We start from the raw sequence: 57,671 nt of genomic DNA, 5'->3' as shown, positions 1-57,671 counted from the left end.
GCTCGGCGAAGTCGACGCTGACGGACTGGGCCGACTTGTCGATGGCCGGGTGGTTGAAGATGATGGAGAAGGTCAGCTTGTAGCCGTCGTAAGGCTCGAAGCGGGCCCACTTGTCGCCGTCCCGCACCTCGATGGGGCGCGTGACGCGGATGAATTTCTTGGCTGCCGGCTGCTCTTCGATGCCGGCCGACTGGATAAGAAAGACGAAAGGCGCGGCGGAACCGTCGAGGATCGGTACTTCTGCCGCATCCAGGTCCACGTAGGCATTGTCGATGCCCAGGCCGGCAAAGGCCGACATCAGGTGTTCCACCGTCCCCACCTTGACCCCATCCACCTCCAGGCAGGAACACATGCGCGTATCACCCACCAGCAGGGCGTCGGCACGGATTTCCACGGGCTGGGGCAGATCCACGCGACGGAAGACGATGCCGGTATCGGGCGCGGCAGGACGCAGGGCCATGGTGACCTTGACGCCACTGTGCAGACCGACGCCGGAGGCGCGGATCAGGGATTTGAGGGTACGTTGTTTCAACATGTCGGCAATCGTTTTTCCGCTTCAAAATCAAAGCGAAGACGGAACAAGGGGGGAGCCCGCATTCTAGCACGAAGGCGGGCTCCCCCTTAAGGAGGCGTTTTGTTACAACACGTTACCGCAGGTCTGGGCGACCGCCAGACGCCGGTCACCCCGGCGGGAGGCAGCGCCGTCCGCTTGCCCGTCAGACGGGCAGGCAAAGACGCCCGGCCGGTCGCCCCCGACCCTTAGTCCGCCTGCTTGCGCAGGAAGGCCGGGATGTCGTAACGATCGACGCCGCTGTTGGCCAGAGCTTCGACGGTGGCGTTGCGGCCCTTGCGGATAACGGCGGGCACGGCGTCCAGCTGGCCGTAGTCGATGGCCATGGGAGCGTCGTCGGTACCGGTACGCACGGCGGTGTTGATCACCTCGAAGGACTGGCGGCGGGCTTCCGCCTTGCCCAGGCCGGTGGCGACCACGGTGACGCGCAGCTGCTCGCCCATGGCTTCGTCGAACACGGCGCCGAAGATGATGTGGGCGTCCTCGGCGGCGAATTCCTTGATGGTCTTCATCACCTCGTTCACTTCCTTCATCTTCAGGCTGCGGGAGGCGGTGATGTTCACCAGCACACCGCGGGCACCGGACAGGTTGATGCCTTCCAGCAGGGGGGAAGCCACGGCCTGTTCGGCAGCGATGCGGGCCCGGTCCACGCCGGAAGCGTAGGCGGAGCCCATCATGGCCATGCCCATTTCGCCCATGACGGTGCGCACGTCTTCAAAGTCCACGTTCACCAGACCGGGGAGATTGATGATTTCGGCGATACCGCCCACGGCATTGCGCAGGACGTTGTCGGCAGCCTTGAAAGCTTCTTCCATGGAGACATCGTCGCCCAGGACTTCCATCAGCTTGTCGTTGAGGATCACCACCAGGGAATCGACGTGCTTCTGCAGCTCGGCGATGCCGGCCTCGGCGGCCTTCAGGCGCTTGCCTTCGAAGCCGAAGGGCTTGGTCACCACGGCCACGGTGAGGATGCCCATTTCCTTGGCCACTTCCGCCACGATGGGAGCGGCGCCGGTACCGGTGCCGCCGCCCATGCCGGCGGTGATGAAGACCATGTTGGCGCCCTTCAGCTGCTCGGCGATGCGCTCCCGCTCTTCCAGGGCGGCGGCGCGGCCGGCTTCCGGCTTGGCGCCGGCACCGAGGCCGGAGGCACCGAGCTGCATCTTGTCGGCTGCCATGTTGCGGCTCAGGGCCTGGGCATCGGTGTTGGCGGCGACGAACTGCACGCCGTTCACCCCTTCACGGATCATGTGATCCACGGCATTGCCGCCGGCACCGCCGACGCCAACCACCTTGATCACGGTTCCGCTCGATTCTTCTTTATCAATAATTTCAAACATGGATCGCCTCCTTCAATTAACCACATTCAAACTTGCGTTGAACAAAACAGCTTGCATAGAAACTTTTTAGAAATTCTTCTCGAACCAGGACTTCATGCTGGAAAACACCTGCTTGACGCTGCGCGTCTCCTGCACCTTCAGGCCCCGCTTGCGCTGGGTCTGGGCCTCGATCAGCAGGCCGAAGGCAGTGGAGAAGCGCGGGCTCTGCACCACATCTGCGAGGGCACCGGCGTACTTGGGCACGCCCAGGCGCACCGGCATGTGGAATATCTCTTCGCCCAGCTCGATCATGCCGGGCATCACCGAAGCGCCGCCGGTGAGGACGATGCCGGAAGACAGCACCTCGTCGAAGCCGGAACGGCGCAGCTCGGCCTGAATCAGTTCGAACAGCTCCTCCACCCGGGGCTGGATCACGTCGGCCAGGGCACGGCGGGAGAGCTTGCGGCTGGGACGATCGTCCACCCCGGCCACCTCCAGCACCTCTTCCGGGTCGGCCAGCTGGGACAGAGCGCAGCCGTACTTGCGCTTGATGTCCTCCGCCTCCCGGGTGGGGGTGCGCAGGGCCATGGCGATGTCGTTGGTGACCTGATCGCCGGCGATGGGGATGACCGAGGTGTGGCGGATGGCACCCTGGGTCCACACGGCGATGTCGGTGGTGCCGCCGCCGATATCCACCAGGCACACGCCCAGATCCTTCTCGTCCTCGGAGAGCACGGCGAAGCTGGAGGCCAGGGGCTGCAGCACCAGGTCGTTCACCTCCAGGCCGCAGCGGCGCACGCACTTGACGATGTTCTGGGCGGCGGAGACGGCGCCGGTGACGATGTGCACCTTCACTTCGAGGCGGAAGCCGCTCATGCCGATGGGCTCGCGGATGCCGTCCTGGTCGTCGATGATGAATTCCTGGGTCAGGATGTGCAGGATCTCCTGGTCGGCCGGAATGGGCATGGCGCGGGCGGTCTCGATCACCCGGTCCAGGTCCATGGTGTTCACTTCCTTGTCCTTGATGGCCACCATGCCGTTGGAGTTGAAGCTCTTGATGTGGCTGCCGGCGATGCCCGTATAGACGTTGGCCACCTTGCAGTCGGCCATCAGCTCCACCTCCTGGATCACCCGGGAAATGGCACTGACGGTCTCCTCGATGTTGACCACGACGCCCTTTTTCAGCCCCTTGGAATCCTGGCTGCCCATGCCGATGACGTTGAGACGCCCCTCCGGGGTGATCTCCGCCACCAGCGCCACGATCTTCGAGGTGCCGATATCCAGGCCGACGACCAGTTCCTTGCTATCCCTGCTCATGATGTTCCTTTGCCTTCGCTACTTTTCGCATTGCACTCATTTCCCCGCGGCCGCCAGTCGCAGGGCGAAACCGTTGGGGTACCGCAAATCCACCACCTGGGGCCGGGGCGTGCGCTCCGCCAGCACCGTGTGATAAATCTCGATGAAACGTGACAGGCGCTGGCCCACCGGCGCCTTGGGCTGCTCCCGCCCCAGCTCCAGCACCATGCCGTCGTCCAGCTTCAGCTGCCAGGCCAGCCGGGGCGACAGCACCAGCTGCAGCGGCTGCCGCCCGGTGGGCTGCAACTGCCGGGAAAACTCGTCGAAACGGCGCAGCACGTCCGGTGCCGTGCCGATGGGGCCGTTCAGCTGGGGCAGCCCCTCCCCCCGGGACTGGGGCAGGCTGGCGGCGAACACTTCGCCGTAGGTATTCACCAGCTGGCCGCTGCCCTCGCCCCAGCGCGCCGCCGGACGATGCTCCTCGACCCGCACTTCCAGGCGGGAAGGCCAGGCCCGGCGCACCTCCGCCTTGCGCACCCAGGGCAGCTTTTCCAGGGCGGTACGCAGGGCATCCAGATTGACGCTGAAGAAATTGCCCCGCACCAGACCGGACAGGGCCCGCTCCACTTCGCCCCGCTGCACTTCGCGCAGTTCCTGGGCGAACACCACTTCCTTGAGGGGGAACAGGGGCAGGCGGGCGGCGCCCAGGCCCAGCGCCACGAGCAAAGCCGCCGCGCCCGCTGCAAGCAGCAGGTCGGCTACGGCCGTCATGAGCTGGGGCTTGTGCCACATGTCGCCTCGCTGTCCTTAGCCCAGGGTGGCGAGGGCCAGGACCCTCAGCACCAGCTGTTCGTAATCCATGCCCGCCACCCGGGCCGCCATGGGCACCAGGGAGTGGTCGGTCATGCCGGGGGAGGTATTCACCTCCAGGTAGTAGTGGTTGCCGGCCTCGTCCATGAGGAAGTCCACCCGGCCCCAGCCGCGGCCGCCGATGGCCCGGAAAGCCTTCAGGGCGCCGGCCTGGATCTCGGCCTCCTTCTCGGCGGGAAGGCCGCAGGGGCACAGGTAGCGGGTGTCGTCCCGCAGGTACTTGGCTTCGTAGTCGTAGAACTCGTTGGCCGGCTCGATCTTGATGATGGGCAGGGCCCGCATGTCGTCGCCCTGGCCGATGATGGCCACGGTGTATTCGCCGCCGGTGACGCCCTGCTCCACCAGCACCAATTTGTCGTGCTCGGCGGCGGCGGCGTAGGCGGCCTGCAGGCCGCCCTCGGCCTTGACCTTGGAGATGCCGATGGAGGAGCCCTCGCAGGCCGGCTTGACGAACAGGGGCAGGCCCAGCTCCTCTTCCACCTCGGCGAAATCGCTGTGTTCGTTCACCAGGGCATAGGCCGGCACCGGCAGGCCCACGGCCTGCCACATCAGCTTGGTGCGCCACTTGTCCATACCCAGGGCGGAGGCCAGGACGCCGCTGCCGGTATAGGGGATGCCCATCAGCTCCAGGGCGCCCTGGATGGTGCCGTCTTCGCCGAAGCGGCCGTGCAGGGCGATGAAGGCCCGGTCGAAGCCCTTCAGCTCGTCCAGGGAACGTTCCGCCGGATCGAAGGCGTGGGCGTCCACGCCCTGATGCTGCAGGGCCGCCAGCACGCGGGAGCCGCTATTGAGGGAAACGGCCCGCTCGGCAGACTTGCCGCCGAAGAGAACCGCCACTTTGCCGAAATCCTTGTTCATTGCTCTCTCACACACTCACTTACTTGGCCGCCGGCTGGGCGGCTAATTTGGCCGGGATGCCGCCGATGGAACCGGCACCCATGGTCAGCACCACATCGCCGTCCCGGACGCAATCCAGAATGGTCTGCTGCATGGCGGCGATGTCCTCCACGAACACCGGCTCCACCTTGCCGCCCACCCGCAGGGCCCGGGCCAGGGCCCGGCCGTCGGCGGCGACGATGGGTTGCTCGCCGGCCGCATAGACGTCGGCCAGGAGCAGGGTGTCCACGGTGGACAGCACTTTCACGAAATCTTCGAAGCAGTCCCGGGTGCGGCTGTAGCGGTGGGGCTGGAAGGCCAGCACCAGGCGGCGCCCGGGGAAGGCGCCGCGGGCGGCGGCCAGGGTGGCGGCCATTTCCACCGGGTGGTGGCCGTAGTCGTCCACCAGGGTGAAGCTGCCGCCGGTCGGGCAGGCCACTTCGCCGTAACGCTGGAAGCGCCGGCCGACGCCCTTGAATTCGGCCAGGGCGGTGACGATGGCCTCGTCAGCCACGCCCACCTCGGTGGCCACGGCAATGGCGGCCAGGGCGTTGAGTACGTAGTGGCGGCCCGGCAGGTTGAGGGTGATGGGCAGGCGGGTGGTGCTGCCATTGACCCGCACCGCGTCGAACTTCATCTGGCCGCCAGCCTCGACGATGTTCTCGGCGTAGACGTTGCAGGTGGCCGGGTCCAGGCCGTAGCGGATCACCTGCTTGGGCACCTGGGGCAGGATCTCCCTCACATTGGGGTCATCCACGCACAGCACCGCCACGCCGTAGAAGGGCAGGCGGTTGAGGAAATCGACGAAGGCGCCCTTGAGCCGGCCGAAGTCGTGGCCGTAGGTTTCCATGTGGTCGGCGTCGATGTTGGTGACGATGGAAATCACCGGCGACAGCAGCAGGAAGGAGGCGTCGGACTCGTCCGCCTCGGCCACCAGGAAATCGCCGGAGCCCAGGCGGGCATTGGCGCCGGCCGCATTGAGACGACCGCCGATAACGAAGGTGGGGTCCAGACCGCCTTCCGCCAGGATGGAGGCCACCAGGCTGGTGGTGGTGGTCTTGCCGTGGGTGCCGGCGACGGCGATGCCCTGCTTCAGGCGCATCAGCTCGGCCAGCATCTGGGCCCGGGGCACCACCGGGATGTGGGCCTCCCGGGCCGCCACCACTTCCGGGTTGTCGGCCTTGACGGCGGTGGAGACCACCACGGCATCGGCACCGGCGATATTGGCCGCATCGTGGCCCTTGATGACCTTGGCGCCCTGGGCGGTGAGGCGGGCCGTGGCGGCGTTCTCGCCCAGGTCGGAGCCGGACACCTGGTAGCCCAGATTGAGCATGACCTCGGCGATGCCGCTCATGCCCGAGCCGCCGATGCCGACGAAATGCAGATGTTTGATCTTGTGTTTCATTCTTTGCTCGCAGCTTCCATGCATGCCTTGGCCACCATGGCCGTGGCATTGGGCTTGGCCAGCTCCCGCGCCTTCTCGCCCATCTGGGCCAGCTGGCTGCGGGGCATTTCCTTGAGGAGCGCCAGGCGCTCCGGCGTCAGTTCGTTCTGGGGCAGGAGGATGGCACCGCCCACCTGGGTCAGGAATTCGGCATTGCCGGTCTGGTGGTCGTCCACCGCATGGGGATAGGGCACCAGGATGGCCGGCACGCCGGCGGCGGCCAACTCGGCCACGGTGAGGGCGCCGGCGCGGCAGATCACCAGATCGGCCCATTCGTAGGCACCGGCCATGTCGTCGATGAAAGGCACGCAGTGGGCGGCAACGCCGGCGGCATCGTAGCCGGCCTTGAGGGCGTCGATCATCTTCTCGCCGGCCTGGTGCACCACCTGGGGCCGCTCGGCCTCGTCGAACAGGGCCAGGGCCTTGGGCACCGTATCGTTAAGGACCTGGGCGCCCAGGCTGCCGCCCACCACCAGCAGGTGCAGATTGCCTTCCCGGCCTTCGTAGCGCTTCAGGGGATCGCCCAGGGCGGCAATTTCCGGACGCACCGGGTTGCCCACCCACTCCCCGTTCTTCATCACGTCGGGGAAGCCGGTGACCACCCGGTCGGCGACGCCGGCCAGGACCTTGTTGGCCAGGCCGGCGACGGAATTCTGTTCATGCACCACCAGGGGCTTGCCCAGCAGGGCGGCCATCATGCCGCCGGGGAAGGTGATGTAGCCGCCCATGCCCAGCACCACGTCGGGCTTGACCACGCGGATGGCGCGGAAGGCCTGCCAGAAGCCCCGCAGCAGATTGAGGGGCAGCAGCAGCTTGCGCAGCAGGCCCTTGCCGCGCAGGGCGCCGAACTTCACCGGCACCAGGGGAAAGCCGCGCTGGGGCACCAGCCGGGCTTCCATGCCCGCCGGGTTGCCCATCCACACCACGTTCCAGCCGGCCTCGTGCATGTAGTCGGCCACCGCCAGGGCGGGGAAAATGTGGCCGCCGGTACCGCCGGCCATGACCAGCAGGGTCTTCTGGCTCATACCTTGCCTCCCCGCATCAGTTGTCGATTCTCCCAGTCCACCCGCAGCAGGATGGCCAGGGCCACGCAGTTGGCCACCACGCCGGAACCGCCGAAGCTCATCAGGGGCAGGGTCAGGCCCTTGGTGGGCAGCAGGCCCATGTTCACTCCCATGTTGATGAAGGACTGCACCCCCATCCAGATACCGATACCCATGGCCACCAGGGCCGGGTAGAGGCGCTCCAGGGCCACCGCCTGGCGGCCGATGGCAAAGGCCCGCTGCACCAGCAGGGCGAACAGGCCCACCACCACCAGGACGCCGACGAAGCCCAGTTCCTCGGCGATGACAGCGAGGAGGAAGTCGGTGTGGGCTTCGGGCAGGTAGAACAGTTTTTCCACGCTGCCGCCGAGGCCGACGCCGAACAGCTCGCCGCGGCCGAAGGCAATCAGGGCGTGGGACAGCTGGTAGCCCTTGCCGAAGGCGTCGGACCAGGGATCCATGAAGCCGAAGAGGCGGTCGCGGCGGTAGGGGGAGACGATGATGAGGATGGCGAAGGCGGCCAGCAGCACCACGAACAGCACGGCGAAGAGCCGGGCCCGCATACCGCCGAGGAAGAGGATGCCGATGGCGATGCTGATGATGACGACGAAGGCGCCGAAGTCAGGCTCCTTCAGCAGCAGGCCGCCGATCACCACCATGGCCCCAGCCATGGGCAGGAAGGCCTTCTTCAGGTCGTGCATGTGGGGCATCTTGCGCACCGTGTAGTCGGCGGCGTAGAGCACGGCGAAAAGCTTCATCAGCTCGGAAGGCTGCAGGTTGGCGAAGCCCAGGGGCAGCCAGCGGCGGGCGCCGTTCACGTCCCGGCCGATGCCCGGGATCAGCACCACGGCCAGCAGCACGGCACCGGCCAGGAACAGCCAGGGCGCCAGTTCCTGCCACACCTTGACCGGCACCTGGAAGGCCACGGCAGCGGCCACCATGGCGACGCAGAGGAAGACGCCGTGGCGGATGAGGAAGTAGGCCGGCTGGTAGCCGAAGGCCTTGCTGCCCTCGGCGGTGGCGATGGAGGAGGAATAGACCATCACCAGCCCCAGGGCCAGCAGGCCGAGGACGGACCAGAGCAGGAGCATGTCCACTTCCGTGGGCTCCTGGCGCGGCTGATTGAGGGCCTGGACCATGCTCATGCCCGGCCCTCCAGCTGTTGCACCGCGTCGATGAAGGCCTGGGCGCGGTGGGCGTAGTTCTTGTACATGTCCAGGCTGGCGCAGGCCGGGGACAGCAGCACCGCGTCGCCGGCCTTGGCCTGGGCGGCCAGCCAGGCGACGGCGGCGGCCATGTCGGCGAAGGATTCAGTGGGCAGGCCGCAGCCGGCGATGGCCTGGCCGATGGCCGGGCCGTCCTTGCCGATCAGGGCCACGGCACGGCCGTGCTGCTGCAGGGCTGCCTTGAGGGGCGAGAAATCCTGGCCCTTGCCGTCGCCGCCGAGAACGATGGCCAAAGGCCGGCCCAGGCCCTCGATGGCGGCCAGGGTGGCGCCCACGTTGGTGCCCTTGGAGTCGTCGTAGTAATCGACAGCGCCGATGCGGGCCACGTGTTCCACCCGGTGGGGCAGACCCTTGAAGGCCTTGAGGGCGGGCAGCACGGCGGCGGGGGCGACGCCCACCGCCTCCAGCAGGGCCAGGGCGGCCATGGCATTGGCGGCGTTGTGCAGGCCGGTCAGCTGCATCTCGGCCAGGGCCAGCAGCTTGTCGTTGCCGCGCATCAAGCAGCCGTCAGCAATACCGTAATCCAGTGCCCGGCCCGGCTGGTCCAGGCCGAAGGTGACGAAGTTGCGGCCGCAGCGGCCCAGGCCCAGGCTGCGGTCGTCGTCCCGGTTGAGGATCATGACGCCCTTGCCCTGAAAGATGCGGGCCTTGGCCTCGGTGTAGCGGTCCATGGAGCCGGCGTAGCGGTCCAGGTGGTCTTCCGAGACGTTGAGCACGGTGGCGGCGTCGGCGTTGAGGCTGTGGGTGGTTTCCAGCTGGAAGCTGGACAGTTCCAGCACCCACAGCTGCGGCAGGTCGTTGCCGTCGAGGGCATCCATCAGGGCGTCCAGGGCGGCGGGGGAGATGTTGCCGGCGACCCGGGTGTTAAGGCCGGCGGCGGCACCGAGGGCGCCGGTGAGAGCCGTGGTGGTGGTCTTGCCGTTGCTGCCGGTAATGGCGATGACCTTGGCGGCGGGGCTGTAGCGGCCCAGGGCCCAGGCAAAGAGTTCGATTTCGGAAACCAGGGGCACGGCGCCGGCCACGGCGCTCACCTGCTCCACCGGCACCCCCGGGGAGATGGCGATGAAATCTGCCCCGGCGAAGGTAGCGGCCTGGAACGGGCCGGTGACAAGCTCCGCAGACGGCACGGCGCTGCGGAAGGCGTCCGCATTGGGCGGCAGGGCACGGCTGTCGGCGACGCGCACCCGCGCGCCTTCCCGGGCCAGCCATTTGGCCATGGCCAGGCCGGACTCGCCGAGTCCCACTACCACCGCCTGTTTGCCTTGGACGTTCATTTCGTTCTATTGCCTTCGCTTAACGCAGTTTCAACGCAGCTTCAGAGTGGAGAGGCCGAACAGCACCAGCATGATGGTGATGATCCAGAAGCGGACCACCACCTGGGTTTCCTTCCAGCCCTTCTGTTCGAAGTGGTGATGCAGGGGCGCCATGAGCAGGATGCGTCGCCCCTCGCCGTAGCGTTTCTTGGTGTATTTGAACCAGCTCACCTGCAGCATCACCGACAGGGTTTCGACGACGAAGACGCCGCCCATGATCAGCAGCACGATTTCCTGGCGCACGATCACCGCCACGGTGCCCAGGGCCGCGCCCAGGGCCAGGGCGCCCACGTCGCCCATGAACACCTCGGCCGGATAGGCGTTGAACCACAGGAAGCCCAGGCCGGCGCCGCACAGGGCGCCGAGGAACACGGCCAGCTCGCCGGCGCCCGGCACATAGGGCAGGAACAGGTACTTGGCGTAGCCGGCGTGGCCGGCGACGTAGGCGAAGACCGCCAGGGCCGCCGCCACCATGACGGTGGGCATGATGGCCAGACCGTCCAGGCCGTCGGTGAGGTTCACCGCGTTGGAGGTGCCGACGATGACAAAGTAGGTCAGGGTGATGAAGCCGATCACGCCCAGGGGATAGGAGAAGGCCTTGAAGAAGGGAATGATCACTTCGGTCTGGGCCGGGCCGGTGGCGGAAAGCCCCAGATAGACGGCGGCGGCCAGGCCGAAGACGGACTGCCAGAAGAACTTCCAGCGGGAAGCCAGGCCGTTGGGGTCCCGGTACACCACCTTCTTCCAGTCGTCGTACCAGCCCACGGCGCCGAAGCCCAGGGTCACCACCAGCACCACCCAGACGTAGCGGTTGGAGAGGTCGCCCCAGAGCAGGGTGGTGATGCCGATGGCGATGAGGATGAGGACGCCGCCCATGGTAGGGGTGCCGGTCTTCACCAGATGGGTCTGGGGGCCGTCGGTGCGCACCGCCTGGCCGATCTTCTTCGCCGCCAGCCAGCGGATGACGCCGGGACCGGCGACAAAGGAGATGAGCAGGGAGGTCATGGCGGCCAGCACCATGCGCAGGGTGATGTAGTTGAAGACGTTGAAGGCCCGGATATCCTGGCCCAGCCATTGGGCGATCAGCAGCAGCATCAGCTGTTCTCCTTGGAATTTTGGTTGGCGGCCGGCGCCGTCAGGGCGTCCACCACCCGCTCCATCTTCATGAAGCGGGAGCCTTTCACCAGCACGGTGGTATCGCCGGTCAGTTCGGCCTGCACCGCCTGCACCAGGGCCTCGAGGTTCTTGTAGTGGTGGCCGCCGGCGCCGAAGTTGCGCGCCGCCTGGGCCGCGGCCTCGCCCAGGCAGTGGAGCTGGTCCACGCCCTGGGACTTGGCGTAGCCGCCGATTTCGTCGTGATACTGGCCGCTCATGGCGCCGATCTCACCCATGTCGCCCAGCACCAGGATCTTGCGGCCCACGGTGGCGGCCAGCACGTCGATGCCGGCCCGCACCGAATCCGGATTGGCGTTGTAGGTGTCGTCCAGGATGACGGCGCCGGTGGCGGCCTGCTTCTGCTGCAGGCGGCCCTTGACGCCACGGAAGGACTCCAGCCCGCCGACCACGGCCGCCAGGGAGATGCCGCCGGCCAGGGCGGCGGCGGCGGCGGCCACGGCATTGCGGGCGTTGTGCAGACCGGGCACCCGCAGGCGGATGGCGGCATTGCCCTTGGGCGAGGTCAGGTCGATGCGGGTTTCCAGACCGTGCAGCTGCACCTTGCCGCCCACGTCGGCCGGCTTGTCCAGGCCGAAGGTGACGACACGGCGACGCTCGTTCACGCCCTTCCAGTAAGCGGCGAAGGCGTCGTCGGCGCTGACCAGGGCGACGCCGCCGGGCTTCAGGCCGGCATAGATGGTGGCCTTTTCCTCGGCCACCTGCTGCAGGTCGCCCATGCCTTCCAGGTGGGCGCGCTGGGCGTTGGTCACCAGGGCCACGGTGGGCTGGGCCAGGCGGGTCAGGTAGCCGATCTCGCCGGGATGGTTCATGCCCATCTCGATGACGCCGGAACGGTGGGTGGTGCGCAGCTTGAGCAGGGTCAGGGGCAGGCCGATGTCGTTGTTGAAGTTGCCCTGGGTCGCCAGCACCACCATGGCCGGATCGTAGCCATCCAGCACGGCCTGGGCCTGGAGGATGGAGGCGATCATTTCCTTGGTGCTGGTCTTGCCGTTGGAACCGGTGACGGCGATCAGGGGCAGGGAGAACTTGGCCCGCCAGTAGCCGGCCAGGGCGCCCAGGGCCAGGCGGGTGTCGGCCACCGCCACCAGGGGCAGGCTGACCTTGCCCTGCAGCTGTTCCACCGTATCCACGGCCACCACGGCGGCGCAGGCGCCCCGCTCGCTGGCCTGGGCCAGGTATTCGTGGCCGTCGAAACGCTCGCCGCGCAGGGCGACGAACAGCTCACCGCGGCCGACGCTGCGGCTATCGGTGGAAACGCCGCCGAACAGCACGTTGCTGCCGTAGGCGGTGCCGTTGGTGGCCCGGGCCACTTCGAATAGATCCATCATGCTGCCATGCTCCCGGCGCGCTGTTGCAGGGCCCGCGCCACGGCCTCGATGTCCGAATAGGGGCGCCGCACCAGGCCGGCGGCACCCATGATTTCCTGATAGGGCTCGTGGCCCTTGCCGGCCACCAGCACCACGTCGGCCACGTCCGCCCGCAGCACGGCGTGGGCCACCGCCACCTCCCGCTCCGCCTCCAGCGCCGCCTCCGGTACTCCGGCACGAATCTCGGCCAGGATGGCCAGGGGGTCTTCGCTGCGCGGGTTGTCGCTGGTCAGCAGCACTTCATCAGCCAGGCGGGCGGCGACGCTGCCCATGAGGGGGCGCTTGCCCTTGTCCCGGTCGCCGCCGCAGCCGAAGACGCAGTGCAGGCGACCGCCCCGGGCCTGGGCCACTTCCCGCAGGGCGGTCAGGGCGTTTTCCAGGGCATCGGGGGAGTGGGCGTAATCCACCACCACCAGGGGCAGGCCCTTGCCGCCAAAACGCTGCATGCGGCCGGCGGGCGGGGTCAGGCGGCACAGGCGCTGGCCCACCGTTTCCAGGGGCAGGCCCAGGGCCAGCAGGGCGCCGGCCACGGCCAGCAGGTTGGCCACGTTGTAGCGGCCCACCAGACCGGTTTCCACCTCCACCCGACCCTGGGGGGCGATCAGGGTGAAGGCCAGGCCTTCGGCGCCATGGCGCAGGTTTTCGGCAGACAGGAGCCAGTCGGCCTCGGGCGCCTGGCGGCCTTCCAGGGTGTAGCCGATGCGCAGGCTGGCGGTGGTCTGGGCCAGCAGCTCCCGGCCGAAGGGATCGTCCAGGTTGATCACCGCCTCGTTCAGCTCGGGCCAGGCGAAGAGCCGCTCCTTGGCGGCGCCGTAGGCGGCCATGGTGCCGTGGTAGTCCAGATGGTCCCGGGTCAGGTTGGTGAACACGGCGACGGAGAAGCGGGCGCCATGGCAGCGGCCCTGGTCGAGGCCGATGGAAGAGACTTCCATGGCGCAGGCGACGGCGCCGGCAGCTTTGTACTCGGCCAGCAGGCGGTGCAGGGCCAGGGCGTCGGGCGTGGTGTTGGCGGCTTCGCCCAGGGCGTCGGGAAAGCCGTTGCCGAGGGTGCCGATGACGGCGCAGGGGCGGCCAGCGCCGCCCAGGGCCTGGGCGATCCACTGGCTGCAGGTGGTCTTGCCGTTGGTGCCGGTGACGCCCACCAGGGCCAGCTGCTCCGAAGGCCGGCCATAGACCAGGTTGGCCAGATGGCCGGCGAAGGACTGCAGGTTGTCCACGCCCAGCTGGGGCACGGCGGCCCAGGCAGGATTCCAGGCAAAATCCCGGGCTTCCCAGAAGACGCCGGCAGCACCCTTCTCCAGGGCGGCGGGGATGAAGCTGCGGCCGTCGGCGGCATGGCCGGGATAGGCGACGAAGACGTCGCCGGGCTGCACCCGGCGGCTGTCGTTCTCCAGCCGGGTGACGGCGGCGCCCCGGGCGCGTAGTTGGTCGAGAAGGGCCTGTGCCACGATGGCGCCGCTCACAGGGCCTCCTTGCCGGCGTTGGAGCCGGCCACCTGCAGGGCCGCATCCTGGGGCACGCCCAGGGTGCGCAGGGCACCGCTCATGATGTTGGCAAAGGTCGGACCGGCCACGTCGCCGCCGAAGTGCTTGCCGCTGGAAGGCTCGTCGATCATCACGGCGACGATCAGGCGGGGGTCGCTGGCCGGGGCCAGGCCGACAAAAGAGGCCACGTACTTGCGGGCGTAGACGCCGCCTTCCAGCTTGTGGGCGGTACCGGTCTTGCCTGCCACCCGGTAGCCGGGGATCTGGGCCTTGGGCGCGGTGCCGCCGGGCTGCACCGCCATTTCCAGCATGGCCCGGACCTCGCGCACGGTCTGGGGCGAGAACACCCGCTCGCCCTTCACCGGATTGCCGTCGCCCTTGAGCAGGGTCAGGGGAATCAGCTCCCCGTCCCGGGCGAACACGGTGTAGGCCCGCACCATCTGCATCAGGGAAACGGAAATGCCATGGCCGTAGCTCATGGTGGCCTGTTCGATGGGGCGCCAGGTCTTCCACGGCCGCAGGCGGCCGCCCACTTCGCCGGGGAAGCCGAGCTTGGGCGCCTGACCGAAGCCCAGGTTGTCGAACATGGTCCACATTTCCTCGGCCGGGAAGGTGCCGGCCACCTTGGCGATGCCCACGTTGGAGGATTTCTGGATCACCTGGGCCAGGGTCAGCAGACCGTGGGCGTGGGAGTCGGAAATGGTGGCGGTGCCGATGGTCAGCTTGCCCGGGGCGGTGTTGATGACCGAATCGAAACGGAACTTGCCCTTCTCCAGGGCCAGGGCCGCCGAGAAGGGCTTCATGGTGGAACCGGGTTCGTAGGTGTCGGTGACGGCCCGGTTGCGCAACTGGGCGCCGGACAGGTTGGCCCGGTTGTTGGGGTTGTAGGTGGGCCAGTTGGCCAGGGCCAGGATTTCGCCGCTGCGGGCATCCACCACCACGGCGCCGCCGGCCTTGGCGTCGTTGTCGTCCACCGCCTGCTTCAGCTGGGAGAAGGCCAGGTACTGGATCTTGGAATCCAGGGCCAGGGTGATGTCCTTGCCGTCCTGGGGCGGCTTCACCGAGCCCACGTCCTCGACGATCTGGCCGCGGCGGTCCTTGATCACGCTGCGGAAACCGGGGCGGCCCAGAAGCTGGTCCTGGAAGGCCAGCTCGACGCCCTCCAGGCCCTTGTCGTCCACGCCGGTGAAGCCGACGATGTGGGCGGTCATGTCGCCGGAGGGGTAGTAGCGGCGGTATTCCTTGTTCTGGTGGATGCCCGGCAGCTTCAGGGCGGCGATGCGCTCCCCGGTGTCCGGCGGGATCTGCCGCTTCAGGTAGACGAAGTTCTTGTCCTCGGCCAGGCGGCGGTTCAGCTCGCGGCCGTCCATTTCCAGCATCTTGGCCAGGTTCTGGGACTGCTCCGGGGTCAGTTTGACGTCCGCCGGGATGGCCCAGATGGAGCGCATGGGGGTGGACACGGCCAGCACGTCGCCGTTGCGGTCGGTGATGCGGCCGCGGGAGGCGGAGATTTCCAGCTCCCGGCGATAGCGGGATTCGCCCTTTTCCTGGAGGAAATCGTTGTTGATCACCTGCAGATAGAAGGAACGGCCGGCCAGAACGGCAAAGCCCCCGAGCAAGGCGAGGGCGGCAAGGCGGGAGCGCCAGGCGGGGAAAGCCAGCTGGAGCACCGGGCTTTCGGTGTAGCGGTGGCTGCGGGCCCGGGCCATCTCAGCGGCCTCCTGCGGGCACGTTGATCACCTTCGCCGGCTCCGGCGCATGCATGTGCAGCTTGTCCCGGGCGATTTTCTCGATGCGGGGATGGGTGGCCCAGGTGGACAGTTCCAGCTGCAGCTGGCCCCATTCCACGTCCAGGCTGCGGGCCCGCTCCTGCTCCCCTTCCAGTTCCTGGAACAGCTTGCGCGCCTTGTGCTGGGAGGTGACCACGCCCAGGGCGCAGATCATGGCCGCCAGCAGCAGGAACAGGTTGAGGCGCAGCATCTCAGGCCACCTTCCGGCTCAGGGGCACTGCGGTGCGTTCCGCCACGCGCATGATGGCGCTGCGGGAACGGGGATTGGCCGCCACTTCCTCCCGGGAGGCCCGCACCGCCTTGCCCACCAGCACCAGGGTCGGCTGGGGCAACTGGTCGGCGCGCAGGGGCAGACCCTTGGGCAGGTGACTGGCAGGCTCGGCTTGGTCACGCAGGAAATTCTTGACGATGCGATCCTCCAGGGAATGGAAGGAAATCACCGCCAGTCGGCCGCCGGGCTTGAGCAGCGCCAGGGCCTGGGAGAGGGCTAGCGAGAGCTCCTGGAGCTCTTGATTGATATGAATCCGTATAGCTTGAAAGCTTCGCGTCGCCGGGTCCTGACCGGGCTCGCGGGTCCGCACGGCTTCAGCGACGAGCGCGGCAAGCTGCCTTGTGGTTGCAACAGGCCGCTCGGACCGAGCAGCCACAATCTTCTTTGCAATCTGCTTAGCAAACCGTTCTTCCCCATAGTCCCTTATAACCTCCGCAATTTCCGTCTCATCGGCGCTGGCCAGCCATTCCGCGGCGGTTTCGCCCCGGGTGGTGTCCATGCGCATGTCGAGAGGGGCATCGAATCTGAAGCTGAAGCCCCGCTCTCCCTCATCGATCTGGGGCGAAGACACTCCGATATCCAGGAGCACCCCGTCCACCAGCCCGATTCCCTGTTGCTGCAACACCTCCCCCATCTCGCTGAAAGGGCTGTGATGCAGCGAAAAACGCTTGTCCTGGATCGCCGCCCCGGCCGCGATGGCCCGGGGGTCCCGATCGAAAGCCACCAGCCGCCCCTCGGGCCCGAGGGACTCGAGGATCAGCCGGCTGTGCCCGCCGCGGCCGAAAGTGCCGTCCACATAGACGCCCCGCGGGTCAACGCGGAGGGCCGTCACCGCTTCCTGCAGGAGCACGGTGACGTGGGTACTACGTTCGGTGGTCACAGAACAATGCCCTCGAAACTGGCGAGAGCCTCAGGATCCTGGAGCGCCGCCAGGGCCAGCTCGTTCTGCTTGGCCCAGGAGTCCTCGCTCCAGATTTCAAAGTGGTCACCCATGCCCACCAGCATCACCTGTTTATCCAGCTTGGCCAGGGAACGCAGGGCGGGAGGGAGAAGAAGACGTCCGGTGGAATCGGCTTCCTGGACGGAAGCGGTCCCCAGGATCACCCGGCGCACCGCGGCGGTGGCGGGATTCATGGTGGCGATCTTGGACAGTTTGTCGGCGATGGGCTGCCATACCGACTCGGGATAGACCTTGAGGCAACCGTGGGGGTGGTAATTGACCACCAGGCGGCCGGCGGAATTGAGGGCGAGTTCGGGCCGGTGACGTGCTGGCACAGCCAGCCGCCCCTTCGCATCCAGACTCAGCGTATCCGCCCCTTGAAACATGACTTCCCCTGGTTTCCCCCGAGGTCCTTCGGCAGGCGGGAGGATTTCGCTCACTCCACAATTCACCACCGAACACCACGTTTCACCACTTTAGTGCACTCAAACCTTAGCGTCAATGGGGAAATGGCATTTTTTTCTTTTGCGACAAGGGCTTACAGCGCTTTCTGACAAAATTTTACAGAAAAAATTTCCTTAAAAATCAATATTGATACAAATCAAACTGAAAGTACTTTATTAGGAGTTGAAGGGCGCAATCCGCCCTCCGGGCATCCCATGCCATCGGAGTGACGGGCAAAACGACGAGCGCAAGAAAGAAGGATGGGGACAAGCTGAAAGAACGACGGGCGAACGCCTGCCAGCCCCGGCTACAGGCGGGGGTCTGGGAAATACGGGAAGGGATGTGAAGCTGGCCGATAAGCCGGGTTCTGTTGGGCGTTGGAGACGAACCTCCGCCGCCTGGCAGCCATTCCTCTAGGCGCCGTGTTACCACGGCGCTCAAGCAGCCTACCCGGGAGCAGCGCGAGCCACGCCTGATGCTCCCCTATTTGGCCTTGCTCCGGATGGGGTTTACCGTGCCGTCTGTGTCGCCACAGCCGCGGTGGGCTCTTACCCCGAACCGGCTTGCGCCGGCCCGTCCGGACCTGAGGTCCGGCCACCGTTTCACCCTTGCCTGATCCCCGGTTTGCACCGGAGCCATCGGCGGTCTGCTCTCTGTTGCACTTTCCGTCGCCTTCGCCTTGCGGCTTATAGCGCCTGGCCGTTAGCCAGCATCCCGCTCTATGGAGCCCGGACTTTCCTCTCGGTACGAATACCCAGCGGCTGCCTGGCCAGCTTCACCCCGCCATTATACGGGCTTGGCGCGCCGCCCCGGACGGAATTGCCAAGTATCGGCGTAATAGTCCGGATTTTCGTTGTCCGGGGCCACCCCGGGCAGGCCCAGCAGCGGCAGGGGCTGCAGCTCCCGGGGCCGGCCGTGGTGGCCGGCGGCCAGCTCAGTCGCCAGGCGCGCATCCAGGGCCGAGAGGTCGCCCCGGTCCACCGCCGCCAGGACTGCCGCATCCACCTCGTAGAGAACCGCCTTGGCCGTCAGCCCGCGGAAAGGGGCCAGCAGGGACTCATAGGTGGCGTGGCCGAACACCACCACCCGCAGGGAAACGGCCAGGTCCGCCCGGCGCTGCCAGAACAGTTCCTGCCAGCGGAACTCCCGCAGCAGCTGCAACAGGGAAGGATCGCTGGACAGCACCAGGGCGCCGCACTCATCGAAATGGGTCATGGCATCCCGGGCGCCGCCGCGCCCACTCCCCGGGGCACCGTCCCCGGCTGCCGCCAGGGCCTGCAGGTGGCGGCCGTTGATGGCCTGCTTGCTCAGGGGAAAGGCACACCACACCAGGGCGTTGAAGAAGTCGTGCCAGTTGTCGGGCCGGGTTTCCACCTGGCCGTTGGCGCCGATGCGCGCCTCGTAGCCCAGGCCGTCGTCCCGGGGCGGCGGAAAACTCAGAGGATGGCCGGTGGCCGAGCGCAACCCCAGACCGGCCGCCAGCGCCGTCAGGCCGGCCAGGGCGGCGGCATCGGGCACCGGCGGCCAGGGCGGCTGCAGCCGCGCCAGCCAGGGAGCCAGAGGCGCGAAGAGGGGATTGGCGTAGGGAGCCGGCCGGCTCACTGCTGGGTCGGCGCGGGCGCGGCGGGAGCCGTTGCGGCGGGATCCGTGGCGGGGGCCGGCACCGCTTCCGCCGCCGCAGCCGGCGGCGTGGCGGGCTTGGGTTCCGGGGTGAAGACGAAGCGGTCGCCCTTCTCCTCGAACACGCCCACCTTGTCGCCCAGACCTTCCTGGGGGGCCGCCGCCAGCTTCTGGAAGCCTTTGCAGGTCTGGGTTTCGGTGAGGAAATAGGCCTCGCCCTGCTTCAGCACGAAGGTGCCGGGACCGGGCTGCCACAGCTCGACCCTGGTGTTGCGGGGAGCCGGATTGAGCAGGTGGATGCGCTGGCAGTCCGGCAGGCGGGCGGCGATGACGGCGAACTTCACCGTCTTCTCCCAGAAGAAGTTCTGCTCCCGGGAGACGCTGATGGCGTGGTCGCGGCCATCGATGCGATAGGCGGCGGCGTCATTGATGCAGCCGGCCAGCAGGGGCAGGGACAGCAGGGGCAGGAGCAGCAGGGGCTTCTTCATGGCAGGCATCCTCGGGGAGGCTGTGGAGCGGTCAGGTCGTCAGGCGACGAAGGTCCAGGGCAGGCTCTCGCCGGCCCGCAGGGGGGTCAGGCTGTCGCCGCTCAGGTAGGCCAGGCTGGCAGGCACGGCCTGGGCCTTCTTTTCCAGGGTGACCGTGCCGCTGTTGCGCGGCAGGCCGTAGAAGTCGGCTCCGTGGAAGCTGGCAAAGCCCTCCAGCTTGTCCAGGGCGCCCGCATTGTCGAAGGACTCGGCATACAGTTCCATGGCATGCAGGGCGGTGTAGCAGCCGGCACAGCCGCAGGCCGCCTCCTTGGCGCCGGTGGCATGGGGCGCCGAGTCGGTGCCGAGGAAGAACTTGGGATTGCCGGAGATGGCCGCGTGCACCAGGGCCTGGCGGTGGGTCTCGCGCTTCAGCACCGGCAGGCAGTACCAGTGGGGCCGCACGCCGCCCTGGAAGATGGCGTTGCGGTTGTAGAGCAGGTGGTGGGCGGTGATGGTGGCGCCGATGTTGGCGCCGCTCTCGGCAACGAAGGCCGCCGCGTCGGCGGTGGTGATGTGCTCGAACACCACCTTGAGGCCGGGGAAGTCCTTCAGCAGGGGAATCATGACGGTGTCGATGAAGGCCTTTTCCCGGTCGAAGAGATCGATGGCCGGATCGGTGACTTCACCGTGCACCAGCAGGGGCAGGCCCCGCTTTTCCATCTCGGCCAGGGCTGCCGAGCACTTGGCCAGGCTGGTGACGCCGGCGTCGGAATTGGTGGTGGCGCCGGCCGGGTAGAGTTTGACCGCCTTGACGAAGCCGGAGGCCACGGCGGCGGCGATTTCGCCGGCCGGAGTGTTGTCCGTCAGGTACAGGGTCATCAGGGGCTCAAAGCTCATGCCGGCCGGCAGGGCCGCCAGGATGCGCTGACGGTAGGCGGCAGCCTGTTCCACCGTGGTCACCGGCGGCTTCAGGTTGGGCATGACGATGGCCCGGGCGAACTGGCGGGCGGTATGGGGCAGCACGGCGGCCAGGGCTTCGCCGTCGCGCAGGTGCAGGTGCCAGTCGTCGGGACGGGTGATGGTGATTTGCATGGAAGTTCTTCGTCAAAGGGCCTTGCGGCTGATAAACGTAATTTTAGCTGCCGCCCTGCCCCACTGTCTGTAGGGACTTGGCGGGCCGCTGCGGCGCTCGCCTCAGCCGGCGTCCTTGAGGGCCAGGGCCTTCTGGTACAGCTCGTTCTTGGAGGCGCCGGTGATTTCGGCGGCCAGCTTGGCGCACTGCTTCACCGGCAGGCCTTCCGTCAGCAGCAGCTTGAGCACCCGCTCGCCGGCGCCGTCGTCCGCACCCTCCGGCGCCCCCTCCACCAGCAGCACGAACTCGCCGCGCTGGCGGTTGGCGTCGGCCTTCAGCCATTCCAGGGCCTCGCCCAGGGGACAGGCGTGAATGGTCTCGAACAGTTTGGTCAGTTCCCGGGCGAAGACGATGGTGCGCTCGGGACCGAAGGCGGCGGCCAGGGCCTCCACCGATTCCAGTACCCGGTGGGGCGCCTCGTAGAAGACCAGGGTGTAGGGCAGGGCCGCCAGGGCTTCCAACTCCTTCTGGCGCTGGCCGGCCTTGGCCGGAAGGAAGCCGTAGAAGAGGAAATGGGGAGCCATCAGGCCGGAGGCGGAGAGGGCCGTCACCGCGGCGCAGGCGCCGGGCAGGGGCACCACCTTGAAGCCCGCCTCCCGCACCCGGGCGACGATGCGGGCGCCGGGGTCGGAAACGGCGGGGGTGCCGGCATCGGAGACCAGGGCCACGGCCTCGCCGGCGGCCAGCTTGTCGATGACCCCCTGGGCGGCCTGTTCCTCGTTGTGCTGGTGGGCCGGCAGCAGACGGGCGCCGCTGCCGAAGTGGCGCAGCAGGGGCTGGCTGTGGCGGGTGTCCTCGGCGGCGACCCAGGGCACGGCCTTGAGCACCTCCACGGCGCGCAGGCTCATGTCCTGGAGATTCCCCAGGGGGGTGGGGACCACATACAATGCAGATTCAATTGTCATCAATACTCGCGAGCCGGACCGTGAACACAGGCGCCAAAGATACCACGGCAGCAGCCCCCTCCCCCGCCCGGGACCCGCGGCAGGCCGACGGCAGCCTGGCCGAGGCGCGGGCCGCCGCCTGGCTGGAGGGCCGGGGACTGAAGGTGCTGGCGCGCAACTACCGGGTCAGGGGCGGCGAAATCGACCTGGTCTGCCGCGACGGCCGCACCACGGTCTTCGTCGAGGTGCGCCTGCGCCGCAACGGGGATTTCGGCGGCGCCGCCGCCAGCATCACCCGGAAGAAGCAGCAGCGCCTGATCCTGGCGGCCCGCCACTGGCTGCAGGAACAGGGCGACAGCGCCTGCCGTTTCGACTGCGTGCTGTTGCAGGGCGAGGCGGCGAGCGCGCCCCTGGAATGGATTCGCAATGCCTTCGACGCCGATTAGGACCTTCCTGCTCTCGTGCCTGTTGCTGGCGGCGCCGGTGGGAGCCGCCGAGGTGCGCATCCTGGTACAGAGTTCGCCCCTGGCCGGCAGCCAGTATTACGGCAGCGACACCCTGTGGCCGGCCATGGCCGTGGGCGATCCCCTGACCCTGCACCGGGAGCCGGACAATCCCCACGATCCCCGGGCGGTGCGGGTGGAATGGCGCAAGGCCAAGCTGGGCTACCTGCCCCGGGCGGAAAACGCCGCCGTGGCCGCCGCCCTGGACCGGGGCGAAGTACTGGAAGCCCGCATCAGCCGCCTCACCCGCCACAAAAATCCCTGGCGGCGGGTGGAGGTGCAGGTGTGGGTGCGCCTGTAGCTGTGGCGAAAAGAAAGTAGGCATGGCCCGGGAGGCAGGAAAGACGGCCATCCCCGCGATGCCATGCCGAGAAAGCGCATGCCTGCTACCTCTCCAGGCAGCCCCCTGAAAACGACAAGGGCACAGAATCACCTTCTCGGTGACCTCTGTGCCCTCTGTGGCCAACGCTTTTAAAGCAGCGTTAGATCCAGCTCACCAGCCCGTACTGCTTCTTGCCCCGGCGCAGGATGGTGAAGCGGCCGAAGAGGCGCTCGCCTTCGCCGATCTGGTGCTCGATGCCTTCCACCTTCTGGCCGTTGATGGCCACGCTGCCGCTCTGGATGAAGGTGCGGGCTTCGGACTTGGACTTGGCCAGGTTGGCCGCCACCAGGGCGTCGATGAGGCCGCCCTGGGCCTTGTCGATGGCGACGCCGGGCATGCCGTCCTGGGCCAGCTGCTCCAGGTCGTTTTCCGTCAAAGAGGCCAGTTCGCCGGAGAACAGGCTGTGGGAAATGCGCTGGGCCGCCTTGAGGGCCTCGTCGCCGTGCACCAGGCGAGTGGCTTCCTCGGCCAGGATGCGCTGGGCTTCGGGCTTGCCGCCGCCGGCCTTGTCCGCCGCCTCGATTTCGGCGATGCGGGTCAGGGGCAGGAAGGTGAAGAACTTGAGGAACTTGTAGACGTCCGCGTCGCTGGTGTTGAGCCAGAACTGGTAGAAGGCGTAGGGCGAGGTCTTCTTCGGGTCGAGCCAGACGGCGCCGGATTCGGTCTTGCCGAACTTGGTGCCGTCAGCCTTGGTGATGAGGGGCACGGTCATGCCGTACACCTGCTGCTGGTGCAGGCGGCGGGTCAGGTCGGTGCCGGCGACGATGTTGCCCCACTGGTCGGAGCCACCCACCTGCAGGATGCAGCCGAAACGCTTGTACAGCTCGGCGAAGTCGTAGCCCTGCAGCAGGCTGTAGGAGAACTCGGTGTAGGAGATGCCCTGGTCTTCCCGCACCAGGCGCTGCTGCACCGATTCCTTCTTGATCATGGCGTTCACCGAGAAGTGCTTACCGATGTCGCGCAGGAATTCCAGGCAGTTCATGCCGCTGAACCACTCGTAGTTGTTGGCCATGCGGGCGGCGTTGGGGCCGTCGAACTTGAGGAAGGGCATCACCTGGCCGCGGATCTTCTCCACCCAGGTGGCGATCACGTCGGGGGTGTTGAGCTTGCGCTCGGTGGCCTTGAAGCTGGGGTCGCCGATCATGCCGGTGGCGCCGCCCACCAGGGCGATGGGCTTGTGGCCGGCTTCCTGGAAGCGCTTCAGGATCAGCACCGGCACCAGATGGCCCAGGTGCAGGCTGTCGGCGGTGGGATCGAAGCCGCAATAGAGGGTCACCGACTCCTGGGTCAGCAGTTGATCGAGCGCCTGGGCGTCGGTCAGCTGGGCGATGAGCCCGCGATCGTGCAGATCCTGGATGAGGGGGGACTTGTACATTGCTATTTCTCCACGGCAGAACGGCTGGCCGCCCGGTGGCGGCCGCAAAGACGGGAGATTTTACCAGAGCCGGGGCGCCAGGCTGGCGCCGCCGGGCCGGTGAGGGAGAAAAGGGGGGGAAGCGGCGGGACCGCCTCAGGCCACCTTGAGGCTTTTGCGGTAGCGGCTCAGGTCCTGCACCGTCTCGAAGGTCTGGTCGAAGAGGCTGGAGAGGTTGCGCAGGATGCCGCCCACCACCCGGGCTTCCCAGGTCTTGTCGAAACAGATCTGGGTGTCGAGCCAGCGTTCCAGCCATTCCGGGTCCGGCAGGCGGCTTTGCACCGTGTCGTTGGGGAAGAGGCTCTGGTTAACGTGCAGGTTGGTGGGGTGCAGGGGCTTGCCGGAACGGCCGCTGGCGGCCATCAGCATGCCCAGCTTGGCGAAGGCGGCCCGGGCGCTGTCGCCGAACTTGTCGATGGCCCGCTTCATGTACTTGAGGTAGGCGCCGCCGTGGCGGGCCTCGTCCCGGGAGATGTGGTCGTAGATGGCCTTGATCACCGGTTCGGTGTGCCATTCGCTGGCCCGGCGGTACCACTGGGTCAGACGCACTTCGCCGCAGAAATGCAGCATCAGGGTTTCCAGGGGCGGGGCCGGGTCGAACTCGAAGCGCACGGCGTGCAGCTCCTCCTCCGTCGGCACCAGCTCGGGACGGAAGCGGCGCAGGTATTCCTGCAGCACCAGGGAATGCTTCTGCTCTTCGTAGAACCAGATGGACATGAAGGCGGAAAAGTCGGAATCGTCCTTGTTGTCCCGCAGGAACATCTCCGTGGCCGGCAGGGCGGACCATTCGGTGATGGCGTTCATCTTGATGGTGATGACCTGCTCGTCGGAGAGCAGGCCGGCGTCGAACTGGTCCCAGGGAATGTCGTCGGCCATGTTCCAGCGGGCTTTTTCCAGGCTGGTGAAGAGTTCCGGGTAGAGCATTTTTATGTTTTCTCTGTTGGAGTTGGGGGCGCGCAGCTACAGACAGCGCCAATGCCGCCCGGTTCCCTGCTTTTTTGCTGCGTCCGCCTTCGTGCGGGGGCCTGGGCCGGGAACCCGGAGCCGCCAGTTGCTGTCTTGAGTAAGCCGGGCTGCTGGCCTGGAGCGATCGACCTGCCCCTGCCCGGAGGATTCATGTCCCGACTTGCCGCCCGAGTTCTGCCCGCCCTCCTCGTCCTGTTCAGCCTGATAGGAACCGCCATGCCGGCCAGCGCCGCCGATTGCCCGCCCCTGCTGCAGCACACCTTCCCCGCCCTGCAGGACGAAAAGCCCCAGCCCCTCTGCCAGTACGCCGGCAAGGTGCTGCTGGTGGTCAATACCGCCTCCTACTGCGGCTTCACCAACCAGTACGACGGCCTGGAAGACCTCTACGCCGAACTGAAGGGCCAGGGCCTGGTGGTGCTGGGCTTCCCGGCCAACGACTTCGGCCAGCAGGAACCGGGCTCCAACCAGGAGATCGCCGATTTCTGCCGCCTCACCTACGGCGTGCGCTTCCCCATGCTGGCCAAGACCTCGGTGGTGGGCAAGGACGCCAACCCCTTCTACAAGGCCCTGGCCAAGGCCACCGGCCAGGTGCCGCAATGGAATTTCCACAAGTACCTGATCGACCGCAACGGCAAGACCGTGCTGTCCTTCGGCAGCCGCACCACGCCCAACGACCCCCAGTTGCGCCAGGCCATCCAGCGTTTCCTGGCCCAGCCCTGAACGACAAAAAAGGCGCCACGCCGCCCCCAACCCCACGGAGAGACGATATGAATGCACCGGACAAGATGTTCCACCTGCCCGATGTCCAGGCCACCCCGGATCAGCGCCAGCTGGCGATCCAGAAGGTGGGCGTGAAGGGCCTGCGCTATCCCCTGGCCCTGGCTGCCGCCGACGGCGCCGTGCAGCACACGGTGGCCGAGCTGACCATGGCCGTGGGCCTGGCGCCGGAGGTGAAGGGCACCCACATGTCCCGCTTCGTCGAAATTCTCGAACGCCCCCGGGGCGCCCTGCAGGCGGCGGACCTGCCGGCCCTGCTGCAGGAAATGCTGGGCCACCTGCAGGCCGAGAGCGGCAGCATCGACCTGGCCTTCCCCTACTTCATCGCCAAGGCGGCCCCGGTTTCCGGCGTTTCCAGCCTGCTCGACTACGACGTGCGCCTGCAGGTGGAGCAACAGCCCGGCGCCCCGATCCGTACCACCCTGGCGGTGACCGCCCCGGTCACCAGCCTCTGCCCCTGCTCCAAGAAGATTTCCGAGTACGGCGCCCACAACCAGCGCTCCCACATCACCATCAGTGCCGAACTACGCCAGCCCATGGCGGTGGAGGAACTGGTGCGCCTGGCCGAGGAGGAAGCCTCCTGCGAGGTCTTCGGCCTCTTGAAGCGCCCAGACGAGAAGTGGGTCACCGAACGGGCCTACGACAATCCCAAGTTCGTCGAGGACCTGGTGCGGGACATCGCCCTGCGCCTCATGGCCGAGCCCCGCATCGGCCGCTGGTCGGTGGCCTCGGAGAATTTCGAGTCCATCCACAACCACTCGGCCTACGCCGAGCTGTGCGGGGAAAATGTCTGAGACCCGGTGCCTGAAACCCGACCGCCAAGACCCGGCGACCTGAGGCAGGGCAAGGGATTCATTCAAGCCCTGCCCTGAAACGCAAGAGGGGCGCCATTCTCCAGCATGTATTGCCAAAAAATGGCGCCCCTTCTGCTTTCGCTGGCACCCGTTGTGAGACGACGCCTCAGAACAGGAAGGGCTGTTTTTCCTGGGCCTGAGCCGGCGCCACCGCCCCCTCGCCGTTGGCGAAGACCTTGACCTGGCGCGGCTTCAGCCACACCTGCTGGCCGGCCGTCAGGCCCAGCACCTGCTGGCGTTCCCGGGTCAGTTCCACTTCCACCAGTTCGCCCTGATGGATCACCTCCACCCGCACCAGGGGGCCGATGGTCTGCACGTAGCTGACCTTGGCCTCCAGGGATTCGGGCGTGGCCACGGTGTCGATGTCGATATCGTGGGGGCGGATGAAGGCCACCGCCTCCTGGCCGGCGGGCACGTCGTCCCGGGCCACCTCGGCCCAGGCGCCATGGACCCGGCTGTGGAAGACGTTCACGTTGCCGAGGAACTGATAGACGAAGGGGCTGGCCGGGTTGGAATAGACCTCGTCCGGGGAACCCACCTGTTCGATGCGGCCCTTGTTCATCACCACCACCCGGTCCGCCACTTCCAGAGCCTCTTCCTGGTCGTGGGTGACGAAGACGGAAGAGATGTGCATCTCGTCGTGCAGACGACGCAGCCAGCGGCGCAGTTCCTTGCGCACCTTGGTGTCGAGGGCGCCGAAGGGCTCGTCCAGCAGCAGCACCTTGGGTTCCACCGCCAGGGCCCGGGCCAGGGCGATGCGCTGCCGCTGGCCGCCGGAAAGCTGGGTCGGGTAGCGGTCCGCCAGCCAGTCCAGCTGCACCAGGGAGAGCAGGTCCATGACCCGCTTGCGGATCTCGGACTCGCTGGGCCGCTCCTTGCGCGGCTTGACCCGCAGGCCGAAGGCCACGTTCTCGAACACGTTCATGTGGCGGAACAGGGCGTAGTGCTGGAAGACGAAGCCCACCTGGCGCTCCCGGGCGTGGAGGTGGGTGGCCTCGCTGCCTTCGAACATGACCTGGCCCTCGTCCGCCGTTTCCATGCCGGCGATGATGCGCAGCAGGGTGGTCTTGCCGCAGCCGGAAGGACCGAGCAGGGCCACCAGCTCGCCGGTGGGAATGGAGAGGGAGACGTCGTCGAGGGCGACGAAGTTGCCGAAACGCTTGGCGATGTTGCGGATTTCGATACTCATGGCGGCAGGCTCAGTTGGTTTTCTCGGGGGGCAGTTCGGCGGTCAGCATCGCGGTCTCGGCCCGCATGCGCCACTCCACCAGGGTCTTGGCCACCAGGGTGACCAGGGCCAGGAGGGCGAGGACGGAGGCCGAGGCGAAGGCGCCGATGGCGTTGTATTCGTTGTAGAGAATTTCCACGTGCAGGGGCAGGGTGTTGGTCTCGCCGCGGATGTGGCCGGAGACCACGGAGACGGCGCCGAACTCGCCCATGGCCCGGGCATTGGCCAGGATCACCCCGTACAGCAGGCCCCACTTGATGTTGGGCAGGGTCACCCGCCAGAACATCTGGAAGCCGGAGGCGCCGAGGGAGACGGCGGCCTCCTCCTCGTCCTTGCCCTGGGCCTGCATCAGGGGAATCATTTCCCGGGCGACGAAGGGGAAGGTGACGAAGAGGGTGGCCAGGATGATGCCGGGCACGGCGAAGACGATCTTCACGTCGTGCTCGGCGAGCCAGGGACCGAAATAGCCCTGGGCGCCGAACATCAGCACGAAGATGAGGCCGGCGATGACCGGGCTGACGGCAAAGGGCAGGTCGATCAGGGTGATCAGCAGGCTCTTGCCGCGGAACTCGAACTTGGCGATGGCCCAGCTGGCGGCAATGCCGAAGGCCACATTGAGGGGCACGGCGATGGCCGCCACCGCCAGGGTCAGGGTCACGGCGCTGCGGGCCTCCGGGTCCAGGAGGCCGTTGACATAGGCTTCCCAGCCGCCCCGCAGGGCCTCGGCGAAGACCGCCGCCAGAGGCACGCCGAGGAACAGGGCGAGGAAGGCGAAGGCCAGGGTCAGCAGGGTGTAGCGCACCCAGGCCGGTTCGGTATTGGCACGGCGCACGCTCATTGCTCGCCTCCGGTATTACGGTTGTTGTGACGATTGGCGGCCCACCACTGCAGGCCGTTGATGGCCAGCAGCAGGACGAAGGAAATGCCCAGCATCACCACCGCCAGGGCGGTGGCGCCCACGTAGTCGTACTGCTCCAGCTTGGAAATGATGAGCAGGGGCGTGATCTCGGAAATGAGGGGCATGTTGCCAGCGATGAAGATCACCGAGCCGTACTCGCCCACGGCCCGGGAGAAGGACAGGGCGAAACCGGTGAGCAGGGCGGGGAAGATAGCGGGGAAGATGATGCGGCGGAAGGTCTGCCAGCGGGAGGCGCCCAGGGTGGCGGCGGCCTCCTCCACTTCCGGCTCGATGTCCTCGATCACCGGCTGCAGGGTGCGCACCACGAAGGGCAGACCGATGAAAGTGAGGGCCACGACGATGCCCAGGGGCGTGTACGCCACCTTCAGGCCCAGGGGCTCCAGGTACTTGCCGATCCAGCCGTTGGTGGAATAGAGGGTGGCCAGGGTGATGCCGGCCACGGCGGTGGGCAGGGCGAAGGGCAGATCGACGAAGGAGTCGATCAGGCGCTTGCCGGGGAAGTCGTAGCGCACCAGCACCCAGGCCACGATGAGGCCGAAGAAGGCGTTGATGACGGCGGCCAGGGCCGAGGCGCCGAAGGTCACCCGATAGGCCGCGAGGGCTCGCTCGGTGGTGGCGATGTCCCAGAACTGGGCGAAGGTCAGGGCGGTGGACTTGAGCACCAGGCCGCCCAGGGGGATCAGCACCAGCACCGAGAGGTACACCAGGGTGTAGCCCAGGGCCAGGCCGAAGCCGGGGAGGACGTTGTTTTTCTTGGCTGACATGGGTTTCTCAAACGACGGCGCCGGGGAGCCTTGCAGGCCGGCCCGGCGCCGCGGGGGTCGGGGGCGGGGGTGGATTACTTCTGCACGTAGAGCTGGTCGAAGGAGCCGCCATCGACGAAGTGGGCCTTGGCCGCCTTGCTCCAGCCGCCGAACACTTCATCCACGGAGAAGGTCTTGATGTTGGGGAACTGGGCGGCATACTTCTTCAGCACTTCCGCATCCCGGGGCCGCAGGTAGTTCTGGGCGGCGTTCTCCTGGCCTTCCTTGGACCACAGGTAGTCCAGGTAGGCCTGGGCCTGCTTGCGGCTGCCCTTCTTGTCCACCACCTTGTCCACCACGGCCACCGGGAACTCGGCCAGGATGGAAACGCTGGGATAGACCACCTCGAACTCGCCGCGGCCGAATTCCTTGGCGATCAGCTCGGCCTCGGATTCGAAGGTGACCAGCACGTCGCCCAGGCGGCGCTGCATGAAGGTGGTGGTGGCATCCCGGCCGCCGGCGGCGAACAGGGGGGCGTTCTTCAGGATCTTGCCGACGAATTCCAAGGCGCTCTTGTCGTTGCCGCCGGGCTGCTTGAGGGCGTAGCCCCAGGCGGCCAGGTAGGTGTAGCGGCCGTTGCCGGTGTTCTTGGGGTGGGGCACGATCACTTCGACGCCGGACTTGGCCAGGTCGGACCAGTCCTTCAGGGCCTTGGGGTTGCCCTTGCGCACGATGAACACCATGGTGGAGGTGTAGGGCGAGGCGTTGTTGGGGAATTTCTTGGCGTAGTCCTTGGCCACCAGGCCCTTGTCGGCCAGGTAATCGACGTCGGTGGCCTGGTTCATGGTCACCACGTCCGCTTCCAGGCCGTCGGCCACGGCCCGCACCTGCTTGGAGGAACCGCCGTGGGACTGCTTCACTTCCACCTTTTCACCGGCCTTGGCCTGCCAGTGCTTGGTGAACATGGGGTTGTAGTCCTTGTAGAAATCACGGGCCACGTCGTAGGAGGCGTTGAGCAGGGTGACATCGGCCAGGGCCGGGGCGACCAGGCCGCCCGCCAGGAGCAGGGCGGCGAACAGGCGGGAAACGGGGGAAACGGCGTTCTTCATGGGGGTTCCTTCCAGCGATGGCTGACTCTTCAGAAGCGAACTCTAAACAAGGTGTTTAGAACCACAAAGCTTCTTTGGCTATTTGTTTATTTGAGAAAACGCATAAAGCAAAGGCCCGTACGGCCCTTGCCCGTCACACCGGCAGGCGGCTCTCGCTGCGCTGCCAGTCGCCCTTGAGCAGGGGAATCTGGTGCGGCGGCACCGGCTTGCTGAACAGGTAGCCCTGCAGTTCGTCGCAATCCAGGTCGCTCAGCACCTGCCACTGGGCCTCGGTCTCCACCCCTTCGGCGACGGTGCGCATGCCCAGGCCGTGGGCCAGGAGGATCACCGCCCGCACCACAGAGCGCGCCTCCCGGTCGTCCAGGAGGCGGGAGACGAAGCTGCGGTCGATCTTCACCTCGTCCACCGGATACCGGGAGAGATAGGAAAGGGAGGAATAGCCAGTGCCGAAATCGTCGATGGAGACCCGCACCCCGGCCTGGCGCAGGGTGCTGAAGATGGCCAGGATCTGTTCCGGGTCGTCGGCCAGGGAGCTTTCCGTCAGTTCCAGCTCCAGGCCGGCCGGGTCGATGCCGCTCTGGGTCACCACCTGCAGCACCTCCTGGGCGAAGTCCCAGCGCCGCAGCTGGCGGGCCGAGACATTCACCGCCACCCGCGGCACCGGCACCCCCTGCTCCTGCCAGGCCCGCAGCTGGCGGCAGGCGGCCACCAGGCACCAGTGGCCGATGGCGTCGATGAGGCCGGCGTTTTCCGCCAGGGCGATGAAGCTGTCGGGCATGACCAGGCCCCGGGTCGGATGGCGCCAGCGCACCAGGGCCTCGACCCCGGCGATGCGGCCGCTGCTGGCACCGATCTGGGGCTGGTAGTAGAGCAGCAGCTGCTCGCCCTCGACGGCCCGGCGCAGGTCGTTCTCCAGTTCCAGCCGCTCCAGGGAACGCTCGTTGTGGCTGGCGATGAAGAAGCGGTAGGCCGCCCGGCCACCGTCCTTGGCTGCGTACATGGCCACGTCGGCATGCTTGAGCAGGGACTCCCCGTCCTCCCCGTCGGCCGGGTAGAGGGCGATGCCGATGGAGGTGGAGGCAAAAATCTCCCGCTCCCCGAGCCGCACCGGCTGGTCGAACTGGGCCAACAGCTTGCCGGCGACGATGCTGGCATCCTCCGCCGACAGCACTTCGGGCAGCAGCAGGACGAACTCGTCGCCGCCGAGGCGGGCCAGGGTGTCGCCCTCCCGCAGACAGAGACTGAGGCGGGCCCCCACTTCCTTGAGCAGCAGGTCGCCCTGGTCGTGGCCCAGGGTGTCGTTCACCGCCTTGAAGCGGTCCAGGTCCAGCAGCAGCACCGCCAGCTTGCGCCGGGAACGGTGGGCCTGGCGCAGGGCGTTTTCCAGGCGGTCGTAGAAAAGGCGGCGGTTGGGCAGGCCGGTGAGGGGGTCGTGGTAGGCCAGGTGGTGGATGTGGGCCTCGGCCTGCTTGCGGTCGGTGATATCGGTGAACAGGCCCACGTACTGGCTGACCTGGCCGGCCCCGTCCTTGATGGCGGTGATGGACAGCCACTCCGGATAGGTCTCGCCGGACTTGCGCCGGTTGATCACTTCGCCCTGCCACTTGCCCTGCTCCTGCAGGCTCTGCCACATCTGGGCATAGAAGGCCGGATCGTGCTGGCCCGAGGCCAGGATGTGGCCCGGCGCCCGGCCCCGGGCGTCCGCCTCGGAATAGCCGGTGACCTCGGAGAAGGCCGGATTGACCGACTGGATGCGGCCCCGGGCATCGGTCACCACCATGGCCTCGCCCAGGCTGTCGAAGACCCGGGCCGCCAGATGCAGGCGGGCCTCAGCCTGCTTGATTTCGCTGATGTCGCGGAAGGAGGCCACGTAGCCGGCCTGGTCGGCGTCGCCCTCGCCGCCCCGCAGGGGCGCCCCCAGCACGGCCACCGGGAAGGCACTGCCGTCGCTGCGCACGAAATCGTCCTCGCCCTCGAACACGGCGCCGGTGGCCAGGGCCCGGGCCAGGCCGGAAACCTCGGCCGGCGCCGCGCCGGGCCACAGCACCGTGGCGGCATCGCGGCCGAGCAGGCCGCCCGGCGCCGCCCCCAGCAGGGCTTCGGCCCGCTGGTTGGCGAAGGTGATGCGGCCGCCCCGGTCCAGGGCCAGGATGCCTTCGGCCAGGGTATTGGCGATGTTGTCGAGGAAGGCATGGCTGTGGCCCAGCTCCAGGGCCGACTTCTTCAGCTCCACCATGATGTAGACCACGGTGGCGATGAGGAACAGGGCAAACAGGGCCAGCAGCAGGCGGTAGCTTTCTGCCTGCTTCAGGTCCTGGCGGTAGATTTCGCTGTAGTCCCGGTAGGAGGCCTCCAGGCTGCCGGCGAAGGGGCTGCCGGTGAGTTCGTTGAGCAGGCTCTCCACGTCCAGGCGATGGCGCAGCACCTGCTGGCCGTGGGCCGTCATCAGCAGCACCTGGCGCCGCACCTCCAGGGGCCAGCCGACGACCTGGTCCTGCAGAGCGGAGAGGTCGGCGGCCACCGCCGGCATGTCGTCGGCCTCGCCGCGGATGAGGAACTCCATGATTTCCCGCCCCACCGTCGCCAGCAGGGCGCTGTGGGGCACGCTGCCGCGGCCGTCCGGGCTGTCGCTGGCACGCAGGAGCTGGCTGGAGAGATTGAGGAAGTGGTCCTGGGAATTGCGCAGCAGGGCGTTCTGCTGCTTGAAGCGCTCCAGTCCTTCCCGCTTTTCCTGCCACAGGGCCAGCACCGGAGTCATGGCCTCGCTGCCGTGGCGCTGCAGTTCTGCCTGCAGGCGTTGCAGCAGGGCGGAAATGCGCTCGTCCGCCGCCGCCACCGCGTCGTAGTCCTGCAACTGGCGGTGGCGCAGCTTGAGCAGGTCCTGGTTGAGGCGGGCGTCCAGGGCGACGATCTCATGCACCAGGGCCTCGACCCGGGCCTGCTCGGCGACGTCGGCCCCGGTGCTGCGCTGGAACAGCCCCACCAGGATGACGGTGAGGATCAGCACCAGCAGCCAGGGGGCGGCGCCCTTCCAGGACGGCAGGCGGGTCATGGCCGCACGTCCCCGTTGAGGGACTGCAGGAAGGTGACGATCAGGGTCACGTCCCGGGCCGGCAGCTCCACGCCCAACTGGTAGCGCCCCATGAGGGCCACCGCCTCGTCCAGGGAGGAAGTGGCGGCGTCGTGGAAATAGGGGGCGGTGAGCGCCACGTTGCGCAGGGTCGGCACCTTGAACACATGCCGGTCCTCGTCCCGGCCGGTGACGTTGAAACGCCCCATGTCGGCGGCGGTCAGGGCCTTCTTGTTGGCGAAGTAGTTGTCCATGACGCCGAAGCGCTGGAACAGGTTGCCGCCCACATTCACTCCCTGGTGGCAGGAAGAGCAGCCGTGGCGCTTGAACAGGCGGTAACCGGCCTTTTCCTCGTCGGAAAGGGCGGTGTCGTCGCCCCGCAGCCAGCGGTCGAAACGGGAGGGGGTGAGCAGGGAGCGTTCGTACTCGGCAATGGCGTGGCGCACCGTGGCCGCCGTCAGCCCGGCCGGGTAGGCACTGGCAAAGCGGCTGCGCAGTTCCTTGTCGGCCTGCAGCTTGGCCAGCACCTGGTCCCAATCCGCAGCCATTTCCAGCGGATTGTGCACCGGACCTTCCACCTGCTCCTCCAGGGTGGCGGCGCGGCCGTCCCAGAACTGGCGGAAATTGAAGGCGGCATTGAGCACCGTGGGGGCATTGATGCCGCCCTTCTTGCCGTCCACCCCGCGGGACACCGGCATGCCGTCGGCACCGCCCCGCTGCAGGTCATGGCAGCCGGCACAGGCCAGGGAGTCGTCGCGGGAGAGGCGGGGATCGTTGAAGAGGAGACGCCCCAGGGCCACCTTGGCCGGGTCCACCGGCAGGCTGTCGGGCAGGGGAAGCAGGGGCTCGCCGGGGCGGATCGGGGTGGTCGCCAGCAGGGCGGGCATGGGTTCGACCGCCGCATCGGGCGAGGCCGCCAGGCGCGGATACAGCAACGCCCCCACCGCCGTAACGGCCAGTACGCAGATCACTGCGAACAGGCGCAAATTGGGAAGACCTGCCGGCTTCGCCATGGACGTGCTCCAACCTCGTTGAACTCGGCGCTTCCGGTCTGATGCCGGAATCCACCCTTAACCGACAGCATAAAACAAAAAAGGGACAGGCTTGGGCCCATTCCTCCTTATAAAATTTTGGTTGTGGGAAGACGGCCTATTTCGACCCCTACCCCAAAACCTCTGAATACCCGACTGCGAGTCAGTGAGGAATGGTTCGGGTGATTGCCCGACTCGCACTTCACCCGCACATTTTTGACTAAGCACAGCCCCCACGGGAGACTGCAACCCACAGAGATCCTTTTCGCTCAGCACCATCATTGGGGCCCTGGCAAGAGTTGCGAAAGGATGCAAAACAGGTGGACCGGTGCCTTTAAAGCTCGGTGGCCAAGCCTCCTATCAGGTTCAGGATATTTGTTGAAGCCTAGGAGATAGAGGCTTTTCATGACGCATGGCGGAATCTTGTTTCAGCAAGAAGCGTCAGTTAAGTTTCCAGACAGCCGGCGCCAATGTAATCGCCCGACACGACCGATTTTCATTGGCTTCGCATGCGTTTGCGCATTACCTCCCCCTCCCATAAACGCTGCTCAATGCATGCTCCGTTCAAACCGAACCACCGGGCTCATTACCCGCCTTTCACTGCACTCCGCAGTACGCTGGCGACAACCGGAGCGGTTATCTGGGTCGTAAAATGCTCCTGAATGCGCTCTCGGCCCAATCTACCAAAATTTGAACGCAATGCTTGCGACTCGGCCAAGCAAGCTAGCCCTCGGACCCAATCATCATCACCTTGTGCAAGAAATCCATTCACTCCATGTGCAACTATATCTAGGTTCGCGCCCACAGCAGACGCGACAACCGGCTTACCAAGCGCCATGTATTGAATCAGCTTATAGCCGCACTTACCTAGTGACCACGCGTCGCTGGGCAGTGGCATTATTCCGACATCCATAGCCTCGATCAACTCGACCTCTCTCGCCAGCGACCACTCATGCTGTCGAACTGGGACAGGATAATCGCCCATCGGACCAGCGCCAATGGTCATTAATTCTAGCGGGGTCAGCCTATTCTGCCTTTCAAGCGCGGGAGCCACTATGTCTAGGTACCTCGCAGTATGTGGACTACCTATCCAGCCCACCACAAACCGCCCACCCGGGCCCGAAGACTCGCTAGTTGAAACATATCGACCAGCATCTATCACTGAGGGGATATATACAACTCGCCGCGCCCCCTCTTTTTGAGCCCAGTTCTCAAGAAAGCGGTTTCCGGCCGTAACGGCAGCCGACCCCGAAATAAGGCGCGAAAATTTATCCCGAAACAACCCCCCGAACCACGACTCAAGCTGCTTTTCGTACCGGAGGAAAATTGCATCGTCATAGTCCAGTACATACGGAACGCCACTGCGCAAGATCAGCTGCTCAAATGCCGCGGGCAAGCCGGGGAACAATTCACCCTCTAGCCAAATCACATCAAACTGCCGCGCCGACAAAAGTTGCTCAAAGCGTTTCAGGTAACCCGTAAAGACATCAAGAAAACGGAGCGGGCTGTGCGCATAGCGCCGAAGCAAATAGCTGTCTTCCAGCAATGGGCTGAAATGGCACTCAATTCCATATGACGCCAATTGAGGAAAATACTGGGCGAATCTAACCCGCGAACTCGCACCACGAATACCATATCGCGACAGAACGAGACATCTAATGGAAGAATCCCCTGATCTAGACAGCAACTTGGGTCCGCCCATCGTTTTTTTCTCAGCAGTCATCAAACAGCGACATTTACTCATAGTTGTCGTTGTAGATAGTATCTAGCTAGCAATATGTAGGCCGCAACCGAATCTCGGACTTCAGTTGGTGACGCATGAATGACGGCCCGAACGATTCGAGCCGGAAACTCGATAGCCATAACCAGCCACAAGCCAGCTTTTTCAACAATGGAGAAATGCTTGTTCGCATACTGGATTCGGCTACGTAGCGAATAAAACAAGCGTGTGGCTTTGACTTGCTCAGAGCACCCCCCCCCCCGATGAAACGCAGCCACATCCGCAAGTAAATAGGAAGAAAATCCTTGCTTCAAAGCGCGCAATGAAAAATCAACTTCCTCATAATAAACAAAGAACCTCTCATCGAATCCCCCGCAAGCGTCGAAAACTTTACGACGAACAAGGAAATACGCTCCGGTCACTTGATCGACGAACTGATTCGTCTCAAGCTCCGCCGGCCGCATTAAGTGGGATGGGAAGAGTCGTGGAAAACAAACGGACAGCCCAAGCAACGAACCGACCATCACGCGCACCCCGGGAAAGCGCGACGCACATGTGGAAGTATTGCCCGCATCATCAAGCAACCTTATGCCACAGATCCCTATGCCGTGACTGGCTTTAGCCTCCATGAAAGAAATAGGTTTTTCCAGGGAGTCAGGAAGCAATCGGGTATCTGGATTAAGAAACAGCAGATAGCGGCCTTTAGCCAAAATTGCACCTTGATTACACGCTGCTGCAAACCCACGATTCTGTGAATTCTTGAGCAGTGTCAAGTCTCCCCTCATTTTCGAAATTCTTGAGAGTGAATCATCACTGGAAGCGTTATCGACAACGATCACCTCCCATTCGGCATTCAAGAGCGCCGCTGCATGACAAATGGAATTAATGCAGGCTTCTAGTTGCTTTCCTGAGTTCCAATTAACGATGATGATTGAAAGAATCAATGTCCACTACCTGTGTCCGCAGTTGTCTTACATTCAAGCAACGAGAATACGTAAGCCCAGCCGATCAGTTGAATCCATTGGGAGAGAAGACTGAAATACTGATCCTGAAAGAACTGCATCAGCAATGCGTAACACAATATGCCCGAGGCCACGCTCAATAGGAAGGACCTCTGCTGGCTGATTTGTATCAATATCCAACCATGTAGCAGACCGAGAAGTGCCATGAGCAGTGCAACACCTGCAACCCCAAAATCCCGATAATAGGGACTAAAAACAGTGTACACATTGGCAGACAATTTCACGTTGGGATAGGGCTGAATGAGATCAGGCACCTCTAGTCCCATGCCCATCACCTTTAATACGGCCAAAAGTGTCCGGAAAGTGTATCCACCTCCTGTGGATGGCAAGTCCAAGTTAATTAGATAGTTCAAAGCTGCCACCGGCGCAACAAAATAGAGCTTTGCATGGTGTTCCATCGAGGCAAGGAATGCACCTACAGAGGCTTGGTTAAAACGCCCTCCAACCCACGTTACGGCGACAAGTGCCGCCATTGCGGTGATAAGCAGGACAATTCGTTTGTTCTGCCTTGAGGGTCCGACAGCAGCCAACATCAGGCACCCGAACAGGATGAGGTATGTTCTGCCGGTTGCCAAAAAACAAAATCCCAGCGAGAGGAGAATACTTGGCCCAAGCATACGGCTTGACTTGCCAATGCGAGACATATATGCCAAGTAGGCCGACCCCACAAAGGAGAAATTGAGCACATAACTAGCGAGCCCGTAACTTCCCGCTTTCTCGGACACTAGGACCAACCGCAACCTTGCGTACCATGAGCCGCTCCCAACCAATGAACTTGATGTATCTATTGACACCAAAGCCAACGCCTGATGAAGCATCGAGGCCAACCCGATCACAGATACAGCCACAATGATAGTCGGCAAGGGCACTATCCTGGTAAAAACGCCTTCAGGATGCAAAAACTTAGCAGGTAATGGCTTCAATTGCATGCCAGCCAGAAATCCACCGCTAAACATCGCAATGCCTATCCCTATAATCCAGAGGGTTTTTGTTGAGATTACCTCAAGGTCGGCTTGCCATATTGCGTAGGAGAGACTCACCCCCAACCAAAGAAGCGAATGGAAAATCCCGATGGGGGAAGCTATACCCCTCCATTGGTATAGATGTATGACAAGTAAAACTACCGACAATATAGAAACCCATAATATTGGATTCACTAGTAACTCGCTTTCCCATAAACGGTGCGAACAAGCCCGCGCGATATCAAGACGCATCCAACAGTCAGCACTAGCAGATATAGCACCCGATCCGGAATCCCGTGCATGGGCACTTCGAACAGAAGACTGATCCCACCCGTAACCAGAGAAACCACGACTATCACCACCAAGCGCACAGAAATAACCCGGTCTACACCGACAACACTGAGTGCGCCAATCAGAACCAAATCAACGGCCGCCCGAACCAGCCACGCACATGCAACACCATTGATTCCCCACGCGTTAAGCATAGTGGGCACAGCCAGTATGTAGAGCAGGAATTCAATCAAATGCACTTTGGCAATAAGGTCTGGCTTACCAGCACTTTGCAAGTAAATAAATGGAAATTGAGCAATACCATTCAGAAACACGCCCCACGCAATCAACTGCATCGGCAGGCTCCCCTTTTCAGCAAATGTCGGACCCAACCAAAGATCGAGTATCTCAAAAGAGAAAAGCTGGAGACCAACAACCATCGGAGCCATAATTCCTAGTGTGAGCGCCATCCCGGCAAGCGCAGCTTCAGCGGCGGAGGAATCAGCGACCCTATGCAACCTGCTCAGTCTAGGGAAGACAGCTGAACCTATTGCACCTGGAACGATTAGTAAGCGAGTTACCATTTCGAATGGCGTTGTGTAATAAGCAAGCGCTTGTGCATGGATACTGGTGGACACCATGATCCGATCCACAAACAACATGAGCGGACTCACGATACTGGAAACCGTCATCCACCCCCCCAACCGTAGTAACTGGCTTGTATCGCTTCCCAAGGGTTTCGTACTCCACGCTTGGAGCAATTCAGATTTACAGGCAAAGCCTTGGAGAAGCATCGTTGCCATACGCCCAAGACTCAATGTAGCCACCAAGATGTCGATACCAGAATGCTCCGCAAGCAATGGAATTGGGGCCCCAAAAGTCATGACCCCATTAATAATTCGCCCCCATGCTGGTACCGAAAATCGGCACAGCCCCTCGAGTATCCCTCTCAACCCCTGACCTATCATCAGGAACGGGATTCCCATACCAAGAAACAGTGATGCATAAATATTCTCGCGGGATGCGGAAAGAACTCCCGCAGACATAGCCACCCAGCTCACCAGTCCGATGACAAGCATGCCTCCGACCCCCAGAATGAGGAGAAGCGTCAAACCAGATCGGACAATCCGCCCACACGCTTGAGGATCGGCATTCCCTGCGACGCGTTGGGTCATAGCGCGTGAAATACCAAAATCGAACAAACTGAAATATCCGGCTACGGCCCAGACAACGGTCAATGCACCAAAACGTTCAATGCCTAACCGATCGATGATATATGGAACAGAGTAAACACCAAGAATCAATGGCAACAACAACCCCATGAAGCTCGGAACTGCCCCGGAAAAGAGGTGGCCTGACCTATTGACGCGAGTGATTGTCATAGGGCTTGTAAAGATTGCTGCATCAAGTAGTCTCAGTCAGTTGGCAAGACCGGCGGCAGCCTCTGCCTCCTGCTCCAGATACACCCAGTCGACAATGTCATCGCTCGGCGTGTAACCGGTAACGAGCTTTGTCATTATCAATCGGATCAAACCCACATCGTTCACATTGAGGGCCAATTTCAAGGCATTTAGGTCAGCTTCCAGATCTATCCAGGGGATAAATTCCTCATGAGCTTTCATAATCCGCGAATGGGATGTGGGTTTAGGGTTGTCGCCAATTAGCAACTCTTCGTATAGTTTCTCACCGGGCCGTAGCCCCGTGATCTCAATCGCAATGTCACCATCAGGATTCTGCTCGTCCTTCACAGTCAAACCGGAGAGCTCAATCATCCGCCGCGCCAGATCAATGATCTTGACCGATTGGCCCATATCGAGGACGAACACATCACCGCCTTTTGCCATGGCGCCGGCCTGAATCACTAGCTGGGAAGCCTCAGGGATGGTCATAAAGTAGCGGGTAATATCCGGATGGGTGAGCGTTATCGGCCCACCGTCGCGGATTTGCTGCCGGAATTTCGGCACCACTGAACCAGACGAGCCCAGCACATTGCCGAAACGCACCATGCTGAACTTGGTTCCAAGAGCAGTTGCAGCAAGGGCTTGCAGCACCATTTCCGCCAATCGCTTGCTGGCGCCCATGATATTGGTGGGGCGCACGGCCTTATCGGTACTGATTAGGACGAAGTCAGCAACACCATTCTCTGCTGCGGCCACCGCCGTGAACAGCGTGCCGAGCACATTGTTCTTGATACCTTCGGCTGGATTGTGCTCAACGATCGGCACATGCTTGTAAGCAGCGGCGTGATAGACCGTGTCTGGATGCCAGGTGGACATGATCTCGCGCATTCGCTCATTATCTTGTACTGAAGCCAAAAGCGGTACCAGCACGACGCCGCGATCGACGAACTTTTCTTCGAGTTCCTGGTGAATACCGTAAAGTGCAAACTCACTCTGTTCGATCAGTAACAGCTTGTTTGGGCCCACGGAGAGTATCTGGCGACAGAGCTCGCTACCGATGGAGCCTCCCGCCCCCGTGACCATGACCACCTTGCTACGTATGTTCATTGCCAACAATAAATGATTGGGCGTGACCGGCTCTCGACCGAGCAAGTCATCGATATCTAATTCACGCAAATCAGAAATGCTGACCTTACCTTGAGCCAAATCGGTAACGCTGGGCAGCGTACGGACTGCCACACGGGCGGTCCGAATTTGGGCCAAAATTTCATTGCGTCGCTTGCGGCTCAGACTAGGCATAGCCAGTAACACATCACTGACGGTCAATGTAGCGGCGAGATTGGCTAAATCCGCAGGGTTATAGATGGGTTGGCCATTCAGCACATGACCGTGCAGACGATCATCGTCGTCCAGAAATCCAACGACCTGCATCTCATGGCTATTAGCCATGGCAGCAACTAACTGGCGGCCGGTGCGCCCGGCACCATAGATAAGCACTTTGGGGCGAGATGCGTGCTTAAGAATGCTCTGATACTGATCACCGAGCCAAATACGTGCAAAGGCTCGAGATGCACCAACGAAAAGGAGCAATAGTATTGGCTGAATGATGCCAACGGTACGAGGGACATCTTGAATTCCCATCGCAGTGAATATGGATGCGTAAAGCAAACCATAAACACCGATTGCTCTGGCAACCGCCAACAAGGCCGGCCAACCGCTATAGCGAAAAATGGCTCGATACAACCCCGATACAATGAAGATGGGTAGAGCGATGCCGATGGAGGCCAAAACGGCGACCAGAGCACTACCAGACAGCGCCACAAAATCCCCCAACCGCAGGTAGTAGGCCAACCAGACGGTCAGCGCGCACAGGGCGGTATCAAGTGCCAAAACGACAAAGCGCTTGGCCCATCGTGGCAATGCCAACATAGGGATCGTAAAGTTATGCAAAAGCATGCTTACTCCAGTCAGGCTAGCTTGTTAGTGTGCCCCCCCCATCCCGAAGGATGGCCTCTCGCGGCATCTGCCACAAAAGTCACACTCAAATCCAACTAAACGCCTCTGAAAGAAATCAGCGTCCGGTTCAACATTGCGAGACACGGAAATTCGCCCTACCGTTCTCTTGCGAAAAACTCGTAACGCCTCGCATCAATTCGAGAACGCCCGCACCAACGCACAAGAAAATTAGATCAATCTTGATTGAGTCACGCGAATCGAGCACTAGGTAGCGCTCATGCCCCCGATCAGAATCGGTCCACAGCTGAGGGACTTACCGCGGTTAAATCAAATAACCAGGTCATCCGCGGTCTAACAAGCCGCGCGCGAACGCTTCTCTTTTAATCCGATCCAACTGCAAGGCCACAATTCTCTTTTCGTCGTAAAAATTCAGTGCTCGTACTCTAGCGGCCTCACCCAGTTGCTTCGCCCATTCGGGAGCGCAGATTAATCTCTCAATCGCATCCGCAAGCCTTGCCGGCGAGCGCACTGGTACGAGTAGTCCAGTTTTCTCATGCACTACTTCCTCGCGACATCCACGGATATTTGTTGCCACAACTGGCTTAGACATCATCATTGCTTCTATGATCGTTCTTGGCATTCCTTCGCGCCACGAGGGAAGGCAAAAAACATCCATTGCAGCCAAGAGTTGTGGAATATCGTCCCGCAATCCAGGAGCGACCAAGCGGCGGCCCAACGCAGATTGAGCAGCAGAAAATTCAACCTCTACTCCCCGAGCATGATCACTATCCAATCGCGCTCCGACCAACAGCACCCACAAATCCGAGTGCTGATTCGCCAGAGCTGTCACAGCCTGCAAGAACTCACAAACACCCTTTTCCCGAACCTGACGACCAATAAAGCCAACAACAAAGGCCTCATCAGGAATCCCAAGACTCACACGTGCGGCGCTTACAACACCGGCTCTTACCGGATCAAAACGCTCCACATCTACACCATTTCCAATCGCCAAAACACTTGCTGGCAAAGCGATATGCTCACGAACTGCGTCCTTCGCATCTTCAGCACTTTGGCAAAATAGCAGATCGGTCCACCACCCTCCTATTCGCTCCAGCATCACGAAGAATGCGCGCTTCCAACCCTCCATGTCATCGTGAAAGTAAAAGCCATGCGCGGTATAGACCACTAATGGGATGCCCGCTAGGCGAGCAGCAGCGCGCCCAATTAGCGCCGCAACTGGTGTATGCGCATGAAGTACATCGAAATGCTCGCGCCGGAATAGCCTCCACAACGAAAATAGTGACCGCAACGCGATAATGGGATTCATACTACGCGCAATAGGCACTGTGCAGACACGGTAACCACGCGATCTCAAAGACAAAATAGATGGGCCATCGGAGCACACGGCAGTCACATCCCAGCCTTCTGTCATCATGCCATCAATCAACGGCAACAAGAATTTATCGAGAGTAAAGTCAACAGCACAAAGTTGACATACTTTCATGCCCAGCACTCCAGCCAGGCTTGGAACATGAGCACGCTCCAAATATCATATTGCCGATTTTGCTTACCAGAAAGATGCTGCTCCCAAACGGCCCTTACTCTTTTCGCATCGAAGTAGCCTTCTTGAGACACGCGCTTCTCGCTAAGAAGAGTTTCTGCCCATTCACGTAACGGGCCGCGGAGGTAATCACCAATAGGCAGCGAGAACCCAGTCTTGGGACGTTCGACCAATGCAGGTGGCACGTGACGATACAGCACTTCGCGCAACAGCGATTTTCCCTGGCTTCCACGAATCCGGTAAGACATGGGCAGGGACCAAACGAATTCAAACAACCTGTGATCAAGGAAGGGAGCACGTGTTTCAAGACTGAAGCCCATCGCCGCACGATCGACCTTGACCAGAATGTCGTCTGGCAGATATGACAACGTGTCGGCGAGCATCATTTTTTCCTGGAAGGAATAGGCAGAGTGCCATACATCGCTCTCCAAGACAGACCCTAACTCACATGGATCTGACATCGGCACCCCATCCAGCCAGAAGGAGGTCATGCGTTGATACATTTCCCGATCATCGCTCGACGATATAACTGCGGCCAGCTTGTGGAGCTTTTCGCCGCCATGCCTAGGGCGGTGCAACGCAGGCAGAAAACCCCAAAGACTGTCCCAGGCAGGCGGCGAAATAGCTCGCATACAGTTAGCACCGAGCTGTCGCACAAACTGAGGAAGACGCTGGCGCTGGCGGCGAAGACGCTCACCCAGCACATAGCGGTTATAGCCACCAAAGATTTCGTCACCACCATCGCCAGAAAGTGCAACCGTGACATCCCGCCGCGCCACTTGCGAAACTAGAGCTGTCGGCAATTGAGACGCATCAGCAAAGGGCTCGTCGTAAATCGTTGGCATGCGAGGAATCAGCGCCAACACATCGGTCTCACTCAGGGCGCAGGTCGTATGCGCAGTCCCTAAATGGCGCGCCACCGCTTCGGCAGCCGGCGATTCGTCGTATTCCGGATTGTCGAATCCGATGGTAAAGGTACGCACTGGCCGGCGAGATTCCAGCTGCATCAAAGCGACCACGGTGCTCGAATCAATACCACCGGAGAGAAAGGCGCCGAGTGGCACATCGGCAAGCATTTGCCCTTTAATCGTCTGCTTTAACAGCCCCTCCAGTACGTCGGCGGCTTCTCCGAAACTCCCCGTGTAGGGTGTCGCACTCGCTCGAGCCGCCATCCCCAGCGCTGACCAATAGGTATTCGTGCTTTCCCGCCAGCCGCCATCGCGCCATGCAAGCTCAAGCCAGGTTCCCGGCATCAGTTTGCTCACTCCGACATAAATGCTGTGTGGTGCAGGAATGTAGTCGTAACGGATGAGCAGAGATACGGCCTCCCTGTTCAGTTGCCCTTGCCATTCGGGATGCTGCCGCAGGGCCTGCACGGTCGAGCCGAAAATAAAGCTACCGCCTTGCCAGCCATAATAAAGCGGCTTTTCGCCGAAACGGTCACGCGCCAACACCAGTCTGCGCTGTTCCCTGTCCCATAGCGCAAAGGCGAACATGCCCACGCAACGCTGCAAAGTCTGCTCTGTGCCCCAATGCTCAAGCGCAGCCAGCAATACCTCAGTGTCTGAATGGCTACGGAAGCCCACCCCAGTACTGGCGAGATCAGCACGTACTGCATCGTGATTGTAAATTTCGCCATTAAACACAATGACATAACGCCCAGAGGGCGAAATCATCGGCTGACGTCCTCCTGCCCCCAGCTCTATCACTGCCAGCCGGCGGTGAACAAGGCCTACGCTACCGTTTTCGGAAGTCCAAGTCCCCATCTCGTCGGGACCGCGAAGAAACAGCGTATTCCCCATCCGAGCAAGAACCTCACGACTTTTTTCCAAATGCAGGTTGGGGGAAATAAAGCCGCTAAAACCGCACATTCAATTCTCCGAGGTTTTGCACAGGATACCCAAAGAGGTTCTGAGCGCATCCCAGCGCTCGCAATCGTCCCGATTCGTAGCCTCAAAACGCTTTCTGTCCAACACCGAAGTAGCGTTCAATAGTCCGAACAACAGTTCCACAGACGCTTTTGCTGCTTGCTTGGCGGCTGCTAAGCTGGCCCCAAACCAATGGCCTCGCGTGGCGGCAAGCGTGAACAAAGCAGCAGCGTAATACCCTCGATTTCTGAGAGCATTTTTCAGCGACGGTCGATCGACGCGATAAGCAAGCAAACTGTCGCCAAGGCAGGCGTAACGGCTGACCAAATAGGCACTAACGAGCAGCAGTTGATCCTGAGCCCGGCGCATCGACGGATCGTAAGGATGCGCCTTAAACCATTCGGTCTTCCCCATCCAGGTGGGATGCGGCAGGTTGATCCCATTCCAGGGGTTTGCACAAATATCCTCATGTGCTAACAACACGCGGAATTTCCCAATCAAGACATTGTGGTTGTCGATGGCAAGGGCCCCCGAACCCAGCAAGTCGACTTCTGGATGCGCCTCTAAATATTCCACCTGCCGCTCGATCCTCTCCGGAAACGAAAGATCGTCTGCATCCATACGTGCGAAGTATTTTCCTTTGGCAAGCGCAACTGTTTGGTTAAGCCGCGCTGCAAGACCGAGATTCCTTCCGTCAGCGACTCGTACGATGCGAGGATCGTCGAAACGAGCGATGATGTCGGACGTTGCATCACTGGACCCATCGTCAATAAGGATAAGCTCCCAATGCGTATAGCTCTGGTTCAACATTGAGAGCAATGCAACCTCCAGCGTTGTGGCGGCATTGAACACAGACATCCCTATGCTGACCAATGGTTTTGTCATCAAATGTATATTTTTCAAAGCAGTCGCCCGTCTGCCCCTGAATAACTTGAGAATAGGCAAGACCTGGCACACTTAAGTTCTTATTCATGCCGCTTTTGGCATGTCTGACTTCAAGGGGCATATTATCAGCGCTCCTAGCACCGATCGTAAAGGCTGCTGGACAATCTCACGAGATTGCCTGCGAAAATCTAACTTGCATATATCAAGATTAGCCTGACTTTCTAGACCTCAAGGTATCGGCCATGCGGAGGGCCAGCGCCGCTATAGTCAAGCCCGTGTTAGCGCTACCGCTTGCAGGGATCGCAGAACCATCACATACATGAAGATTCTCAATGCCATGCACCTGCCCCAATCCGTTGCAAACTCCGGCCGCGGGTGAATGGTGCATGCGAGCCGTTCCAGAGTGGTGAGATGAAGAGAACAGATTTGAAACCCAGTCTGGAAATATCCGGGCATCCTCGATTATGGGAGTTAACTCACCAAGCACTCGCTCTATCGCCTTGTTCAGCGAGTCGAGGTAGGTCGATTTCAAATCCCAGTTGCGGCCAACCCGCCCGCCCTCCAAATTTACAATACTTTGAGCATCACTCGGTGGCTGCTCCGCAACCATCAACAGCGCATAGCTTTGGGTTGGAACCTGAAGCCCAAAGCGTAGGGAAAGGATATCGATGATATCGTCCCAATGAGTAAATAGTCGTAGATAGTTGCTCAGGTTGAGGGGCTTGTTTCTGAGGTCACCGAGGAGACTGACGATCTTGTTTCGCTGGCCGAACTGTACAGCAGGACGAATCTGAAACGAAACTCGCAAACCATCCTGCTCGATTACCAAAGGCAGGCGCAGGAATCCGCCGGGTCCAGAAACTGTTCGATTCCAAAGCTTGTACAACGGCACGCTCGAAACAAACTCGGCTACAAATCCAGAGGGGTGGTCTTCGTAGTTGTACCCCGCTAGCTGCAGTGAAATGGAGTCTGAGACGGCAGCCAGACGCTGCAACAGCACCGGAGTTCCCAGTCCGCCGCAGGCCAACACGACTTCGTCGGCAGCCAATTCAGTTTGCCCTGACTCCAGATTCACTCTGACACCGGCCAGCCTTCTGTTTCCACGGGCCATTCGAAAAGAGCTCACTTCCCCACGAACCATTTTCACCTGGCGCGTAAGACCTAACGACGTCCAAACATTTATACGACGTCGAGGATAGTAAAGGCTTTCCCTCAGTAGCCTCGTCGGAATCTGGCTATTAATGAAATCATTGCGCAACAACTCGTCCGTGCTACAGATTTCACTGCGAGTCGTACCGGAAAGAAGCTGGAATGCTCTCGCATAGTGTTCTTTCAACTCGACTTTAGGGAATGGCCAGCGTTCGCGAAAAACTTCCGACTCGACTTCTATCAGACCGTTATGCCAAACGGTTGTAGTACCACCCAATCCCGACGCAAGGTGAGGACACGTAACGGCAGCCCGTCCAAGATCAACCACCCTTCCTTGCAGCCCGGTGCTCTGCCCATCCAACTCGACCATGGTGACATCCCATGTCTCAGCAAGAGCTGCTGCCAAAACACAACCTCCCATTCCAGCGCCGACGATGATGACTGACGGTTTCACGCGCGCACCACAAAGCGAGGCAGATGTTCTTCATGAGGAGAGAGCGGAATATGCTCATCGAACATACTCGTATCTAGTGCGAGTCCACGATTCCAATGCTCCAACAGCACATCTACCGAAACATTTCCACTCAAGTTCGCGATTTCGGTTTGCACCCTATTGATTGGCAGATTAAGGATGATGCTTTCGCGGAAACACAGTCCCTTGCGATTAGAAACGATGTCGTTGAACGTCTTAAGGCAATTCTCGTAACTGTTAGGAGCACCAAAATTTGAAACTCGGCTGATGACCCTAACTTCGGCAAGAGATAGCACCTGGCCATCGACCGACCACGGGTCTGACCATTCATTACCCTGTTCGAACCAGTTGAACTCGATGAGATTCGACGACAGCAAGGATTCACGGAAAACAGGAGGGCGCTGCGGGACATCGGCGGTATAGCTTCGACGCAAATGTGGTGAATGTCGAAGACTAACGATCACCTCTGTTGGATCCGTCACACTGGCTATAGCAAAATCAACATCCCTAATGAATATTAGATCATCCACCAAGAACATTACTGATCTGCATTGCAGATGCCCGAGGACCGAGAGCAGGGTCTGCTTGAAGCTGCTCATTTCACCGATAAAGTGGACCGGCGACGCTTGTCCTGAAAAGATATCAACGAGTTCATCGTAGGATTTTTGGTGCGCTTGGCTACTCGCCGTATAGATGACGTACACTGGGGCAGGATTTGCTACCCGATTGAAGTACGAGTACAGCAGGGCGTGAAGTTGCAAGGCTCTGTCCTTGCTGAAGACAATGCACGCAATGCCCGGCGTTAAATCAGCGGCTTCTGCTGCCACGAGCTCTGCCAGCGCACCGGCCCGCTGGGCAAGAATCTGCTCATGAACCGAACACGAAAGCAGGACACCTCCAGCACGCCCGACCACTCGACGCAGCAGATGAATAACATTCCTGCGGATAGCATTCATCGACATGGACTCATGTCTTTGATGGCAATGCACTGCCAACCGAAACACGCCAAGTCATCCGCAGGACGCCCCCCTCCCCTAATCAAAAAATAAAGCATTACTAGCCCAACGACGACGTAGGCCAAGGGCCAAGACCACTCGCCGTAACGGCGTGCGACTGTCGGCAGGCGAAGCAATTCCTGACGCAGGAAATCAAACCAATCGCCATTTGGCAGGAGCGAGTCAATTCGCAAACCTCTGGCCGGGAGGTGATACTCGTACCAGTATCGACTGTAGCCTGTGGCAAAATGGTAGGGGGCAAAATGGGACATGGACGCAAAGGGAGCCGTGATGATCAGTTTGCCTCCCGGCCTGAGCAGGCGTGAAAACTCGTCCAGGGCAGGCAGCGCATCCGGTAGATGCTCGAACACCTCACTACAAAGAATCACGTCGAAAGAGCCATCCGGCTCTGGAATAGAGGTAATGTCGCTAACGATGTCGACCCGATCGGCTTGCCAGCTACCCGTTTGCAAACCTGAGCCGTCGCCCTGTCCTTCGTACTTTCCAAAATCCTGCGAGACATATCGCAAATGTCCACAGAGCTTTTTGTTCCGAAGCTCCCCAGCCCCAGCATCAAGGATTCGTGCGCCCTCAGGCACATCATTCAACGTAGCTTTGAGCCACGCCGCCCTAGCATCATCGTTAGCTGTGGCTCGGAGAAGATTTCTTAACAACCCTTTCATTTACTGCTCACCTCTTCTGCTACCTTAGAGAAGACAAACACGCCCAAGGAGTATCTTTGCTGCGCCAAGCGGGCCAATTCGATTACATTGCAGAAATCGCAGTCAGACACGTTACTCTGATCGATGATGATCAGTTTCTTGAGCCTCAAGCCGACTTCAGCCGCAGCCGATATTATCGTTGACGGAGCGAAAATCCAGTTTGCGTTAAATTCAACCCGCTCCCGACCTATTGGAACCGATAGATAAAATACCCCCCCCTCCCTGATCATGCGTACCATACTTGCAAGCCCTAGACTAACTCCTTGAACATTCAGCGGATCTCCGTATCTCCCAAGGCCGAAGTGCTCAAGTGCATGCAGACAGGAAAGTGAATCACAGTACCCATCAAATGATTCAGCTATTTGCATGAGGTCTGCTCGACGAAAAACGACCCCAGGGATGCTCGCGCTTATGGGCCGTACATCGAAGACCTCAATTTCCCGAAAACTGGCCACATGAGCAACAAAGCCATCAACCCGAGAGCCAATGTCAACGTGACATTCTGGCTCCGCGGCATGGATCATTCTTGCAACTATTAGGTCCTGCCAAAAATACTCATTCTTGGTAGCACCACCTTCTTCCCTTCTGTCATGGACGCAAGGAACCATTTCCATCTGGCCCCGATAGATTCTACGGAACCTGAAATAGTCCAACATATAACGCAACAAGCCAGGCAAAAAGTGTAGAAGCTTGCGTACATCCACTCCCACTTGCGCTTGCAATATCCAATATGTTCTCTTGATTATTCGATGCATATAATTAATTTTTCAGGGAACAAGCCTTCAAAAATGTGCGCATGCCGTTGCACGGGGAACCACCACTCGTGTTCGGGTAGTCAAAATTCTCCGATCTCCTTCGAACATCTGGCTTCGCTAGATCTCCAGCATCTCCTTTGTTGCCATACATTTGAGACCATGAGCCGATTGGCCAATTAGTCGGCCGCTAGCGCTGTACCGGGACCACAGTCGGGCCCTTAGACGGGCTAATAAATAATAGAAAACAACCGACCACGCGCCATGACCTGCTGGTGCAACAGCGTTAAGTGTGCGGCGACGAATGGCTTCCCTTTCCGCCTTATAGTCGTTGGCACGAGCTTTAGACGTCTGTCCCTGATGTCTCCGAAAGGCACTAAATACTGTTGGAACAAACTGGCAACGTCCGTGCAAGCTCATACGCAGGAACAAATCGAAATCCGCAGCAAATCGTACTTCCGGGTTGATGCCGCCAACCTGTTCATAGAAAGATCTTCGCCAAAAGCAGGCGTCCTGCAACGGCGTCCAACCGCCGAACAGCATCATGTTGGAAAGATCGCCGACATTTCCGTTGGAGACCTGGACGACAGCACTCTGCTCGTCGATATAAAGGTCATCACCAAAAATCAGGTCCGCGGCGCTTTCCGTAAGCAGCGTAGAGGCTCGGCTTAGCGCACCTGGCAACAGCAAATCACCGCTATTGATCCAGCACTGAAAGTTGGCTGTCGAGCGGCGGAAACCCTTCGCCAGTGCATCCGCATAGCCCTCGTCCCGTTCGCTGATCCAACCCGTGATGCGGGACTCGTAGCTGCGTATTACATCCACGCTGTTGTCGGTCGATCCGCCGTCGATGACGAAGTACTCATCTCCCGAACGGAGGTTCCGCAGAACCGATTCTATTGTTTCGACCAAATATTCCCCCATATTGTAATTGGGGGTCACCACAGTGAATGTCAATTGCCTCTCCCTCCTTCAGAAGAGGCCGAACTATCACTTGGCTTGCGAGGAAAACTAAGCCCCTCAATTGCAGCCAAGTACTTTCTGGCTATCAAATCCCAATCGAAACACTTAACTCGCACCTTGTTGTTTTGTGCCTCGTCTTTGATTCCGGATGCACCGCTCGCAAGCAAACCTAGCATACGGCTCAAACTACCAGTCTCGTGCTGCCGAACAAGATTAAGCGCAAGATATTTCTGGGTTTCAATATTCGGAGGGATATCAGAACAGATCAACGGCTTTCCGAACACCGCCCCCTCCCGCACAGGCAAAGAACTTGATTCATGCAATCCGAGTGAAAGCACAGCATCACAATTTCTATAAAGCCAGATTAATTCTTCAAAGCACACCCGCCCAAGATAGTAGACTTCAGTCAATCCAAATTTAGAAATAGCATTGCTAATTTCACTCCAATACCCGCAATCTTGCCCAGTAAGAACACACGGCATTTCATATCCATGCGCATCACGAAACTCCACCAATGCCTCCAGCAGCAGCAAGTGATTTTTATGCGGCCATAGCTGTGCTGGGTAAAAAACAAACTGTCCACCACAAAGACGATTCAAAGCCACTGGAAATGTTGCCGTAGAACCATCATTGAACTTGGAGAAATCAACGCCTTCGTAAGCAATGAATATTTTTTCCTCTTTAACAAATTTAAACTTTTCAATCAGACAGTTCTTTACAAAATCACTACTTACCTGAATAGATGATGCTGACCATGCAGACAGTCTATATGTAACCCAACGAGACGCCCTTTCCCTAAAAGAGAAAAATTCAGGGAAATACTCCTGTTGAATATCATGCATGCAAAGAATCGTTGGAATACGTAATGCAAACAAACTTAGGGTTGTTGTAGGCACAACCAGCACATCAACAGCGCTCTCAATTTGAGCCGCCATCCTCGGCCTAAACATCTTTTCGAACCAAAACAAAAGCTTAAAATATCGAACAGTCCATGCCAAATATTTTAGGGGCCCGAAAATATATTTACGCAAGGGGTTCCGCGACAATTTTTCGAAGACGACGGGTATTCCCTGAAGGGCATTATGGATAAATTCCTCGTTGTCATCTGAGACAAACACCACAACGCTGTCAGGCGCCCTAACCGTTCGCGCCAATCCTCGAGCAATCCCGATGGAAAAAGTTGCGACCCCCCCTGAGTAGGACGCATTACAACCAAGTAAATCCACCCCTATTTTCATTTAATGACACCAAGGGAGCGCAAACCTGAGAACAGAGCGGTTGTCACTGAAGAAACCTGGTCCCTAGTCATACCAACGAAGGTAGGCAAATTTATCCCACACTCCGACAATTTATATGAGACAGGGTTTCTCGCGGGCAAGTACATTGGCATCATCGAAACTGGGAAGAAAAATGGCCTTGCATCAACTCCCAGTGCACGCATTTCGAGGATCACTTGATCACGCTGCGATCGGCCAAGCTCCTCGATAACCGCACAAGCCATCCAATTTGTCGGCTCAGCGCCAACGCACGGATTGCATTCAATCCCATGCGGCTCCAGCAGTTGCTTATACGCGTCAAGCAATTCGGCACGATTCGCAATAAAGTCCTCAATTTGCTCCAATTGCGCAAGTCCCAAAGCTGCCTGCATATTAGTCATCCTGTAGTTGTATCCAACTTCAGTATGCCAATAGCGAACTTGTGTGGACATAGCGTGATCTCGGAGGAATTTGGCTCTGTTGTATATGTTCACGTCGCTTGTCGTGATCATCCCTCCTTCCCCGGAAGTAATGATTTTGTTACCGTAAAAGCTGAACACACCGCAGTCGCCCAATGCTCCAACTCTTACCCCTGCAATTGATGCTCCATGAGCTTCAGCAGCATCCTCGATCACATGCAAGTCATACTTACGCGCAATTTCCAGAATAGCCTGCATGTTCGCAGGGTGCCCGTATAGATGGACGGGGATAATCGCTTTAGTTTTCGACGAAATCGATCGCAGAATGGCTTCTGGATCAATGCAATAGGTATCCCGACAGACATCAACAATTACGGGGACTCCCTGAGCGGTTTTAACAGCGTTAGCGGTAGCGACAAACGTAAGGTCTGGAATGATTACTTCGTCACCGTCACCAATACCGAGCACCTTAAGCGCAAGATGCAGCCCCACAGTTCCATTGCTCACTGAAACTGCATATTTGGTTCCGCAAAATTCAGCGAATTTTTTCTCAAAGGCATCGATATAAGGACCGAGAGAAGATACCCAACCGGACCTAACAGCATCTGCCACGTAGTCAATCTCACGCTGCGATAGCTTAGGCTGAGAAACAGGGATCATCGGACAACCTCACTGGAAAATTTCTTCATGTCAGCCGCTCTCTTCATGTAGCGCTCAGACTAAGGAATATCACTGCAGTTTCAACCACTAAGGCCTGCTTGAGACAAGCTGAAACGGCCACTCATCATCGAACGGCAACCCACCTTCACTAGCATAGAAATATAAGTTGTGCCTAGATGGATATTGGGTTTCAAATATTTTTACATTTTTGAAATATGGCTGTAAAAAGTTGAGCAAATCACTTTTTGACTTAAATATATACTTATGCTCATCGTGACAATAATTTTGAATAATCGAATAGCCTGACAGTACACCATTCGACCCAAGACGCGCCTTTATCGAGCGCATCAGCCGCTCAATCTCCTCTTCATTAAAGTATTCGAGAGACGCATCCCAGACAATATTGTCAAACAACTCATCAGGCATTTGCGTTCGAATATCTGCAATTTCATAGCGCAGGTTTGGCGCAACATAATACCGATTGGCGCTTCTAATTGCCTCAGAATCAAGATCTACTGCAAATACACTACCTGCGCGGATCGAATAGAAGTAATATGCATTGAAACCGTCGCCGCAGCATAGCTCCAGGAGCTTGGCCCCCTCTCGAATTGCAAGCAAATTGAATATTCCCCGCTCCCAACTCAATGGCGTGCGAGTTTTGTGCCAAAGGTATTGCAAATCTAGGTGATGATCAAACCACCCCGGCACCGGCCTTATTCCCCAGTCGAGAACATATTGCAGGTAATGCGTTGCTGCACTGATTCGGCGAAGGCGTCGATTGAAGGCCTTTAATAACCAGCGCCCTCCTACTCCTCGGACCAATTTTAGAATTGTATTTTTCATTTCAAAATAAACTTAAACAGGGCTGAAATACCTATCAACGCCTAGCCATTAACTTATCTATCGTACGCATTAGCTGCTTGAGCCGAGCCCCTGATAGAAAGTTCATCTTCGGAAACCCGAGACCTGCGGACTTAAACACCTGATTCGCAATGGGATAACTCCTCTGAAAATTATGGCCCACGCGCTCGGCATCCCCTCTTGTAACCCAATCCGTCCAATGGCCTTTGCTAAAGAAGCTTAATGAGTTGATTAACTCAAAATTCGCATGCCAAGTTGCAATTCCCTCTTGACTCAGGTTCTCCCTAAGCCACTCTTTACTACGTCCAAGTTTTAACTCATCCAAACGCACTACAACCTGAGTGAACGCACAATCCGAATGATGTTTGGCGTCCCCCAATGCCAGCTCGACACCATCAAATTTTCGAATGAAATGTTCAAATTCTGAAACGGCACTTTGCAGTGCCGACAAGTGCGCCGGATATCCCTTTAATTGCTCAGAGACCACCGCTGCAACAATTTCTGACATGCGACCATTCCACGCTAATTGCGTCGTATCTCGAGTTCCGAACTCAATCGTTCGATCTCCCCAGTGCCTCAAGCTCCGTAGTTCCTTAGCCAAGGCATCATCATCAGTGACGATCATGCCGCCTTCTCCCCCCTGTATTGGCTTCAGGCACCCGAACGAGAAAGTCCCGAGATCACCACACGCGCCAGCATAGCCTTGGCGAGAACGAGTCCCAAGGGCCAAACATGCATCCTCGATTAAATATAGATTTCGTGACTGACAATACTCAAGCAATACCGGAATACGCTCTGGGTTGCCCCACATGTGCGTAGCAATAATCGCCTTCGTGTCAGGCCCGATCAACTCGTCGAGTCGATCAACTGCCAACATGAAAGTGCTCGCAGAAATATCTGAGAACACTGGCACACAGGCCGCATTCAATACTGAAAATGCCGTAGCTGAGCATGTATCTACTTGCAGGACAACCTCATCTCCAGGCTTGAGACCCAGCCCACGCATGGACATCTGCAATGCCATCCCTCCCGTATTCACGGCAACTGCATGGGCAACCCCAATGTAATCGGCAAATAGGGCTTCAAGTCGCTCATGCACCAGCCCCTTCCCGTATGCCATATTCCATTGAGTTCCCCTTAACACCTCAGCAACTGCACTAACCTCTCCGGCCATTACTTTCGGGTATGTTCCAAGCCAGAGATTGATCAGTCTTCTACCGCAACTGCCTATGTTGGCCGACAACCAAGGGAACCTACGCTTCAATCGCCGTAGGCTGGGAATCAGGAAGCTGAGCATAGAATTAGGCCGCCGGTTTGATGGCTAGAAACGAGTACAATCGACCTGGTGACCTATGGCGCTTGGCCCACCATATGCCAAGCTTGACCACAATTCCTTCCGGCAAGAAGCATTTCAGGACTTTAGCAGGGCGGGAACCTAAAATTCGTGCGCGCATAACTTCCGGAGAACTGGGCGCCATATTTATTACCGTATCATACGGATCCATTTCCATACAAAGCACCAATCCAGCAGAGGTAATCGCGTTTCGATAGTCTTGCAGTTTGAAGGCGTTCTCCCCGCCATACAGCTGGTGATCTGGCTGGGAGTCCAAAAATATCTGCAAGCTGTTCTCGTAATCATCGACGACCGGCTCTCGACAAGCGAGGAGCACCCCACCCTGGCGCATAACACGAGCGATTTCCTTGAGCATATTCGGCAAATTTGCTGCGTGATGCAGACCTTGTCGGACATAAACCACATCAAAGCTTTCCGAGGCAAACGGCAAACTTTCTCCATAAGCATCGACAATTTCGGCGTGCAACCCCGAACCTGCTAGAGCTTTAGCCAAGGCCCCCCGACCAACCGTTTCGGATGGATTCGGGTCTACTGCGACCACGTCAAAACCAGACTTTGCAAATGAATATGACGCGATCCCATTTCCAGACGGCATATCAAGCAACCGATTACCCGATGCGAACTCCTTCAGCAAGGTCTTTGCAGCACAAAACTCTGCGCTCGCGAAGAAGCGCTCGCAATTGCCGGCAATATCTTCCGTAAGATATGCGTTAAAAATAAGCTCCTGATGCTCGGGAGATTGGCGCAATATTTCGACTGCTTCTTCCCATGAATATTCGAACTTCCCTTTCTGTGCTTCCATATCTCACGCCGGTCTTCTATCTTTCGATTCGTTTTACGACAACAGCAGGGTTCCCCGCAACAACTGTGTATGGCTCGACGTCTTGAGTTACAACACTCCGAGCCCCGATCACAGCCCCCTCTCCGATCCGAACCCCCCTTAGCAGCACTGCGTCAAAGCCTATCCAGACTTTATCCTCAATCACTATCGGCGCAGAGCTCACATCCGTCCAATCAAGTTCTTCATAGCAACATGGAGAACCATAGTGATGATAGAAATGATTGACCATCTTTGCTCGTTGTCGCCAATCCAGCGAGTGCGAGTTATGGTCATAAATCGTTACGCCCCACGCAATAGTGACGTCATTTCCAATTTTTATCCCTTGCCGACAAATAACCGTACCCCCGCCAAAATAAACACGGTTACCAATTTCAACGATTCCACTTCGAGATTCGAATGTAACTTTCGCATTAATTATCCCGTGAGTTCCGCACCTGACATAGACACGATCCTCCGGCTCCACCATAAAATCCACGGAAAATGATGACTGCAGCCGTGTAGTGGGATCGATGTCAACTCGATTACGATAGCGCTTGAGAACTCCACGATGGCGCGCTATACGAGCAATGAAAGTACTTACCTTTTGTAGCACTCCCATGGCACTCACCTCTTCGCCAAAAAATTCCAGACCTGAACCACTAGCTGGAGAACAGAACGCCATTTGCGGCATAACCAAGACTGCTGCAGCGATATCAAATAATTGACCATCGCACGCCTCACTGTTACGTTTTCAATAATTGGGATACTAAATACTTTGATCGCCTTCTCGGAAACAACTGCCTGAAACCGAGCTGAGTCATCCCCATGGCGGCCGCTACCATCATTACCAATATTGCTGACCAAACTTATTCCTGGGTAGAGTGTTAGCTTGCTCCTCAAGAACGCACTGGCATACCATCTAACCGCCCAAGAATCATTCTTACCGGCGACTTGGTTCTCCAACATACCGAGATAATCATAGCTATCTGAATAATTGAATTCGCTCTCACGCTTCTGTTGTTTAATTTGACTCAGTAGCTTTTCACCATCGGGCTCGTACAGAGCCCAGCCC

Annotated in this window: 53 protein-coding genes and 1 other RNA gene (1 of these 54 running past the window's edge); 4 read left to right on the top strand and 50 right to left on the bottom strand. The window is 60.7% G+C overall.

What is annotated here, in order from left to right:
• The 21 genes from lpxC to rsmI form a co-directional block, all read right to left on the bottom strand.
• Window positions 1–535, bottom strand: partial view of a UDP-3-O-acyl-N-acetylglucosamine deacetylase gene (gene lpxC, locus AC1RTA_RS05205; RefSeq protein WP_130459170.1) — the 5' portion only. The gene continues 389 nt to the left of window position 1, outside the view; only the first 535 of its 924 coding nucleotides appear in the window; the start codon lies at window positions 533–535; the stop codon falls past the left edge of the window.
• Between the two features lie 224 nt (window positions 536–759).
• The gene (gene ftsZ, locus AC1RTA_RS05200) at window positions 760–1,911 is read right to left on the bottom strand and encodes a cell division protein FtsZ (RefSeq protein WP_014235354.1); all 1,152 of its coding nucleotides are present in this window, start codon (window positions 1,909–1,911) and stop codon (window positions 760–762) included.
• A gap of 66 nt (window positions 1,912–1,977) precedes the next feature.
• The gene (gene ftsA, locus AC1RTA_RS05195; RefSeq protein WP_014235355.1) at window positions 1,978–3,207 is read right to left on the bottom strand and encodes a cell division protein FtsA; all 1,230 of its coding nucleotides are present in this window, start codon (window positions 3,205–3,207) and stop codon (window positions 1,978–1,980) included.
• Window positions 3,208–3,243: 36 nt separating this feature from the next.
• Window positions 3,244–3,978 (bottom strand): cell division protein FtsQ/DivIB, encoded by a 735-nt coding sequence (locus AC1RTA_RS05190; protein ID WP_014235356.1) that lies wholly within the window; start codon window positions 3,976–3,978, stop codon window positions 3,244–3,246.
• A gap of 15 nt (window positions 3,979–3,993) precedes the next feature.
• Window positions 3,994–4,914: a D-alanine--D-alanine ligase gene (locus AC1RTA_RS05185; protein WP_492784137.1), complete on the bottom strand. Its 921-nt coding sequence runs from the start codon at window positions 4,912–4,914 to the stop codon at window positions 3,994–3,996.
• 19 nt (window positions 4,915–4,933) lie between these two features.
• Window positions 4,934–6,337 carry a UDP-N-acetylmuramate--L-alanine ligase gene (murC, locus tag AC1RTA_RS05180; RefSeq protein ID WP_014235358.1) on the bottom strand — a complete coding sequence of 468 codons (1,404 nt, stop codon included), beginning with the start codon at window positions 6,335–6,337 and terminating at the stop codon, window positions 4,934–4,936.
• The gene (gene murG, locus AC1RTA_RS05175) at window positions 6,334–7,401 is read right to left on the bottom strand and encodes an undecaprenyldiphospho-muramoylpentapeptide beta-N-acetylglucosaminyltransferase (protein ID WP_492784136.1); all 1,068 of its coding nucleotides are present in this window, start codon (window positions 7,399–7,401) and stop codon (window positions 6,334–6,336) included. Before murG ends, murC begins: the two co-directional genes overlap by 4 nt.
• Complete coding sequence (ftsW, locus tag AC1RTA_RS05170) at window positions 7,398–8,564, bottom strand: putative lipid II flippase FtsW (RefSeq protein WP_130459175.1); 1,167 nt, start codon at window positions 8,562–8,564, stop codon at window positions 7,398–7,400. The genes murG and ftsW overlap by 4 nt, the downstream gene beginning before the upstream one ends.
• On the bottom strand, window positions 8,561–9,919 hold the full coding sequence (gene murD, locus AC1RTA_RS05165; RefSeq protein WP_492784135.1) for a UDP-N-acetylmuramoyl-L-alanine--D-glutamate ligase: 1,359 nt from the start codon (window positions 9,917–9,919) through the stop codon (window positions 8,561–8,563). The genes ftsW and murD overlap by 4 nt, the downstream gene beginning before the upstream one ends.
• A 30-nt stretch (window positions 9,920–9,949) precedes the next feature.
• Window positions 9,950–11,053 (bottom strand): phospho-N-acetylmuramoyl-pentapeptide-transferase, encoded by a 1,104-nt coding sequence (gene mraY, locus AC1RTA_RS05160; RefSeq protein ID WP_014235362.1) that lies wholly within the window; start codon window positions 11,051–11,053, stop codon window positions 9,950–9,952.
• Window positions 11,053–12,462: a UDP-N-acetylmuramoyl-tripeptide--D-alanyl-D-alanine ligase gene (locus tag AC1RTA_RS05155; protein ID WP_492784134.1), complete on the bottom strand. Its 1,410-nt coding sequence runs from the start codon at window positions 12,460–12,462 to the stop codon at window positions 11,053–11,055. Before AC1RTA_RS05155 ends, mraY begins: the two co-directional genes overlap by 1 nt.
• Complete coding sequence (locus AC1RTA_RS05150) at window positions 12,459–13,964, bottom strand: UDP-N-acetylmuramoyl-L-alanyl-D-glutamate--2,6-diaminopimelate ligase (protein WP_492784133.1); 1,506 nt, start codon at window positions 13,962–13,964, stop codon at window positions 12,459–12,461. Before AC1RTA_RS05150 ends, AC1RTA_RS05155 begins: the two co-directional genes overlap by 4 nt.
• The gene (locus AC1RTA_RS05145; protein ID WP_014235365.1) at window positions 13,961–15,694 is read right to left on the bottom strand and encodes a peptidoglycan D,D-transpeptidase FtsI family protein; all 1,734 of its coding nucleotides are present in this window, start codon (window positions 15,692–15,694) and stop codon (window positions 13,961–13,963) included. Before AC1RTA_RS05145 ends, AC1RTA_RS05150 begins: the two co-directional genes overlap by 4 nt.
• A gap of 1 nt (window position 15,695) precedes the next feature.
• On the bottom strand, window positions 15,696–15,965 hold the full coding sequence (gene ftsL, locus AC1RTA_RS05140; RefSeq protein WP_014235366.1) for a cell division protein FtsL: 270 nt from the start codon (window positions 15,963–15,965) through the stop codon (window positions 15,696–15,698).
• Window position 15,966: 1 nt separating this feature from the next.
• A complete protein-coding gene (gene rsmH, locus AC1RTA_RS05135) occupies window positions 15,967–16,926 on the bottom strand; it encodes a 16S rRNA (cytosine(1402)-N(4))-methyltransferase RsmH (RefSeq protein WP_492784132.1) in 960 nt (319 codons plus the stop codon).
• Complete coding sequence (gene mraZ / locus AC1RTA_RS05130; RefSeq protein ID WP_014235368.1) at window positions 16,923–17,372, bottom strand: division/cell wall cluster transcriptional repressor MraZ; 450 nt, start codon at window positions 17,370–17,372, stop codon at window positions 16,923–16,925. The genes rsmH and mraZ overlap by 4 nt, the downstream gene beginning before the upstream one ends.
• Before the next feature lie 398 nt (window positions 17,373–17,770).
• Window positions 17,771–18,207, bottom strand: an RNA gene (rnpB, locus tag AC1RTA_RS05125) — RNase P RNA component class A.
• Window positions 18,208–18,216: 9 nt separating this feature from the next.
• Complete coding sequence (locus tag AC1RTA_RS05120; RefSeq protein WP_492784131.1) at window positions 18,217–19,032, bottom strand: DUF3025 domain-containing protein; 816 nt, start codon at window positions 19,030–19,032, stop codon at window positions 18,217–18,219.
• Entirely contained in the window at window positions 19,029–19,538 is a 510-nt protein-coding gene (locus tag AC1RTA_RS05115; RefSeq protein ID WP_492784130.1) for a hypothetical protein, read from the bottom strand. The genes AC1RTA_RS05120 and AC1RTA_RS05115 overlap by 4 nt, the downstream gene beginning before the upstream one ends.
• A gap of 39 nt (window positions 19,539–19,577) precedes the next feature.
• Window positions 19,578–20,612, bottom strand: coding sequence for a dihydroorotase (gene pyrC, locus AC1RTA_RS05110; protein WP_492784129.1), 1,035 nt, complete (start codon window positions 20,610–20,612; stop codon window positions 19,578–19,580).
• 102 nt (window positions 20,613–20,714) lie between these two features.
• Window positions 20,715–21,557 (bottom strand): 16S rRNA (cytidine(1402)-2'-O)-methyltransferase, encoded by an 843-nt coding sequence (gene rsmI, locus AC1RTA_RS05105; protein WP_492784128.1) that lies wholly within the window; start codon window positions 21,555–21,557, stop codon window positions 20,715–20,717.
• Between the two features lie 20 nt (window positions 21,558–21,577).
• Between rsmI and AC1RTA_RS05100 the strand changes: the two genes are divergently transcribed.
• Entirely contained in the window at window positions 21,578–21,982 is a 405-nt protein-coding gene (locus AC1RTA_RS05100; RefSeq protein ID WP_492784127.1) for a YraN family protein, read from the top strand.
• Complete coding sequence (locus tag AC1RTA_RS05095) at window positions 21,963–22,340, top strand: HIRAN domain-containing protein (protein ID WP_492784126.1); 378 nt, start codon at window positions 21,963–21,965, stop codon at window positions 22,338–22,340. Before AC1RTA_RS05100 ends, AC1RTA_RS05095 begins: the two co-directional genes overlap by 20 nt.
• A 181-nt stretch (window positions 22,341–22,521) precedes the next feature.
• On the opposite strand, the gene tyrS is transcribed toward AC1RTA_RS05095, so the two are convergent.
• Both tyrS and AC1RTA_RS05085 read right to left on the bottom strand, forming a co-directional pair.
• Window positions 22,522–23,796 carry a tyrosine--tRNA ligase gene (tyrS, locus tag AC1RTA_RS05090; protein WP_014235375.1) on the bottom strand — a complete coding sequence of 425 codons (1,275 nt, stop codon included), beginning with the start codon at window positions 23,794–23,796 and terminating at the stop codon, window positions 22,522–22,524.
• Between the two features lie 135 nt (window positions 23,797–23,931).
• Window positions 23,932–24,759, bottom strand: a complete 828-nt coding sequence (locus tag AC1RTA_RS05085) for a ferritin family protein (RefSeq protein WP_492784125.1) — start codon at window positions 24,757–24,759, stop codon at window positions 23,932–23,934.
• Between the two features lie 192 nt (window positions 24,760–24,951).
• On the opposite strand from AC1RTA_RS05085, the gene AC1RTA_RS05080 reads away from it, so the two are divergent.
• Entirely contained in the window at window positions 24,952–25,521 is a 570-nt protein-coding gene (locus AC1RTA_RS05080) for a glutathione peroxidase (protein ID WP_492784124.1), read from the top strand.
• A 47-nt stretch (window positions 25,522–25,568) separates the two neighbouring features.
• A complete protein-coding gene (gene folE2 / locus AC1RTA_RS05075) occupies window positions 25,569–26,372 on the top strand; it encodes a GTP cyclohydrolase FolE2 (protein ID WP_152089826.1) in 804 nt (267 codons plus the stop codon).
• 166 nt (window positions 26,373–26,538) lie between these two features.
• On the opposite strand, the gene AC1RTA_RS05070 is transcribed toward folE2, so the two are convergent.
• From AC1RTA_RS05070 to AC1RTA_RS04940, 27 genes are all read right to left on the bottom strand, one after another.
• Window positions 26,539–27,621, bottom strand: a complete 1,083-nt coding sequence (locus AC1RTA_RS05070; protein WP_130459187.1) for a sulfate/molybdate ABC transporter ATP-binding protein — start codon at window positions 27,619–27,621, stop codon at window positions 26,539–26,541.
• A 10-nt stretch (window positions 27,622–27,631) separates the two neighbouring features.
• Window positions 27,632–28,498: a sulfate ABC transporter permease subunit CysW gene (gene cysW, locus AC1RTA_RS05065; RefSeq protein WP_014235380.1), complete on the bottom strand. Its 867-nt coding sequence runs from the start codon at window positions 28,496–28,498 to the stop codon at window positions 27,632–27,634.
• Window positions 28,495–29,343 carry a sulfate ABC transporter permease subunit CysT gene (gene cysT, locus AC1RTA_RS05060; RefSeq protein ID WP_014235381.1) on the bottom strand — a complete coding sequence of 283 codons (849 nt, stop codon included), beginning with the start codon at window positions 29,341–29,343 and terminating at the stop codon, window positions 28,495–28,497. The genes cysW and cysT overlap by 4 nt, the downstream gene beginning before the upstream one ends.
• Before the next feature lie 74 nt (window positions 29,344–29,417).
• On the bottom strand, window positions 29,418–30,431 hold the full coding sequence (locus tag AC1RTA_RS05055; RefSeq protein ID WP_014235382.1) for a sulfate ABC transporter substrate-binding protein: 1,014 nt from the start codon (window positions 30,429–30,431) through the stop codon (window positions 29,418–29,420).
• A 133-nt stretch (window positions 30,432–30,564) separates the two neighbouring features.
• The gene (locus tag AC1RTA_RS05050; protein WP_014235383.1) at window positions 30,565–33,483 is read right to left on the bottom strand and encodes an EAL domain-containing protein; all 2,919 of its coding nucleotides are present in this window, start codon (window positions 33,481–33,483) and stop codon (window positions 30,565–30,567) included.
• A complete protein-coding gene (locus tag AC1RTA_RS05045; RefSeq protein WP_130459188.1) occupies window positions 33,480–34,514 on the bottom strand; it encodes a cytochrome-c peroxidase in 1,035 nt (344 codons plus the stop codon). Before AC1RTA_RS05045 ends, AC1RTA_RS05050 begins: the two co-directional genes overlap by 4 nt.
• Before the next feature lie 604 nt (window positions 34,515–35,118).
• Complete coding sequence (locus AC1RTA_RS05040; protein ID WP_492784123.1) at window positions 35,119–36,255, bottom strand: glycosyltransferase family 4 protein; 1,137 nt, start codon at window positions 36,253–36,255, stop codon at window positions 35,119–35,121.
• A gap of 17 nt (window positions 36,256–36,272) precedes the next feature.
• A complete protein-coding gene (locus AC1RTA_RS05035; protein WP_492784122.1) occupies window positions 36,273–37,196 on the bottom strand; it encodes a glycosyltransferase family 2 protein in 924 nt (307 codons plus the stop codon).
• A complete protein-coding gene (locus AC1RTA_RS05030) occupies window positions 37,193–38,488 on the bottom strand; it encodes an O-antigen polymerase (RefSeq protein WP_492784121.1) in 1,296 nt (431 codons plus the stop codon). Before AC1RTA_RS05030 ends, AC1RTA_RS05035 begins: the two co-directional genes overlap by 4 nt.
• Complete coding sequence (locus AC1RTA_RS05025) at window positions 38,431–39,828, bottom strand: flippase (RefSeq protein ID WP_492784120.1); 1,398 nt, start codon at window positions 39,826–39,828, stop codon at window positions 38,431–38,433. The genes AC1RTA_RS05030 and AC1RTA_RS05025 overlap by 58 nt, the downstream gene beginning before the upstream one ends.
• Window positions 39,829–39,924: 96 nt before the next feature.
• Window positions 39,925–41,862: a polysaccharide biosynthesis protein gene (locus AC1RTA_RS05020; protein WP_492784119.1), complete on the bottom strand. Its 1,938-nt coding sequence runs from the start codon at window positions 41,860–41,862 to the stop codon at window positions 39,925–39,927.
• 340 nt (window positions 41,863–42,202) lie between these two features.
• Entirely contained in the window at window positions 42,203–43,366 is a 1,164-nt protein-coding gene (locus tag AC1RTA_RS05015; protein ID WP_492784118.1) for a glycosyltransferase family 4 protein, read from the bottom strand.
• Entirely contained in the window at window positions 43,363–45,294 is a 1,932-nt protein-coding gene (gene asnB / locus AC1RTA_RS05010; protein WP_492784117.1) for an asparagine synthase (glutamine-hydrolyzing), read from the bottom strand. The genes AC1RTA_RS05015 and asnB overlap by 4 nt, the downstream gene beginning before the upstream one ends.
• The gene (locus AC1RTA_RS05005; RefSeq protein ID WP_492784116.1) at window positions 45,295–46,101 is read right to left on the bottom strand and encodes a glycosyltransferase family A protein; all 807 of its coding nucleotides are present in this window, start codon (window positions 46,099–46,101) and stop codon (window positions 45,295–45,297) included.
• Window positions 46,058–46,297, bottom strand: a complete 240-nt coding sequence (locus AC1RTA_RS05000) for a hypothetical protein (protein WP_492784115.1) — start codon at window positions 46,295–46,297, stop codon at window positions 46,058–46,060. Before AC1RTA_RS05000 ends, AC1RTA_RS05005 begins: the two co-directional genes overlap by 44 nt.
• Window positions 46,298–46,384: 87 nt before the next feature.
• The gene (locus tag AC1RTA_RS04995; protein ID WP_492784114.1) at window positions 46,385–47,779 is read right to left on the bottom strand and encodes a GMC oxidoreductase; all 1,395 of its coding nucleotides are present in this window, start codon (window positions 47,777–47,779) and stop codon (window positions 46,385–46,387) included.
• Entirely contained in the window at window positions 47,776–48,759 is a 984-nt protein-coding gene (locus AC1RTA_RS04990) for a hypothetical protein (protein ID WP_492784113.1), read from the bottom strand. Before AC1RTA_RS04990 ends, AC1RTA_RS04995 begins: the two co-directional genes overlap by 4 nt.
• Window positions 48,750–49,475: a class I SAM-dependent methyltransferase gene (locus AC1RTA_RS04985; RefSeq protein ID WP_492784112.1), complete on the bottom strand. Its 726-nt coding sequence runs from the start codon at window positions 49,473–49,475 to the stop codon at window positions 48,750–48,752. The genes AC1RTA_RS04990 and AC1RTA_RS04985 overlap by 10 nt, the downstream gene beginning before the upstream one ends.
• Window positions 49,472–49,882, bottom strand: coding sequence for a DUF268 domain-containing protein (locus tag AC1RTA_RS04980; protein ID WP_492784111.1), 411 nt, complete (start codon window positions 49,880–49,882; stop codon window positions 49,472–49,474). The genes AC1RTA_RS04985 and AC1RTA_RS04980 overlap by 4 nt, the downstream gene beginning before the upstream one ends.
• 504 nt (window positions 49,883–50,386) lie before the next feature.
• Complete coding sequence (locus tag AC1RTA_RS04975; RefSeq protein WP_492784110.1) at window positions 50,387–51,223, bottom strand: glycosyltransferase family 2 protein; 837 nt, start codon at window positions 51,221–51,223, stop codon at window positions 50,387–50,389.
• Entirely contained in the window at window positions 51,220–52,467 is a 1,248-nt protein-coding gene (locus AC1RTA_RS04970) for a glycosyltransferase (RefSeq protein WP_492784109.1), read from the bottom strand. Before AC1RTA_RS04970 ends, AC1RTA_RS04975 begins: the two co-directional genes overlap by 4 nt.
• The gene (locus AC1RTA_RS04965) at window positions 52,464–53,564 is read right to left on the bottom strand and encodes a DegT/DnrJ/EryC1/StrS family aminotransferase (RefSeq protein ID WP_492784108.1); all 1,101 of its coding nucleotides are present in this window, start codon (window positions 53,562–53,564) and stop codon (window positions 52,464–52,466) included. The genes AC1RTA_RS04970 and AC1RTA_RS04965 overlap by 4 nt, the downstream gene beginning before the upstream one ends.
• An 87-nt stretch (window positions 53,565–53,651) precedes the next feature.
• On the bottom strand, window positions 53,652–54,407 hold the full coding sequence (locus tag AC1RTA_RS04960) for a class I SAM-dependent methyltransferase (RefSeq protein ID WP_492784107.1): 756 nt from the start codon (window positions 54,405–54,407) through the stop codon (window positions 53,652–53,654).
• A gap of 34 nt (window positions 54,408–54,441) precedes the next feature.
• Window positions 54,442–55,722, bottom strand: coding sequence for a DegT/DnrJ/EryC1/StrS family aminotransferase (locus AC1RTA_RS04955; protein WP_492784106.1), 1,281 nt, complete (start codon window positions 55,720–55,722; stop codon window positions 54,442–54,444).
• Between the two features lie 4 nt (window positions 55,723–55,726).
• Complete coding sequence (locus tag AC1RTA_RS04950) at window positions 55,727–56,581, bottom strand: class I SAM-dependent methyltransferase (protein ID WP_492784105.1); 855 nt, start codon at window positions 56,579–56,581, stop codon at window positions 55,727–55,729.
• A gap of 16 nt (window positions 56,582–56,597) precedes the next feature.
• Window positions 56,598–57,086 (bottom strand): acyltransferase, encoded by a 489-nt coding sequence (locus AC1RTA_RS04945; protein ID WP_492784153.1) that lies wholly within the window; start codon window positions 57,084–57,086, stop codon window positions 56,598–56,600.
• Window positions 57,087–57,223: 137 nt separating this feature from the next.
• Window positions 57,224–57,671, bottom strand: a 448-nt coding sequence (locus tag AC1RTA_RS04940; RefSeq protein WP_492784104.1) for a hypothetical protein, incomplete at its 5' end; no start/stop codon positions are given.

It is taken from the genome of Azospira sp. MPR-E4 (genome assembly GCF_058809645.1).
This window is presented reverse-complemented; position numbering and strand designations above follow the sequence as displayed.

Bases quoted from the DNA above. Each gene is read 5' to 3' on its own strand.
- ftsZ (WP_014235354.1), bottom strand. From the start codon at position 1,911: ATGTTTGAAATTATTGATAAAGAAGAATCGAGCGGAACCGTGATCAAG.
- ftsA (WP_014235355.1), bottom strand. From the start codon at position 3,207: ATGAGCAGGGATAGCAAGGAACTGGTCGTCGGCCTGGATATCGGCACC.
- AC1RTA_RS05190 (WP_014235356.1), bottom strand. From the start codon at position 3,978: ATGTGGCACAAGCCCCAGCTCATGACGGCCGTAGCCGACCTGCTGCTT.
- AC1RTA_RS05185 (WP_492784137.1), bottom strand. From the start codon at position 4,914: ATGAACAAGGATTTCGGCAAAGTGGCGGTTCTCTTCGGCGGCAAGTCT.
- murC (WP_014235358.1), bottom strand. From the start codon at position 6,337: ATGAAACACAAGATCAAACATCTGCATTTCGTCGGCATCGGCGGCTCG.
- murG (WP_492784136.1), bottom strand. From the start codon at position 7,401: ATGAGCCAGAAGACCCTGCTGGTCATGGCCGGCGGTACCGGCGGCCAC.
- ftsW (WP_130459175.1), bottom strand. From the start codon at position 8,564: ATGAGCATGGTCCAGGCCCTCAATCAGCCGCGCCAGGAGCCCACGGAA.
- murD (WP_492784135.1), bottom strand. From the start codon at position 9,919: ATGAACGTCCAAGGCAAACAGGCGGTGGTAGTGGGACTCGGCGAGTCC.
- mraY (WP_014235362.1), bottom strand. From the start codon at position 11,053: ATGCTGCTGCTGATCGCCCAATGGCTGGGCCAGGATATCCGGGCCTTC.
- AC1RTA_RS05155 (WP_492784134.1), bottom strand. From the start codon at position 12,462: ATGATGGATCTATTCGAAGTGGCCCGGGCCACCAACGGCACCGCCTAC.
- AC1RTA_RS05145 (WP_014235365.1), bottom strand. From the start codon at position 15,694: ATGGCCCGGGCCCGCAGCCACCGCTACACCGAAAGCCCGGTGCTCCAG.
- ftsL (WP_014235366.1), bottom strand. From the start codon at position 15,965: ATGCTGCGCCTCAACCTGTTCCTGCTGCTGGCGGCCATGATCTGCGCC.
- mraZ (WP_014235368.1), bottom strand. From the start codon at position 17,372: ATGTTTCAAGGGGCGGATACGCTGAGTCTGGATGCGAAGGGGCGGCTG.
- AC1RTA_RS05115 (WP_492784130.1), bottom strand. From the start codon at position 19,538: ATGAAGAAGCCCCTGCTGCTCCTGCCCCTGCTGTCCCTGCCCCTGCTG.
- pyrC (WP_492784129.1), bottom strand. From the start codon at position 20,612: ATGCAAATCACCATCACCCGTCCCGACGACTGGCACCTGCACCTGCGC.
- rsmI (WP_492784128.1), bottom strand. From the start codon at position 21,557: ATGACAATTGAATCTGCATTGTATGTGGTCCCCACCCCCCTGGGGAAT.
- AC1RTA_RS05095 (WP_492784126.1), top strand. From the start codon at position 21,963: ATGCCTTCGACGCCGATTAGGACCTTCCTGCTCTCGTGCCTGTTGCTG.
- tyrS (WP_014235375.1), bottom strand. From the start codon at position 23,796: ATGTACAAGTCCCCCCTCATCCAGGATCTGCACGATCGCGGGCTCATC.
- AC1RTA_RS05085 (WP_492784125.1), bottom strand. From the start codon at position 24,759: ATGCTCTACCCGGAACTCTTCACCAGCCTGGAAAAAGCCCGCTGGAAC.
- AC1RTA_RS05080 (WP_492784124.1), top strand. From the start codon at position 24,952: ATGTCCCGACTTGCCGCCCGAGTTCTGCCCGCCCTCCTCGTCCTGTTC.
- folE2 (WP_152089826.1), top strand. From the start codon at position 25,569: ATGAATGCACCGGACAAGATGTTCCACCTGCCCGATGTCCAGGCCACC.
- AC1RTA_RS05070 (WP_130459187.1), bottom strand. From the start codon at position 27,621: ATGAGTATCGAAATCCGCAACATCGCCAAGCGTTTCGGCAACTTCGTC.
- cysW (WP_014235380.1), bottom strand. From the start codon at position 28,498: ATGAGCGTGCGCCGTGCCAATACCGAACCGGCCTGGGTGCGCTACACC.
- cysT (WP_014235381.1), bottom strand. From the start codon at position 29,343: ATGTCAGCCAAGAAAAACAACGTCCTCCCCGGCTTCGGCCTGGCCCTG.
- AC1RTA_RS05055 (WP_014235382.1), bottom strand. From the start codon at position 30,431: ATGAAGAACGCCGTTTCCCCCGTTTCCCGCCTGTTCGCCGCCCTGCTC.
- AC1RTA_RS05050 (WP_014235383.1), bottom strand. From the start codon at position 33,483: ATGACCCGCCTGCCGTCCTGGAAGGGCGCCGCCCCCTGGCTGCTGGTG.
- AC1RTA_RS05045 (WP_130459188.1), bottom strand. From the start codon at position 34,514: ATGGCGAAGCCGGCAGGTCTTCCCAATTTGCGCCTGTTCGCAGTGATC.
- AC1RTA_RS05040 (WP_492784123.1), bottom strand. From the start codon at position 36,255: ATGACTGCTGAGAAAAAAACGATGGGCGGACCCAAGTTGCTGTCTAGA.
- AC1RTA_RS05030 (WP_492784121.1), bottom strand. From the start codon at position 38,488: ATGCGTCTTGATATCGCGCGGGCTTGTTCGCACCGTTTATGGGAAAGC.
- AC1RTA_RS05025 (WP_492784120.1), bottom strand. From the start codon at position 39,828: ATGGGGTTGTTGTTGCCATTGATTCTTGGTGTTTACTCTGTTCCATAT.
- AC1RTA_RS05020 (WP_492784119.1), bottom strand. From the start codon at position 41,862: ATGCTTTTGCATAACTTTACGATCCCTATGTTGGCATTGCCACGATGG.
- AC1RTA_RS05015 (WP_492784118.1), bottom strand. From the start codon at position 43,366: ATGAAAGTATGTCAACTTTGTGCTGTTGACTTTACTCTCGATAAATTC.
- asnB (WP_492784117.1), bottom strand. From the start codon at position 45,294: ATGTGCGGTTTTAGCGGCTTTATTTCCCCCAACCTGCATTTGGAAAAA.
- AC1RTA_RS05005 (WP_492784116.1), bottom strand. From the start codon at position 46,101: ATGTTGAACCAGAGCTATACGCATTGGGAGCTTATCCTTATTGACGAT.
- AC1RTA_RS05000 (WP_492784115.1), bottom strand. From the start codon at position 46,297: ATGCCCCTTGAAGTCAGACATGCCAAAAGCGGCATGAATAAGAACTTA.
- AC1RTA_RS04990 (WP_492784113.1), bottom strand. From the start codon at position 48,759: ATGTCGATGAATGCTATCCGCAGGAATGTTATTCATCTGCTGCGTCGA.
- AC1RTA_RS04985 (WP_492784112.1), bottom strand. From the start codon at position 49,475: ATGAAAGGGTTGTTAAGAAATCTTCTCCGAGCCACAGCTAACGATGAT.
- AC1RTA_RS04980 (WP_492784111.1), bottom strand. From the start codon at position 49,882: ATGCAAATAGCTGAATCATTTGATGGGTACTGTGATTCACTTTCCTGT.
- AC1RTA_RS04970 (WP_492784109.1), bottom strand. From the start codon at position 52,467: ATGAAAATAGGGGTGGATTTACTTGGTTGTAATGCGTCCTACTCAGGG.
- AC1RTA_RS04965 (WP_492784108.1), bottom strand. From the start codon at position 53,564: ATGATCCCTGTTTCTCAGCCTAAGCTATCGCAGCGTGAGATTGACTAC.
- AC1RTA_RS04960 (WP_492784107.1), bottom strand. From the start codon at position 54,407: ATGAAAAATACAATTCTAAAATTGGTCCGAGGAGTAGGAGGGCGCTGG.
- AC1RTA_RS04955 (WP_492784106.1), bottom strand. From the start codon at position 55,722: ATGCTCAGCTTCCTGATTCCCAGCCTACGGCGATTGAAGCGTAGGTTC.
- AC1RTA_RS04950 (WP_492784105.1), bottom strand. From the start codon at position 56,581: ATGGAAGCACAGAAAGGGAAGTTCGAATATTCATGGGAAGAAGCAGTC.
- AC1RTA_RS04945 (WP_492784153.1), bottom strand. From the start codon at position 57,086: ATGGTGGAGCCGGAGGATCGTGTCTATGTCAGGTGCGGAACTCACGGG.